The organism is Streptomyces sp. NBC_01176, from assembly GCF_045039825.1.
GTDB lineage: Bacteria > Actinomycetota > Actinomycetes > Streptomycetales > Streptomycetaceae > Streptomyces.
The window spans coordinates 2,232,407-2,290,077 of sequence record NZ_CP108600.1 but is presented as its reverse complement, the minus strand read 5'-3'; the positions used below and the strand labels follow the sequence as shown (position 1 = coordinate 2,290,077).

At 71.7% G+C, this 57,671-nt stretch carries 50 protein-coding genes, 1 pseudogene and 1 riboswitch (2 of these 52 running past the window's edge); of the genes and pseudogenes, 35 read left to right on the top strand and 16 right to left on the bottom strand.

Annotated elements, in window-relative coordinates; genetic code table 11:
- Positions 1 to 305, top strand: the 3' portion of a protein-coding gene (locus tag OG199_RS09660; RefSeq protein WP_405829067.1) for a gluconokinase. 205 nt of this gene lie to the left of the window's left edge; the window shows 305 of its 510 coding nt (coding positions 206-510); its start codon lies off the left edge, out of view; its stop codon occupies positions 303 to 305.
- A 254-nt stretch (positions 306 to 559) separates the two neighbouring features.
- On the opposite strand, the gene OG199_RS09655 is transcribed toward OG199_RS09660, so the two are convergent.
- Complete coding sequence (locus tag OG199_RS09655) at positions 560 to 994, bottom strand: DUF6325 family protein (protein WP_405834486.1); 435 nt, start codon at positions 992 to 994, stop codon at positions 560 to 562.
- Positions 995 to 1,182: 188 nt separating this feature from the next.
- Between OG199_RS09655 and OG199_RS09650 the strand changes: the two genes are divergently transcribed.
- The 11 genes from OG199_RS09650 (at position 1,183) to OG199_RS09600 (ending at position 17,598) form a co-directional block, all read left to right on the top strand.
- On the top strand, positions 1,183 to 2,568 hold the full coding sequence (locus tag OG199_RS09650) for a hypothetical protein (protein WP_401805996.1): 1,386 nt from the start codon (positions 1,183 to 1,185) through the stop codon (positions 2,566 to 2,568).
- A 285-nt stretch (positions 2,569 to 2,853) separates the two neighbouring features.
- Positions 2,854 to 3,786, top strand: coding sequence for a cyclase family protein (locus OG199_RS09645; protein ID WP_356801451.1), 933 nt, complete (start codon positions 2,854 to 2,856; stop codon positions 3,784 to 3,786).
- A gap of 220 nt (positions 3,787 to 4,006) precedes the next feature.
- A complete protein-coding gene (locus OG199_RS09640; protein WP_356801453.1) occupies positions 4,007 to 4,900 on the top strand; it encodes a YhjD/YihY/BrkB family envelope integrity protein in 894 nt (297 codons plus the stop codon).
- Between the two features lie 167 nt (positions 4,901 to 5,067).
- Positions 5,068 to 6,645, top strand: coding sequence for a GMC oxidoreductase (locus OG199_RS09635; RefSeq protein WP_405829065.1), 1,578 nt, complete (start codon positions 5,068 to 5,070; stop codon positions 6,643 to 6,645).
- On the top strand, positions 6,642 to 8,060 hold the full coding sequence (locus OG199_RS09630; protein ID WP_405829063.1) for a DUF2252 domain-containing protein: 1,419 nt from the start codon (positions 6,642 to 6,644) through the stop codon (positions 8,058 to 8,060). The genes OG199_RS09635 and OG199_RS09630 overlap by 4 nt, the downstream gene beginning before the upstream one ends.
- A gap of 13 nt (positions 8,061 to 8,073) precedes the next feature.
- Positions 8,074 to 9,897 (top strand): glycoside hydrolase family 15 protein, encoded by a 1,824-nt coding sequence (locus OG199_RS09625; RefSeq protein ID WP_405829061.1) that lies wholly within the window; start codon positions 8,074 to 8,076, stop codon positions 9,895 to 9,897.
- A gap of 237 nt (positions 9,898 to 10,134) precedes the next feature.
- Positions 10,135 to 10,638, top strand: a complete 504-nt coding sequence (locus OG199_RS09620; protein WP_405829059.1) for a hypothetical protein — start codon at positions 10,135 to 10,137, stop codon at positions 10,636 to 10,638.
- The gene (locus tag OG199_RS09615; RefSeq protein ID WP_401806004.1) at positions 10,608 to 12,026 is read left to right on the top strand and encodes a hypothetical protein; all 1,419 of its coding nucleotides are present in this window, start codon (positions 10,608 to 10,610) and stop codon (positions 12,024 to 12,026) included. The genes OG199_RS09620 and OG199_RS09615 overlap by 31 nt, the downstream gene beginning before the upstream one ends.
- 20 nt (positions 12,027 to 12,046) lie before the next feature.
- The gene (locus OG199_RS09610; protein WP_405829058.1) at positions 12,047 to 13,573 is read left to right on the top strand and encodes a vWA domain-containing protein; all 1,527 of its coding nucleotides are present in this window, start codon (positions 12,047 to 12,049) and stop codon (positions 13,571 to 13,573) included.
- A 111-nt stretch (positions 13,574 to 13,684) separates the two neighbouring features.
- Entirely contained in the window at positions 13,685 to 14,797 is a 1,113-nt protein-coding gene (locus OG199_RS09605) for an AAA family ATPase (RefSeq protein WP_405829056.1), read from the top strand.
- Positions 14,794 to 17,598, top strand: a complete 2,805-nt coding sequence (locus tag OG199_RS09600) for a hypothetical protein (RefSeq protein WP_405829054.1) — start codon at positions 14,794 to 14,796, stop codon at positions 17,596 to 17,598. The genes OG199_RS09605 and OG199_RS09600 overlap by 4 nt, the downstream gene beginning before the upstream one ends.
- A 398-nt stretch (positions 17,599 to 17,996) precedes the next feature.
- Here OG199_RS09600 and OG199_RS09595 read toward each other — a convergent pair whose 3' ends face one another.
- Positions 17,997 to 19,481 (bottom strand): MFS transporter, encoded by a 1,485-nt coding sequence (locus OG199_RS09595; RefSeq protein ID WP_405829052.1) that lies wholly within the window; start codon positions 19,479 to 19,481, stop codon positions 17,997 to 17,999.
- A 218-nt stretch (positions 19,482 to 19,699) separates the two neighbouring features.
- On the opposite strand from OG199_RS09595, the gene OG199_RS09590 reads away from it, so the two are divergent.
- Together OG199_RS09590 and OG199_RS09585 are read left to right on the top strand one after the other, a co-directional pair.
- A complete protein-coding gene (locus tag OG199_RS09590; RefSeq protein ID WP_401806009.1) occupies positions 19,700 to 20,194 on the top strand; it encodes a MarR family winged helix-turn-helix transcriptional regulator in 495 nt (164 codons plus the stop codon).
- Positions 20,195 to 20,439: 245 nt separating this feature from the next.
- Positions 20,440 to 21,174, top strand: a complete 735-nt coding sequence (locus tag OG199_RS09585; protein WP_356805468.1) for an SDR family oxidoreductase — start codon at positions 20,440 to 20,442, stop codon at positions 21,172 to 21,174.
- Between the two features lie 106 nt (positions 21,175 to 21,280).
- Here OG199_RS09585 and OG199_RS09580 read toward each other — a convergent pair whose 3' ends face one another.
- The 4 genes from OG199_RS09580 to OG199_RS09565 form a co-directional block, all read right to left on the bottom strand.
- Positions 21,281 to 22,045, bottom strand: a complete 765-nt coding sequence (locus OG199_RS09580) for a YqjF family protein (RefSeq protein ID WP_405829051.1) — start codon at positions 22,043 to 22,045, stop codon at positions 21,281 to 21,283.
- A gap of 56 nt (positions 22,046 to 22,101) precedes the next feature.
- Positions 22,102 to 23,838 (bottom strand): LCP family protein, encoded by a 1,737-nt coding sequence (locus tag OG199_RS09575; protein ID WP_405829049.1) that lies wholly within the window; start codon positions 23,836 to 23,838, stop codon positions 22,102 to 22,104.
- Between the two features lie 347 nt (positions 23,839 to 24,185).
- Positions 24,186 to 25,385 (bottom strand): glycosyltransferase, encoded by a 1,200-nt coding sequence (locus OG199_RS09570; RefSeq protein WP_405834484.1) that lies wholly within the window; start codon positions 25,383 to 25,385, stop codon positions 24,186 to 24,188.
- Between the two features lie 272 nt (positions 25,386 to 25,657).
- Positions 25,658 to 26,110: a MarR family winged helix-turn-helix transcriptional regulator gene (locus tag OG199_RS09565; protein ID WP_405829048.1), complete on the bottom strand. Its 453-nt coding sequence runs from the start codon at positions 26,108 to 26,110 to the stop codon at positions 25,658 to 25,660.
- A gap of 185 nt (positions 26,111 to 26,295) precedes the next feature.
- Here OG199_RS09565 and OG199_RS09560 point away from each other — a divergent pair, with 185 nt between their 5' ends.
- On the top strand, positions 26,296 to 27,273 hold the full coding sequence (locus tag OG199_RS09560) for an alpha/beta hydrolase (protein WP_405829047.1): 978 nt from the start codon (positions 26,296 to 26,298) through the stop codon (positions 27,271 to 27,273).
- A 90-nt stretch (positions 27,274 to 27,363) separates the two neighbouring features.
- On the opposite strand, the gene OG199_RS09555 is transcribed toward OG199_RS09560, so the two are convergent.
- Positions 27,364 to 27,843 (bottom strand): MarR family winged helix-turn-helix transcriptional regulator, encoded by a 480-nt coding sequence (locus OG199_RS09555; RefSeq protein WP_405829045.1) that lies wholly within the window; start codon positions 27,841 to 27,843, stop codon positions 27,364 to 27,366.
- Positions 27,844 to 27,940: 97 nt separating this feature from the next.
- On the opposite strand from OG199_RS09555, the gene OG199_RS09550 reads away from it, so the two are divergent.
- Both OG199_RS09550 and OG199_RS09545 read left to right on the top strand, forming a co-directional pair.
- Positions 27,941 to 29,560 (top strand): MFS transporter, encoded by a 1,620-nt coding sequence (locus OG199_RS09550; protein WP_405829043.1) that lies wholly within the window; start codon positions 27,941 to 27,943, stop codon positions 29,558 to 29,560.
- Positions 29,561 to 29,781: 221 nt separating this feature from the next.
- Positions 29,782 to 30,483, top strand: coding sequence for an SDR family oxidoreductase (locus OG199_RS09545; RefSeq protein ID WP_356805481.1), 702 nt, complete (start codon positions 29,782 to 29,784; stop codon positions 30,481 to 30,483).
- A gap of 27 nt (positions 30,484 to 30,510) precedes the next feature.
- Here OG199_RS09545 and OG199_RS09540 read toward each other — a convergent pair whose 3' ends face one another.
- Entirely contained in the window at positions 30,511 to 31,890 is a 1,380-nt protein-coding gene (locus OG199_RS09540) for a VWA domain-containing protein (protein WP_405829041.1), read from the bottom strand.
- The gene (locus tag OG199_RS09535; RefSeq protein ID WP_401806083.1) at positions 31,887 to 32,744 is read right to left on the bottom strand and encodes an AAA family ATPase; all 858 of its coding nucleotides are present in this window, start codon (positions 32,742 to 32,744) and stop codon (positions 31,887 to 31,889) included. The genes OG199_RS09540 and OG199_RS09535 overlap by 4 nt, the downstream gene beginning before the upstream one ends.
- Positions 32,745 to 32,917: 173 nt before the next feature.
- Here OG199_RS09535 and OG199_RS09530 point away from each other — a divergent pair, with 173 nt between their 5' ends.
- Positions 32,918 to 33,490, top strand: coding sequence for a TetR/AcrR family transcriptional regulator (locus OG199_RS09530; protein WP_405829040.1), 573 nt, complete (start codon positions 32,918 to 32,920; stop codon positions 33,488 to 33,490).
- Between the two features lie 79 nt (positions 33,491 to 33,569).
- On the opposite strand, the gene OG199_RS09525 is transcribed toward OG199_RS09530, so the two are convergent.
- Positions 33,570 to 34,754, bottom strand: coding sequence for a CaiB/BaiF CoA transferase family protein (locus OG199_RS09525; protein WP_405829038.1), 1,185 nt, complete (start codon positions 34,752 to 34,754; stop codon positions 33,570 to 33,572).
- A 261-nt stretch (positions 34,755 to 35,015) separates the two neighbouring features.
- Between OG199_RS09525 and OG199_RS09520 the strand changes: the two genes are divergently transcribed.
- On the top strand, positions 35,016 to 35,909 hold the full coding sequence (locus OG199_RS09520) for a helix-turn-helix domain-containing protein (protein WP_405829037.1): 894 nt from the start codon (positions 35,016 to 35,018) through the stop codon (positions 35,907 to 35,909).
- Positions 35,910 to 36,054: 145 nt separating this feature from the next.
- On the top strand, positions 36,055 to 37,047 hold the full coding sequence (locus OG199_RS09515; protein WP_405829036.1) for a hypothetical protein: 993 nt from the start codon (positions 36,055 to 36,057) through the stop codon (positions 37,045 to 37,047).
- A gap of 22 nt (positions 37,048 to 37,069) precedes the next feature.
- Here the strand turns inward: OG199_RS09515 and OG199_RS09510 are convergent, their stop codons facing one another.
- Entirely contained in the window at positions 37,070 to 38,359 is a 1,290-nt protein-coding gene (locus tag OG199_RS09510) for a YhgE/Pip domain-containing protein (RefSeq protein ID WP_405829034.1), read from the bottom strand.
- A 326-nt stretch (positions 38,360 to 38,685) separates the two neighbouring features.
- Here OG199_RS09510 and OG199_RS09505 point away from each other — a divergent pair, with 326 nt between their 5' ends.
- On the top strand, positions 38,686 to 39,480 hold the full coding sequence (locus tag OG199_RS09505) for a maleylpyruvate isomerase N-terminal domain-containing protein (RefSeq protein ID WP_405829033.1): 795 nt from the start codon (positions 38,686 to 38,688) through the stop codon (positions 39,478 to 39,480).
- A gap of 190 nt (positions 39,481 to 39,670) precedes the next feature.
- On the opposite strand, the gene OG199_RS09500 is transcribed toward OG199_RS09505, so the two are convergent.
- Positions 39,671 to 40,177: a MarR family winged helix-turn-helix transcriptional regulator gene (locus OG199_RS09500; protein WP_405829032.1), complete on the bottom strand. Its 507-nt coding sequence runs from the start codon at positions 40,175 to 40,177 to the stop codon at positions 39,671 to 39,673.
- 129 nt (positions 40,178 to 40,306) lie between these two features.
- Here OG199_RS09500 and OG199_RS09495 point away from each other — a divergent pair, with 129 nt between their 5' ends.
- Positions 40,307 to 40,822 (top strand): YceI family protein, encoded by a 516-nt coding sequence (locus OG199_RS09495; RefSeq protein WP_405829031.1) that lies wholly within the window; start codon positions 40,307 to 40,309, stop codon positions 40,820 to 40,822.
- A 225-nt stretch (positions 40,823 to 41,047) separates the two neighbouring features.
- Here the strand turns inward: OG199_RS09495 and OG199_RS09490 are convergent, their stop codons facing one another.
- Together OG199_RS09490 and OG199_RS09485 are read right to left on the bottom strand one after the other, a co-directional pair.
- Positions 41,048 to 41,827 (bottom strand): cell envelope biogenesis protein OmpA, encoded by a 780-nt coding sequence (locus OG199_RS09490; protein WP_405829029.1) that lies wholly within the window; start codon positions 41,825 to 41,827, stop codon positions 41,048 to 41,050.
- 92 nt (positions 41,828 to 41,919) lie between these two features.
- Positions 41,920 to 41,994, bottom strand: coding sequence for a putative leader peptide (locus OG199_RS09485; protein ID WP_351724231.1), 75 nt, complete (start codon positions 41,992 to 41,994; stop codon positions 41,920 to 41,922).
- A gap of 36 nt (positions 41,995 to 42,030) precedes the next feature.
- A riboswitch (SAM riboswitch) is annotated at positions 42,031 to 42,177 on the bottom strand.
- Between the two features lie 596 nt (positions 42,178 to 42,773).
- On the opposite strand from OG199_RS09485, the gene OG199_RS09480 reads away from it, so the two are divergent.
- The 9 genes from OG199_RS09480 (at position 42,774) to OG199_RS09440 (ending at position 51,666) form a co-directional block, all read left to right on the top strand.
- Positions 42,774 to 43,763 (top strand): amino acid ABC transporter permease, encoded by a 990-nt coding sequence (locus OG199_RS09480; protein WP_356799439.1) that lies wholly within the window; start codon positions 42,774 to 42,776, stop codon positions 43,761 to 43,763.
- A complete protein-coding gene (locus tag OG199_RS09475) occupies positions 43,760 to 44,554 on the top strand; it encodes an amino acid ABC transporter ATP-binding protein (RefSeq protein WP_401806031.1) in 795 nt (264 codons plus the stop codon). The genes OG199_RS09480 and OG199_RS09475 overlap by 4 nt, the downstream gene beginning before the upstream one ends.
- Before the next feature lie 67 nt (positions 44,555 to 44,621).
- On the top strand, positions 44,622 to 45,659 hold the full coding sequence (locus OG199_RS09470; protein WP_405829027.1) for an ABC transporter substrate-binding protein: 1,038 nt from the start codon (positions 44,622 to 44,624) through the stop codon (positions 45,657 to 45,659).
- Between the two features lie 40 nt (positions 45,660 to 45,699).
- Entirely contained in the window at positions 45,700 to 46,455 is a 756-nt protein-coding gene (locus OG199_RS09465; RefSeq protein ID WP_405829025.1) for a GNAT family N-acetyltransferase, read from the top strand.
- A gap of 63 nt (positions 46,456 to 46,518) precedes the next feature.
- Positions 46,519 to 46,635: a putative leader peptide gene (locus OG199_RS09460; RefSeq protein ID WP_401806036.1), complete on the top strand. Its 117-nt coding sequence runs from the start codon at positions 46,519 to 46,521 to the stop codon at positions 46,633 to 46,635.
- A gap of 206 nt (positions 46,636 to 46,841) precedes the next feature.
- A complete protein-coding gene (locus OG199_RS09455) occupies positions 46,842 to 48,038 on the top strand; it encodes an LLM class flavin-dependent oxidoreductase (RefSeq protein ID WP_405834482.1) in 1,197 nt (398 codons plus the stop codon).
- Between the two features lie 17 nt (positions 48,039 to 48,055).
- Positions 48,056 to 49,444 (top strand): NtaA/DmoA family FMN-dependent monooxygenase, encoded by a 1,389-nt coding sequence (locus tag OG199_RS09450; RefSeq protein ID WP_405829023.1) that lies wholly within the window; start codon positions 48,056 to 48,058, stop codon positions 49,442 to 49,444.
- Positions 49,441 to 50,526 carry an LLM class flavin-dependent oxidoreductase gene (locus OG199_RS09445; protein ID WP_356799451.1) on the top strand — a complete coding sequence of 362 codons (1,086 nt, stop codon included), beginning with the start codon at positions 49,441 to 49,443 and terminating at the stop codon, positions 50,524 to 50,526. Before OG199_RS09450 ends, OG199_RS09445 begins: the two co-directional genes overlap by 4 nt.
- 12 nt (positions 50,527 to 50,538) lie before the next feature.
- A complete protein-coding gene (locus tag OG199_RS09440; protein WP_356799453.1) occupies positions 50,539 to 51,666 on the top strand; it encodes an LLM class flavin-dependent oxidoreductase in 1,128 nt (375 codons plus the stop codon).
- A 92-nt stretch (positions 51,667 to 51,758) separates the two neighbouring features.
- On the opposite strand, the pseudogene OG199_RS09435 reads toward OG199_RS09440, so the two are convergent.
- Positions 51,759 to 52,796: pseudogene (locus OG199_RS09435) on the bottom strand (RNA polymerase sigma factor); the annotation flags it as partial.
- A gap of 454 nt (positions 52,797 to 53,250) precedes the next feature.
- Positions 53,251 to 54,015 carry a CDP-alcohol phosphatidyltransferase family protein gene (locus OG199_RS09430; protein WP_405829020.1) on the bottom strand — a complete coding sequence of 255 codons (765 nt, stop codon included), beginning with the start codon at positions 54,013 to 54,015 and terminating at the stop codon, positions 53,251 to 53,253.
- A gap of 106 nt (positions 54,016 to 54,121) precedes the next feature.
- On the opposite strand from OG199_RS09430, the gene OG199_RS09425 reads away from it, so the two are divergent.
- The 4 genes from OG199_RS09425 to OG199_RS09410 all read left to right on the top strand — a co-directional run.
- Positions 54,122 to 55,102: a zinc-binding alcohol dehydrogenase gene (locus OG199_RS09425; RefSeq protein ID WP_401806044.1), complete on the top strand. Its 981-nt coding sequence runs from the start codon at positions 54,122 to 54,124 to the stop codon at positions 55,100 to 55,102.
- 137 nt (positions 55,103 to 55,239) lie between these two features.
- Entirely contained in the window at positions 55,240 to 55,638 is a 399-nt protein-coding gene (locus tag OG199_RS09420; RefSeq protein ID WP_266703637.1) for a 6-carboxytetrahydropterin synthase, read from the top strand.
- Positions 55,635 to 56,837 (top strand): glycosyltransferase family 4 protein, encoded by a 1,203-nt coding sequence (locus OG199_RS09415; RefSeq protein WP_401806046.1) that lies wholly within the window; start codon positions 55,635 to 55,637, stop codon positions 56,835 to 56,837. Before OG199_RS09420 ends, OG199_RS09415 begins: the two co-directional genes overlap by 4 nt.
- On the top strand, positions 56,834 to 57,671 hold the 5' portion of the coding sequence (locus OG199_RS09410; protein WP_401806048.1) for a class I SAM-dependent methyltransferase. 152 nt of this gene lie beyond the right edge of the window; 838 of the gene's 990 nt are visible here — the first part of the coding sequence; the start codon lies at positions 56,834 to 56,836; its stop codon lies beyond the right edge, outside the window. Before OG199_RS09415 ends, OG199_RS09410 begins: the two co-directional genes overlap by 4 nt.

The following is a 57,671-nucleotide window of genomic DNA, read 5'->3' as shown; positions in this document are numbered from 1 at the left end:
GGGAGGGGCTCGTCCTCGCCTGTTCGGCGCTCAGGCGCGCGTACCGCGACGAACTCCGGGCGGCCGCGGGCTCCGCGCTCTGGTGTCTCCACCTCGCCCTGGACCGGGACTCCGCACGGGACCGGGTGGCACGGCGCACCGGTCACTTCATGCCCGCCCGGTTGGTCGACTCCCAGTTCGCGTCGCTGGAGCCGCTGGAACCGGACGAGCCGGGCCTGACCGTCGACGCCACCGCCGCCCTTCCGGCGAACCTCGCCCTGGTGTCGGCCGCGGTCGGGCAATTCGCGGACCGAACGGCAGACTGAGGGGTTCGCACGGCCGACGGCACATCGACAGCACATCGACAGCACAGCCGAAGCCCGGCCGACCGTGACGGGTCTGCACGGTCGGTCGGCTGAGGACTCGGCACGGTCGGCCGACGGGTCTGTACGGTCGACTGACGGGTCTGCACGGTCGGCTGGGAGGTAGGCGCGGCCGACCGAGGGGCCGGCCGGTCATGGCCACGGTGATGTCACGTCGGCCCAGGTCGACCCCGCGCCGTGGAGGACGGGGGAGGAGGCTAGGCCCTCGCCGGCCGTGCGCTGTCGGTCGCGTCCAGTGCGGCCAGGACGGCCGGCATCGGGATGCGCCCGGACGCCACCATCTGCGCGCCGCCGCGGCGCAGGGCGGCGGCGAAAGGCGCGGCCCACAGGTTCTCGTAGACCAGGATTCCGGCGGAGCTGCCCGGTTGCAGGGCGTGGCCCGCCTCCTCGATGTCGTCCTCGTCCAGCAGGCCGGAGGACACGCCTTCGAAGACGGCGAGGTCCAGGGCCCCGTCACCGGTGAGGTCGGAGATCTCCAAGCCGGTGACCGACCCGTTGTCCTCCTTCCTGACGAACATCAGATCGAGGATCCGGATGAGGCCGCGGTCCACCAGGTCGACCAGCAGCGGAAATCCCTCGCCGGTCATGCGGTTGCCGGGGAACTCGACGACGACGTAGTCGATCGGCCCCATCTCGATGAATTCATCGCGTACGGATTCGCTCACGCCTTCACCCCTGGATGGTCATGGAGTCCCCGGAACTCCCCCTGTTCCCGCATGCCATTGCAACATCGGACGCAACCCGTCGCACCTCGGTGCGGCGTTCACCCGCCGGACCCGTCCGGGTCGCCGGATCGGGGCCGCGGGGCTCTCGTGGACCCATGACCAGCAGCGCGCCTCCGCCCGATCCGGACCGGCATCCCGGGGCTCCGCCCGGTGACGAGCCACGGCTCTCGGCGGGGGAGCGCACCGAGCTGGACGCGCTGCGGCACCGGGTCAGCGCTCTCGAGGGCACCGGGCCCGCGGGGGCCGCGCGACACCACTGGCTGCGGTCGACGGGTTCGGTCCTGCTGATCCTCCTCGCCTCGCTGCTGTCGCTGTTGTCCGTCGTCGCGGTCTGGGCGGACAGCATCGTGCGGGACACGGACCGCTATGTCGCCACGGTCGGGCCGCTGGCGCGCAATCCGGACGTGCAGAAGGCGGTCACCAACCGGGTCACGAGCGCGGTCCTGGCCCAGATCGACGTGGAGAAGCTGGTCAAGGACCTGGAGCGGGCGGCTTCGGAGAAGGGCGTCCCGACGGGGGCGGCCGAACTGCTGGGCGGCCTGACCGGTCCGATCACCAGCGGTCTGAAGAGCCTGGTCGGCGACACCGTGGAGCGGGTGGTGGCCGGCAAGGCCTTCGACACGGTCTGGGTGGACGCGAACCGCAGGGCCCACTCCGCCCTGGACAAGGCCCTGACGGGCGAGTCCGGAGGTGCGGTGTCCGTCGAGAACGGCCAGGTCGCCATCGACGTGGCACCCCTCGTGAAGCAGGTGAAGGACCGGCTGGTCAGTGCCGGTTTGCAGCCGGCCGCCCTGATCCCGGCCGTGCACACGGACTTCGTGGTGTTCGCGTCGAAGGACATCGGCAGGGTCAGGACGTATCTGAGGGTGCTGGAGATCATCGGCAGCTGGCTGCCGGTCGTCGCCGTGCTGATCGCCGCCCTGGGCGTGTACCTGGCCGTCAACCGCCGCCGGGCCCTGATCGGGGCCGCGCTCGGGGTGTTCGTCGCCATGGTGGTGCTCGGGGTCGCCCTGACGGTCATGCGGGCGATCTACCTCGACCGTCTGCCCGTGGGGGCGTCGGAAGGCGCCGCCGCCGCCGTGTTCGACGCGCTGGTCAGGTTCCTGCGGGCCGGTGTACGGGCGGTCGGCGCGCTGGCCCTGGTGACGGCCGCCGGTGCCTTCCTCGTCGGCCCGTCCCCCGTGGCCGTCCGCGTCCGTACGGTCTGCGGCAGGGGCATCGGGGCGGTCCGTGACGTCGCCGTGTCGGCGGGGCTCCCGCTGGGCGCGGTCGGCCGGTTCGTGCACCGGTTCAAGCGGTGGATCGGCGCCGTGATCCTGGCGGTCGCCGCGATCGTCCTGTTCACCTGGAGCTACCCGACCACGGCGGTCGTGGTGTGGACGGTGGTGATCGTGCTGGCAGCCTTCGCGATCCGCGAGTTCCTCGACGCCGGTCCCGGTTCCCCTCCCGGTTCCGCACCGTCCGCCGCCCCGTCGGCCTGACGACGCGTTCGAGCTGACAGCACGTTCGAATTCACGACGTTCGGGTCGGCGTTCGGTGGCCCGCCGCCCGGGAGCCCGCCCGCATGCGCCCGGGTCCCGCGGCTCGCGCGGCACCTCCTCCACGGCGCCGGGCAGGGCGGCGCACTCGCCGACGTCGACCGGACCTCCGCGTGACCAGGCGGTGCGCCGGCTCATGGTCCGGCGGGTCGCTCCTCCAGCGACCGGTGGCCACAGGGCCCGGCAACTCGGCGTGCCGGACTCCGGCAGCTGTCGGATGGTGGGGACATGCGGACGTCCGACGAGCTCAGCGAGGCCGAATTCCGGTCGCTCCACCGACACCTGCGCGCCGTTGCCCCCGGCGCCTCCACACCCCGGGGCGCCCTGGACACGATCACCGAGGAGCAGGTGCTGGCGGCGGTCGCCGAGGTGCGGTCGGGACGGACCGTCTCGCTCGCCGCCCCCGTGGAGACCCGTACCGAACCCGACGACGCCGATCCGGCCGAGCACCGGCTCACCGCTCCGCCCGACGGCAAACCGGCGCAGAGCGGCCTGGACTTCGCGCGCGACCGCTTCTCCATGAACGTCCACGGCGATGTGGACAGCCACCTCGACGCGCTGTGCCACGTCATCTACGACGGCACCCTGCACGGCGGCATACCCGCGACGGACGCGCTGTCGCCGGACGGATCGAGCGCCCTGTCCGTCGAGCTGGCCCGCGACGGAATCGTCGGACGCGGTGTCCTCCTGGACATCCCCCGGCTCCACGGCCTCTCCTGGCTCGAACCCGGGGCGAACGTGACCTGCGACGACCTCATCGCCGCCGAGGCACGGCAGGGGATACGCGTGCGCCGGGGCGACATCGTCCTCGTACGGGTCGGACACCGCAGGCGCCGCGAGGAGCTGGGCCCGTGGGACGTGGCCCGCGCCCGCGCCGGACTGCACCCGACGGCCCTGGAGTTCCTGGCCTCGCGGCAGGTCGCCGTCCTGGGCAGCGACGGCAACAACGACACGGCCCCGAGCGCGGTACAGGGGGTCGCCTTCCCGGTGCATGTCCTCGCCGTCCACGCGATGGGGATGCAGCTCCTCGACTATCTGCGGTTCGAGGATCTCGCGCCGATCTGCGCGCGGGAGGGCCGCTGGACGTTCCTCTGCGTCATCGCCCCCCTCCGGCTGCCGGAGGCGACCGGCTCACCCGTCAATCCGCTCGCGATCCTGTGACGGGGTGACCCGCTCCGGCTGTCGGCCGGGCCGGTTCGGACGCTCGGCCGGTGGACGCTGCCGGACGGGCCGCGCGTGCGTGCCCGTACCGCTGCCACGCGGAACTCACCCGTACGGAGCAACGGTGCTCGCGCCGCGGGGCCGCCGGGCGCGACGGGACGCACCCTGGTGGCGCGGTAGTGCCTCCGGGCGCGACGAGCCGGCCCGACCGGGGAGCAGGATGCACGCAGGCAGAGGATCCGGTTCGCCACCCGACGACGGGGCGAGCGGCCGGCGTGGACGGGCCGCGGATCTCGGGCCCCGGCTGCTGCGGCTGCGACATGCCGCCGAGACGCGGTTCCCGGTGATCACCCGCCTCACCTCCCACCTGGTCGCGGTCAACCTGCTCGACTCCGCGACGCGGCTGGCGGCCCAGGCCTTCCTGACCGCCGTCCCGCTGCTCTTCATGGTCGCCGCGTTCGCCCCGCAGCCGGTGCGCGAGCAGATCCTCGTCTCCCTGGAGGACGTCCTCGGCATCAACGGCGTCGCCGACCAGCAGCTGAAGAAGGTGTTCGACGCCGACCCCGGAAGCCTGCGGCAGAGCACCGGCGTGGTGAGCGGGCTGATGGTGCTGATCTCCGCCACCGCGTGCAGCCGCGCCATGCAGCGGCTGTGCCAGCGAGCCTGGCGGATGCCGAGCGCGGGCACCCGGATCGCCGTCTGGAGATGGCCCGTGTGGATCGCCGTCTGGCTGGCCATGATCATCCTCCAGGGTCCCCTGCGGGACGGGTTCGGCGCGGGGCTCTGGCTCGGACTGCCCCTGCTGCTGGTCACCGAGGTGGGGGTGTGGTGGTGGACCCAGCACCTGCTGCTGGCCGCACGCGTCCCCTGGGCCCCGCTGCTGCCCGGCGCGCTGCTCACCGGCGCCGCCGTCACCGCGCTGACGCTGACCGCCAAGCTGTACGTGCCCGCGGCGCTCAACCGCAGCCTGGACAAGTACGGGTCGCTGGGCGCCGTCTTCACCCTGCTGTCGTGGCTGATCTCGCTCTGCGTCGTCGTCGCCGTCGGTATCACCGCCGGGGCGGTCGTCGCACGGGAACCGGCCGTCTCCCGGCGCCTCGGCTCACCCGACTAGCCCAACTCGCCGGGACCATCACCCAGGGATACCTTGGTCGTCGAGGAGGTCGTCGCGGAATTCGTCGAGGAATTCGGCGGGGAGGTTTCGCGGAACGTGTCGGGTACTTCTTCCCCCTCTCGGGCCGCCCGGCAGGACCGGACCATGTTCCGAGGACGGTGGCCGGCATGACCGATAAACACTACGACGTCATTGTTGTCGGAACCGGCGCGGGCGGAGGCACCCTCGCCCACAGATTGGCGCCCACCGGGAAAAGCATCCTCCTTCTCGAAAGGGGCGGCTATCTTCCCCGGGAACGCGACAACTGGGATTCCACCGCGGTCTTCGTCAAAGGGAAATACCGGGCTCCGGAGTTCTGGTTCGACAAACACGGGGCCCCGTTCCCGCCCGAGGTCAACTACTACGTGGGCGGCAACACCAAGTTCTACGGCGCCGCCCTCTTCCGGCTGCGCCCCGAGGACTTCGGTGAACTCCGCCACCACGACGGGGTCTCGCCCGCCTGGCCGCTGCGCTACGACGAACTGGAGCCGTACTACACCCAGGCCGAACACCTCTATCGCGTGCACGGCCGGCACGGCGAGGATCCCACCGAGGGCCCGGCCAGCGCCCCGTACGCGTACCCGCCCGTCCGGCACGAGCCGCGGATCCAGCAGCTCAGCGACGACCTGAAGAAGCAGGGACTGCACCCCTTCCACCTCCCCATCGGGGTCGACCTCACCCAGGACGAGCGGGGCGGGGCCGCGCACGGCAGCCCCTGCATCCGCTGCGACCGGGTCGACGGCTTTCCCTGCCTGCTCGGCGCGAAGTCCGACGCGCAGGTCATCTGCGTCGACCCCGCCCTCGCCCACGCCAACGTCGAGATGCTCACCCACGCGGACGTGCGGCGCCTCGAGACCGACCCGGGCGGGCGGAGCGTCACCAAGGTCGTCGCGACGGTGGGCGACGGCTCCACGGTGGAGTTCGGCGTCGACATCGTGGTCGTCGCCTGCGGGGCCGTCAACTCGGCCGTCCTGCTGCTGCGTTCCGCCAACGACCGGCATCCGCGGGGACTCGCCAACAGCTCCGACGTGGTGGGCCGGCACTACATGCGCCACAACAACCTGGCCCTGATGGCCATTTCCAGGGAGCCCAACGACACCACGTTCCAGAAGACCCTGGCGCTGAACGACTGGTACCTGGGGTCCGACGACTGGGACCACCCCCTCGGCGGCATCCAGATGCTCGGCAAGTCCGACTCCGCGCAGATCCACGGCGAAGCGCCCGGTTGGGCCGGGGCCGTCGTTCCCGACCTGCCGTTCGAGGTGCTCGCCCATCACGCCGTCGACTTCTGGCTGTGCGGAGAGGACCTGCCCGTCGCCGGCAACCGCGTCACCCTGGACCGGGACGGCGGTATCCACCTCGCCCTCGACGAGACGAACAACATCGCCGGGCTCCAGCGGCTGCGGCACGAACTTCAGGGCATGCTCGGCCACTTGGGCATGTACGAACACCACCTGCTGTCACACAGCATCTACCTGCACAAGGGCATGCCCATCGGCGCCACCGCGCACCAGGCGGGCACGGTCCGCTTCGGCACCGACCCCCGCGCCTCGGCCCTCGACGTGCACTGCAAGGCCCACGACCTCGACAACCTCTACGTCGTCGACACGAGCTTCTTCCCGAGCATCGGAGCGGTCAATCCCTCACTGACGGCCATCGCCAACGCCCTGCGCGTCGGCGACCACATCGCGGAGCGACTGCGGTGAACTCCCGTCCCACGGCCGACAGCGGCACCCGGCACCGCACACCGCAGGAACGCGCGGCACTCGGCAAGGACGCCCGTTCCCGTGTACCCCGCTCCAGCCACGCGGAGTTCGCGCCCACGCCGAAGCGGCCCGACCCGGTGGACGTCATCGAGGCGCAGTCGGCGACGAGGGTGCCCGAGCTCGTACCGATCCGCTACGGCAGGATGACCGAGTCGCCGTTCCGCTTCTACCGGGGAGCGGCCGCCGTCATGGCCGGGGATCTCGCGGACACCCCGCGGACCGGCATCAGGACACAACTCTGCGGCGACGCGCACCTGCTGAACTTCCGGCTGCTGGCCTCGCCCGAACGACGCCTGATGTTCGACATCAACGACTTCGACGAGACACTGCCCGGCCCCTGGGAATGGGACGTCAAACGGCTGTCCGCCAGCTTCGCCGTGGTGGGCCGGGCCAACGGCTTCAGCACCAAGGAGAGGGCCGGCATCGTACGGTCGACGGTGCGGTCCTACCGCGAGTGGATGCGGCACTTCGCCGAGATGGGCAATCTCCCCGTCTGGTACGCCCAGTTCGACGAGAACTGGGTGTGGACGCACTTCATCCAGGACGTGGACGCACGGGCCCGCGACCGCTGGGCGCAGTCGGTGACGAAGGCGCGCACCCGCGACAGCCTCCAGGCCTTCGGCAAACTCACCCACCTCGTCGACGGGAAGACCCGCATCGCCGCGGGCCCACCGCTGATCACGCCGTTCGAGGACCTGCTCGCGGACGTGGAACGAGGCGCGCTGGAGAAGCAGATCCGCCGGATGATCGAACGGTACGGCCGGAGCCTCCAGGCGGACCGGCGGTTCCTGTTGGAGCAGTACCGCCTCGTCGACATGGCCCGCAAGGTGGTGGGGGTCGGCAGCGTGGGCACCCGTTGCTGGATCGTGCTCCTGCTCGGCCGCGACGACAAGGATCCGCTGCTCCTGCAGGCCAAGGAGGCGGGCGAGTCCGTCCTCGCCCCCTTCGTCGGCGCGGGCCGCCACCGGGCGCAGGGCGAGCGCGTGGTCTCCGGCCAGCGGCTGATGCAGGCCACCAGTGACATCTTCCTCGGCTGGGAACGGGCCGAAGGCGTCGACGGCCGCCGACGGGACTTCTACATACGGCAGTTGCGTGACTGGAAGGGCATCGCCGAGCCCGGGACGATGGTGCCGGCCGGGATGCGCGCCTTCGGCGAACTATGCGGTGCCACGCTGGCCCGCGCGCACGCGAGGTCGGGCGACCGGATCGCCATCGCCGCGTATCTGGGCGCGGGCGACGTCTTCGACCGGGCGCTGGTGACGTTCGCCGAGCGCTACGCCGACCAGAACGAGAGGGACCACCAGGCACTCGTGGACGCCGTCCGTACGGGGCGGGTGACGGCCGAAGCGGCCTGAGAAGGAGACCACCATGGATCGCTACCCGCCCATCGCCGACCACGGGCTCATCGGAGATCTCCAGACCGCGGCGCTGGTGTCCTCCCACGGCGTGATCGACTGGTTCGCGGCGCCGCGTTTCGACTCGCCCAGCGTCTTCGCGGCCCTGCTCGACCACGACGACGGCGGTCACTTCCTGCTCGCGCCCGAGAGCCCCGAGGGGACCTGGAAGCAGCTCTACTACCCGGACACCGCCGTGGTGGTGACCCGTTTCATGTCACCCGACGGAGTCGGCGAGATCATCGACCACATGCCGGTCCAGCCGGGCCCGACGCCCAGCGACCGGCACAGTATCGTCCGGGTCGTCCGCGCGGTGCGCGGCACCGTGCGCTTCATCCTCGAATGCCGGCCGCGGTTCGACTACGCGCGGCTCCACCACGAACTCGACCTGACCGCGGACAAGGCGACGTTCCGTGCCCCGGGCGTGACCGCCCACCTGCAGGCCACCATGCCGCTCGAACGGGACGAGCACGACGTCCGGGGCGGCGTCACCCTCAGCGACGGGGAGACGGCGGCCGTGGTGTTCAGCATGTGCGCGCCGGGCGGTGAGGCGCCGCCGCCCCCGACCGACGAGGGGATCACCGAAGAGCTGTGGGAGAACGTCGACTTCTGGCAGAAGTGGGTGCGCACCTCGCGCTACCGCGGCCGCTGGACGGAGATGGTGCACCGCTCCGCGATCACCCTCAAGCTCCTCACGTACGCCCCCACGGGCGCGCCGGTCGCCGCCGCCACCATGGGACTTCCCGAACAGGTCGGCGGGGAGCGCAACTGGGACTACCGGTACACCTGGGTGCGGGACGGCTCCCTGTCGGTGCGGGCGCTGCTCGACCTCGGCTTCGTGGAGGAGGCGACCCGGTTCACCCGCTGGCTCGGCGACCGCCTGGAGGCCTGGGAAGGCCCGGACGACGAACCCCTCCAGATCATGTACCGGGTCGACGGCGACCCCCGTCTGACGGAGGAGATCCTCGGGCACTTCGAGGGCTACCGTGGCTCCTACCCGGTGCGGGCCGGCAACGCCGCCGCCGGCCAACTGCAGCTCGACATCTACGGCGAGGCCCTGTACGCGCTGGCCGAGAGCCGCTCGGTGGGTGAACAGGCCGGCTACCACGGGTGGAAGGGCCTGGCCCGCACCCTGGACTGGCTGGCCGACTCCTGGGACCGGCCCGACGAGGGCATCTGGGAGACCCGCGGCGGACGCAAGGACTTCACCTACAGCCGGGTGATGTGCTGGGCCGCCTTCGACCGCGGTCTGAAGCTGGCGGCCGATTTCAGCAGGCCGGCCGACACCGTCCGCTGGACCCGGGCCCGGGACGAGATCCTCGAACAGGTCATGGAGCGCGGCTGGAACGACAGGGAACAGGCCTTGGTCCAGCACTACGGCGCCGATGTCCTGGACGCCTCACTGCTGCTCGCCCCCCGCGTCGGGTTCCTGGCCCCCCGCAGCCCCGCCTGGCTCAACACGCTCGACGCCATGGACCGCGTCCTCGTCTCCGACAGCCTCGTCTACCGCTACGACCCCGAGGCATCGCCCGACGGACTGCGCGGCTGCGAGGGGACGTTCAGCCTGTGCACGTTCCTGTACGTCGACGCCCTCGCCCGCGCGGGACGCCTCTCCCAGGCCCGCTACGCCTTCGAGAAGATGCAGACGTACGCGAACCATGTCGGCCTGTTCGCCGAGGAGATCGGCCCCAGCGGCGAGCAACTCGGCAACTTCCCGCAGGCCTTCACCCATCTCTCGCTCATCATGGCCGCGACGACGCTGGACGAGGCGCTCGACGCCCTCCACCCCCGCCGCTGAAGGGCGCGGACAGGCCGCGGACACGCCGCGGGCCTCGGCGAGCGCGGCGTCGCCCCGCGGGCCCCACGATGCCGCTCCGAGCCCCGCCGCACCTCCCCGGAATCCCTCCGGGCGGGCGCGTGGGCCGGGGCCGCGGCGACGCCGTCGTGACCGGCGTTGTCAGTGGTCGCCAGTAGGTTCGTTCGTGTCCCCGCCGTTGTGGCGCGGACGTTCCCCTGGCGCAGAGGAGAGGGTGCGTTGTCGGACTGGGAGAGGTCGAGCACGGCCCGGGTGACAGCACCCGCGCGGCCGCGCAAGCTCGCCAAGGTTCCGTTCGTAGAGCTGGCCGACGGACGCCTGCAGGGCGTGGTGTCCAGCGGCTCCGACATCGAGCGGGTCTATGTCTCGTCGGTCGCGGCGGGCACGTACGTGTTCGCGTGCAGCACCAACAACAACCGGCCCTGCGGCGGGGCGCGCGGCGGGTTCTGCAACCACATCAAGGCCCTGATCGACGAAGCGGTGCTGCAGTACGGCCCCGAGCGCGTCGCCCGCTACCTGAGAGCCGAGAGCACGGACGGGGAACCGAGCGCGCAGACCATCGCCGACGGCATGAGCGCCACCCGTCCCTCGCAGGGGGACACCAAGGCCGCCGCGCCCGTCTTCAGCCGGTTCCTGCGTCACCTGGCGTATCTGGAACTCGCCCCGACCACAGCGCCGTTGCCCGAGATGCAGTGGTTCCCGCCGACCAGGGCGGTGGCGTGATGCGCGCCGACCTGCTCGCCGAACCCGTCGCCGGGCTCGACGAGGTCCTGACGGCGGTCGACGCCTTCGACCGGGCGCTCGTCGGCGGCCTGCTGCGGCCCCAGCCCACCCAGGCCGCGGGCCTGACGGGGCTCGCGGACGCCGTCGCGGGAACACCGCTGGCCACCCGGGTCGCCGAGGCGGCCGGGAAGGCGGCGGCCGGAGCCGCGAGCGAGGACGACTTCGTCGCCCTGGCCGCCGCCCGCGCCGCCCTGCTCGGCTCCGTCCACGACGCCCTCGTGAGCCGTCTCGACGAGGCGACCGGCCGCGACCGCGCCCGGGAGACGGCCCCGCCGGCCGCCGACCGGCAGCCCGCGAACCTGCTCGCCGCCGCCCGCTCCTGGCTGTCCGACCTGGCGCGCTGCGGGTGGCAGGGCATCGACCACGAGGTGGTGTCCGGCGCGTCGCCCGTCGTGTCCGCGATGCTTCCGGACCCGGCGCTGCGCCGCCAGGCGACGCTCCTCGACGGCTTCGCCGCCGAACTGGCCGCGTCCTGCCCGGGCGCGTCCCTGGACCGTGTCCCGGTACGACGCTGGGGCGACCTGTGGTCACGCGCGCTGCTGCTGACGGTGCCCGGCGCCGCGGAGGCACCTCCGACCGGCACGGCCACCGGCCGCCTGCTGCCCCTCGGCGTCGACGTGCAGGAACACGCGACCGCCGTGCAGGCCCAGGTGCACGCGGTGTTCGAGGCCGCGGACGGCACCGCGCCCCGGCTGGTCCGGGCCGCCGTGTCGGTGCCGAAACCGGACACGGTCGTCGGAGCGGGCCTGTGGCAGCTGCTGCGCCCGCACATGTCGCTGCTGGCGGCCGTCAGCGAGGGCCGCGCGGTGGACCTCGTCGACATGCCGGTGACCGCCGAGGGCGACCTGCTCTGGAGCGACGCGCAGGCACGTGCGGGTGAGCCCGCCGACGCGTTCGCCACCGCCCGTGTCGTCCTGCCCACCGCGACCGACGCGGCGACCGCACCCCTGGACCGGCATCCGGCGCGTATCGCCGTGCCCGTGTTCCTGGAGGGCTATACGGTGCGGAAGGCCGACGACGCGCTGACGTTCACCGTCGCCGGACACACCCTCGCCGTCGACACCGACCGCGTACCTGCCGCCGGGCCGCTCACGCCCGAGGCCGTGGCGGCGTCCGGGGCGTGCATCGGACTGCTGCGCTGGGACGCCGGGACGTTCGGTGTCCAGCCGCTGGCCGTCGAGACGACCGTACGGAAGAAGGCCGTCGCGATCCACGCCGGGGGATGGGCCGGTGGCACCACCGACAAGGCCGGCGTCCGGGCCGAGAAGGCCGCCACCGACGCCGTGGCCGTGCTGCGGGAACGTGCGGGAAGGCTGCTGCGGAAGTGACCGAGCACATCACCGGGCACATGCCTGACCGGACGGCCGGGGACACGACCGATCAGTGGGCCGACCGGGCGGCCGGACCAGAGATCACGGACGGCACCGCACCCGGAGCGGCCCCCCACGACAACCGCCGTCAGGCCTTGTACTGGCGGCTCCTCGCGAGGCTCTTCGACCACGAGGAGCAGGCCGCGCTCGAATCGGCGAGCCTCGCCGTCGTCGAGGACATCGGTCTGCCGTCCGCGCTGCTCGACCCGCAGGCCTCCGTCGACTCGATCGTGCAGCGACACCCGGAACTGGCCGCCGAGTTCGACGGTCTGATGACACCCGGCTCCGGATCCGGGCCGGATTCCGAGTCCGGTGCGGACGGCGAGGGCGACGGTGACGGCGACCGCGACCGGGCCGCCGAAGTACGCCGCGCCGCGCTGGTGTCGAAGGTGCTCCTGAACGTCTTCGCCTCGGGTTCCGGCACGGTCACGGCAGGGCAGTTGGCGCGCTGGCAGTCCGACGCCGGCTGGCTGGAGCGCGCGCTCGGCTGCAGGCCGGGCGACCTGCGCGGCGGACGCGCGGCCGGCGGTGCCGGCCCGGCCGCCGCCGGACCCGGGGCCGGCCCGACCGGCACCGGCGGCCACGGTACGACGCCCGACCTCAGCCGGCTGATCCCGGCGATCGGCCCGGAACTGGGCGCCATCGAGGCCGACCTCGTCAAGCGGATGCAACTGCGCGAGGTACTGGCCGACCCCGAGCTCGCCGCGCAGCTGACCCCGAGCATGTCCCTGATCGAGCAGCTGCTGCGGGACAAGAACAACCTCTCGGGCGTGGCCCTGGCCAACGCCAAGGCCCTGATCCGCCGATTCGTCGACGAGGTCGCCCGAGTACTGCGCACCCAGGTCGAGAAGACCTCGGTCGGCGCCCTGGACCGCTCCGTCCCGCCCAAGCGGGTGTTCCGCAACCTCGACCTCGACCGCACGATCTGGAAGAACCTCACCAACTGGAGCCCGGAGGAGGAGCGGTTGTACGTCGACCGCCTCTACTACCGGCACACCGCCCGCAGGACGACGCCCCAACGGCTGATCGTCGTCGTGGACCAGTCGGGTTCGATGGTCGACTCGATGGTGAACTGCACCATCCTGGCGTCGATCTTCGCCGGGCTGCCGAAGGCCGACGTCCACCTGATCGCGTACGACACCCAGGCGCTCGACCTCACGCCGTGGGTGCACGACCCCTTCGAGACCCTGCTGCGCACCAACCTCGGGGGCGGCACCGACGGCACGGTCGCCATGGCACTGGCGCAGCCGAAGATCGCCGAGCCGCGCAACACCGTCGTGGTGTGGATCTCCGACTTCTACGAATGGCGGACCGAGCAGCTGTTCGCGAGCATGGCCGCCCTGCACCGCTCGGGCACCAAGTTCATCCCGGTCGGGTCCGTGACCAGCTCCGGGCGCGGCAGCGTCAACCCATGGTTCCGGGAGCGCTTCAAGGACCTCGGCACACCGGTGCTCTCCGGCCACATCCGCAAGCTCGTCCACGAACTCAAGACGTTCCTCGCCTAGGGGTCTGACATTTCCGTCGTCCGCCCTCCGGGCGACGACGGAAGGATCAGGCAAGCCCCGGTGCCGCGTCACCGGCCACCTGCCCAGCAGAAACCTGAGAAAGGCCCTCACATGTCCGACCTGTTGCGCGCCCCCGCCGAGATCAAGTACGCCGAGGAACTCGACTGGCTGGAGTCCGTCGACGACAACCCCAAGCCCTTCTCCTGGCGGCTGTCCCCGAAGATGGTCCGCCTGTTCGTCCTGGGCTCCGAGCGATCCGACGGCCTGGACCGGGAGATCGCCCCGAAGTGGTTCGGCGACCGCAGTTTCGTCGAGCGCTCGATCGTCACGCTGGCCTCCGACCGCGGACTGCTGATCATCGGCGACCCCGGCACCGGCAAGAGCTGGCTGGCGGAGCTGCTGTCCGCCGCGATATGCCGCAGCTCCACACTGGTCGTCCAGGGAACGGCCGGCACCACCGAGGACCACATCAAGTACTCCTGGAACGTGTCCATGGTCATCGCCAAGGGCCAGTCACGGGAGTCGATGATCCCCTCGCCGATCATGACCGCGATGGAGACCGGCGCGATCGGACGGTTCGAGGAACTCACCCGCTCCACCAGCGACGTCCAGGACGCGTTGATCTCCATCCTGTCCGAGAAGTACATCTCGGTTCCCGAACTCGACAGCGACAGCATCGTCTTCGCCAAGCCCGGCTTCTCCATCATCGCCACCGCCAACAGCCGTGACCGGGGCGTCAACGACCTGTCCTCGGCCCTCAAGCGCCGCTTCAACTTCGTCCGCATCTCGGTGGTCACCAACAAGAAGAGCGAGGCGGAGATCGTGCGCTTCCGCACCGAGGAGCTGCTGCGCCGCCACCGTATCGAACTGGACGTGCCGCCCACGCTGCTCGACGTGCTGCTGCAGAGCTTCGCCGACCTGCGCGCCTCGGCGGCCGCGGCCGGCAGCGACGACGAGAAACTGGAGTCCGCGCTGTCCACCGCCGAACAGATCGGCGTGCTCGAGGACGCCATCCTGCACGGCAACTTCTTCGGGGAACGCTCCCTGACCGCCCACACACTGGCCTCCTCGCTCGTCGGGTCACTGGCCCGGCGCGAACCCGAGGACCTGGCCATCCTCAACAAGTACCTGCACGGCGTCGTGGAGCCGCGCAGCAGGGAAGAGGGCGGATCCTGGCCGGAGTTCCTGGAGGGCGGCCGCGAAGCGATCGCCACCCTGTCGTGACCGGCACGACCGAGGGAACCTTCGCCTCCCTGCGCACGCAGTTGCAGGAAGCCGCCACGACGTTCGCCGGCGGCCCCGACGCCCTGGAGGGCATCCTCCTCGGCCTCGTCGACGACGTCGACCGCGCGGTGCGCGAACCACTGGAGATCTTCCCCGTCTGCCACCACTCGCCGGCCTCGGCGATCGCGATGGCACGCCGGCTCCGGGAGAAGCAGCCGAAGGTCGTGTACCTGGAGCTGTGCGAGGACATGGCACCGCTGCTGACCGAACTGCGCAACTGCCGGCTCCCCGTGGCGGTCCAGGCGTTCGCGACCGAGGTCGACGGCTTCCCGGCCGAGTGGTCCCCGCTGTCGGTGGTCGCGCCGATCACCGAGGCCTCCGCCGAGTACCAGGCCATCGCCTACGCCCTGGACACTCCGGGCGTCGAACTGGTCCTCGTCGACCGTTCCTCGGACCACGTATTCCAGTGGGACGAGCGCGGGACGCAGGACACGGAGCCGGCCGATCCGGACGCGCCGCCCGCCGAGGAGGAGGCCGTGCTGCACGGCGACGCCGTCGGCGTGGAGTTGGGGGACCTGCGCCCGCGCTTCGCCGAACTGGAGGAACACCTGCTGCGCCACGGCAGGGTGCGGCACTGGTCCGAGTGGTGGCACCAGTACGTCGAACTGCCGCTCGGCGACAGCGACCATGACACCTACCGTCAGGTCATGCTCCTGATCGGCAGCCTCTTCCGGCGGCTCGCCCCGGGTGACTCCCACCGGGTCCGGGTGGACGAGGACCGCGAGCGCCACATGTGGAAGCGGATGCGCGAACACCTCGCCGCGACCGGCGCCGACCCTGCGGACTGCCTCTACGTCTGCGGCGCCTTCCACGCGGCCAGCCGGGTCGAGGAGTTCGGGATCCACGGCACCGACACCTTCGAGATCGGCCCGCGCACCGCCACCAAGTGGCAGCACGGCCTGATCCCGTCCAGTCACGCGGCGATCGAGGCACAGTTCGGCCTCGCCGCCGGCTCGGTGTCGATCGCGGCGACACTCTGGGCGAAGAACGTCAGACGCACCCGCGTGGCGCCGTACCGGCTGGCCGGACAGACCGGCGCCGGCACACCGCGGGCCAGGAAGACCGCGGCGACGACGGCTCCCGTACCGGCGCTCCCGCCTGCGGACAGGCTGACCGGCTTCCTGCGCCGGCCACCCGTCCTGGACCCACTGGACGAGGCCGAGCTGCTCGGCTGGTCGGTGGAGGTCGTGCGCGCCGCGCGCCGCAACGGCTACCTCGCCTCCACCGCCGACGCCATCGCCGTGTTCGAGACGTCGATCCTGCTGGCCGGGATGCGCGACCGTGCCAAGCCGACGCCGTACGACTTCCAGGACGCGGCCGTCACCTGCATCGAGAAGGACACCGTGCCCGGCCGCCGGGACGTCCGCCGCATCGTGGCGATCATGATGGGCGGCGACCGGGTCGGCCAGGTCGGCTACGACGCGCTGCCGCCGCTGGCCCGCGACGTGCACGACCGGCTCGCGCCCCTGAACCTGAGGCTCCAGCAGCGCGGTGTGCAGCGGGCGTTGCTGGACATGACGGGCCGGCCGGAACTGGAGCGGTGCTCCGACGTGCTGTGGATGCTGCGCCGACTGCTGCCGCAGGGAGCCGCCCGCCCGATCATGGGCGAGCGGAATCTGGGGGAGCGGTCGATCCAGGAGTCGTGGGACCTGGCACTGGGCACCCACCAGCGGGCGCTCATCGAGCTCGGCTACGAGGGCGTCAGTATCGAGCAGGTCCTCGAACAGCGGCTGCGCCGCACGGCGTACGCTCCGCAGGCCACCGCGGCCACCGTCCTGGAGACCGTCGAGGACGCGACGCTGTATCTGCGCGGCCGCCGCCTCCCCGACGAACTGGGCACCCGCGCCCTCGAGGTGCTCTCGGCCGAACGCAACGTGGACGGCGCGCCGGAGGTGCTGCGCCGGGTGCGGCGGCTGCTCGCGTACTACCGCACCTGCGAGCCCGTGCTGCCGCCGTGGATCGAGTCGTTCGTCAAGGCCGGATACGCGCACTACTGCACGCTGCTGCCGACGGCGTTCACCGACGAGGACGCCACCGTGCGTCAGGTGGCGGCGATGCTGGGCTTCCTGTTCAGCATGGAGAGCCTGGCGCTGTCGCTGGGCTGCGACCGGACCCAGCTGGAACTGGCGGTCGCCCAGTCGCACCCGCGGGATCCGTCGAGGACAGCGCTGCTGTGGGCGGCTCGGACGCAGCTCGGGCACCTCTCGCGGGCGGACCTGCGCGCGAAGTGCGACGAACTGCTGGGCAACCCCTTGGTGGTGCCCGCCTATCCGCGCTACCTCAGCGGCTTCGTGCACGCCCTGGAGCCCGTCCCGGGCCTCACCGACTTCGTCGTGGAGGCGGTGTCGAACGCGTTCGGCCGGTTGCCGGACCCGGTGCTCCTGCCGTGGCTGCCGACCCTGATCACCACCCTGCGCTCGGGAGGCGCCGAACTGGCGCCGTTGCTGATCCGCGAGGCCGGGCGGATCTTCCCCGGGCGGCTCGCCGCCCTGGACGAGTGGGTGCCGCCGTGGCGGGCGCGGCCGGAGCCCATGGCCGCGCGTACGGCGCGGCGCGCGGCCGCCGGCGGGGACGGACACGCCCTGCTCGCCGCCCACCCCGCGACCTGTGACGCGGTGGCGACCCTGCTGGGCTGCGAGGGGACATGGCGGACGGCGGTCCCCGGCGCCTCGGACGCCGCACTGGTGACGCGCCATCCGGACACGGCGGTGGCGCTGGAGGAGTTGCTGACGGGCGGCTGACGGCGGCAGGCAGTGCAATCGGCGAACCCGTCGCCGGCACCCGCCACCGGCACCCGTCACCGGCACCCGTCACCGGCACCCGTCACCGGCGGGTGCCGGTGACACGGCTGCCGGGACGGGGCTCGTCGCAGGGGCGGGTCCCGTGTGAGCTGCCCCGGTACCGGGGCAGCGGATCGCGGGGTGAGCGGGACAGCGCGCCGAACCCCCCTGGGTTGCCCGGCCGTCGATGTGCTGACGCCCTGCGCCGCCGGGAACCGGACGGCGCCCATGGGAACCGGCGCCTGCCCGGGCGGACGCGCTGTTTCCCGGGCTTCTCGGTCCGGCGCGGAGCCACCGAGCCGGCCGGCACAGGAAATGACGTGTCGGGATGGGGCGTTGCGCCGGGGCGGGTGGGTTTCCTATCTCGCCAGGTCGGCTTCGCGTGCCTCCTGGGCATGGGGGGCGGAGGCGGCGACGAGCCGGCCTGCCTGCACGTGCGGGCGCAGAGTGCGAAGCAGGACGGGCACGGTGGCCAGTGCGAGGGCGGCTCCGATCCAGATCACCACGTGCAGGGCACCGGTGAAGGCTTCGGAGGCGGCCGGGAGCGTGGTGCGGACGCCGCCGTTGAGGTCCTCGGTGACCTTGTCCGGGCTGGCCACCTTGCCGGCCAGGCGGGCGGCCGTGATGCTGATCAGCAGGGATCCGCCGATCGCGGCGGCCGCGGTGTCCGCGGTGAGCCGGAAGGCGTTGAACATGCCGGCGGCCATGCCGGCCCGGTCGAGTTCGACGCTGGAGACGGCGGCGCCGTCCAGTACGGCAAGGGTGACGCCGTACCCGAAACCGGCGAGCAGCAGGGGCCCGGCGAGAGTGCCGAGGCCGACACCGGGGCCGATCACCGACAGCCATGCCATGCCGGCGGCGACCAGGGTCATCGCTCCGGCGAGCTGGGTGCGCAGTGGCATCAGGCGGCTCATGTGCGTGGCGAAGAGCGGCATCAGCAGCATGGGGGTGGTGAACAGGACCAGGATTCCGCCGGAGTGCAGGGCGCTGTAGCCCTCGACGGCGCTGAAATAGGTGGGCAGGAGCACCAGCAGCGGCAGCAGGCTGAAGGCCAGGGCCATGGCGGTGGCGCTGATCCCCATGAAGCGGGAGTGGCGCAGCAGGGACAGGTCGAACATGGGTGCGCGCTGGTGTTTCTCCGCCACCCAGAACAGGGCCATCAGGGCGGCGAAGCCGGCGAAAGAGCCCAGTACGAGGGGGGAGGCCCAGCCGAAGGCGGGTCCCTCGACGAGGGCGAAGATGAACAGGAACAGGCCGGTGCTGAAGGTGAGGGTGCCCGGCCAGTCCAGGCGCTGCGCGGAGGGGTTGCGTGATTCGCTCAGCAGCGGGGAGAGGGCGGCGACGAGCAGCCCCACGGCGGCCGGGACGGCGAACACGCCGCGCCAGCCCAGGGCGGAGACCATGACGCCCGAGATGAGCGGGCCGAAGGCGAGGCCCGCGCCGAGAGCGGTGCCGAAGAGGCCGAAGGCCCGGACGCGTGCGGGACCGTGGAAGCGCGCGGCGACCAGGGTGGAACCGGCCGTGAGCGCGGCGCTGGCCCCGATGCCGCCGACGGCGCGGGCGATGTCGAGGACGATGATCGAGGGCGCGAAGGTGGCGACGGCGGCGGCCACTCCGAACAGGGTGATGCCGAACCGGAAGATTCGCCGGCGCCCCACCCGGTCGGCGAGTGTGCCGAAGGCCAGCATCAGGGACGCGAACATCACGTTGTAACCGACCACCACCCATTGCAGCAACTGGGTGCTGGGGTGGAAGGCCTCGGCGACACCGGGGAGGGCGACGCCGGCTCCGGTGAGGGCGACGGGGATGTTGAAGACGGCGAGGGAGACCAGCAGCAGGGTCACCCAGGACGGCAGCTGCCTTCGTGAAGGCAGCTGGAGTGATGTTTGTGCATTCATAATTGAAGGACCCTACATCAGCCCTTGGTGTGAGGGAGGTGCTCCGGTGGGGGCACGCCCCAGTGGGTGCTTCCTGGATCTTTTAAGGGTCCTCCATTTATGAAGCGTTATGCTTCAGTGCAGGGAACGTCGAGAGCGGAACGTCGAGAGAGGCAGGTCGAGCGATGACGCGGAACCGGAACGGGTACGTGCCGGCCGACGCGCGGTCCGCGCCGGTCGCCCCCACGAGCACGCTCGGCTACCACATGAAGAGGGCCGAGCAGGCGATCGTGACCCGCAAGGCTCACGGCGTCCGCGATCTCGACATCACCGAGGCGCAGTGCAAGGTGCTCGGCTACCTCACCGGGGGTGTGGCGAAGTCGTGCACCCAGCTGTCCAAGGAGGCGCTGGTCACCTCGCAGACCATGACCGGCATCGTGAAGAACCTCGAGGCCAAGGGACTGGTCGAACGCCATGCGTCCCCCGACCACGGCAGGGTGATGCTGGTGTCCCTCACCCCCGCCGGCGAAGAGCGGGCCGCGGCGGCCAAGAGTTTCTCCCAGCGCGTCGAGCACGGACTGCGAGAAGCGATGACCGAGGAGGACTACACCCGGCTCGTCGGTCTGCTGGACCGCGTCGCCGCCCTGGCCCCGCAGGTGGACGCCAGGGCCGAGCGCTGAGCGACCCGCCTCGGCCGGTCCTCGCGCCTGGAATCGCCGTACGGCCCGCAGACGTCACCTCACCAGGACCTGTCGGTCCTCGCGGGAGAAGTCGCCGGGTGACCAGGGAATGCGGCGGGTGTGCGCATCGTTGCCATCACTGAAACAGGATCCTTCAACAATGAAGTGTCCTTGGTGGGCTCGGTGCATCACCTCGTGCGACCACCCCGGCCTGCCGCTCACCGCGACGCGAGAAGGAACACATCATGGGTATGTCGGGACTCACCGCCCTCGTCACAGGCGGCACCGCAGGTATCGGCCGGGCCGTCGCCGTGCAGCTGGCGCGGGAGGGCGCCGAAGTCATCGTCCACGGCCGCGACGCCGACCGGGGCGCCTCCGTGGTGGCGGAGATCGAAACCGCCGGCGGCAGCGCTCGTTTCGTCCGGGCCGACCTCGCCGACTCCGGCGACATCGAGCGCCTGGCCCGAGAAGCAGGCGACGTCGACGTTCTCATCAACAACGCGGGCATCTACAAGTTCCTGCCCACCTCCGACATGACCGAGGACCTCCTCGATCTGCACATGAGCCTCAACACCAAGGCTCCGTACCTGCTGGTCAAGGCGCTCGCACCCGGCATGGTCCGGCGCGGACGCGGGTCCATCGTCAACATCAGCACCCTGGCCGCCGCCGTTCCCACCAAGGGCACCGGCATGTACTCGGCGTCCAAGGCGGCGCTCGAACAGCTCACCCGGATCTGGGCGGCCGAGTACGCCGAACACGGAGTCCGCGTGAACACCGTCGCCCCCGGGCCGACCCGCACTCCCGGCACCGACGCCATGGACGCCGTCACGCTGAAGGCGGTCGCGGACACCACTGCCATGCGCCGTATCGCCGAACCCGAGGAAGTCGCCTCGGCCGTCACCTTCCTCGCCTCCCACCGTGCGAGCTACATCACCGGCACGGTCCTCGAGGTCGCCGGCGGCCGTCCTGCCATCGGCTGACCGATTCCGCCCCCCGGCCCGGGCGGCGTCCTTCCCCCGTGACGTCCGTCCGGGTCGGACCCCCGGCGCGACGTAGCCATCGCCCTCACGCAGGCCGCCTCGACCGTCAGGGAGTCGGGATGCCCGCCGGCCGGGCCGGGCGCCCGAGTCGGACCGGGACACCGGGGGAGTACAGCACGCTCACCGGTTCTCCCAGCGGCGCGGGTACGCCCGCGGCTTCGAGGAGGTTCTCGTCGCACGTGAGCAGCCGGGCGTGGTGCAGGGGCCAGCCGGGGTGGTCGTTGGGCAGGTATCCGACCTCGCCGAAGAAGGCGTTGTGCATGCCCCAGCGGGCGGTCAGGAAGTGCTCCAGCTCGGTGGGTTCCCGGATCCGTTCGCCCTTGCGCAGGACGATCCGGCTGTGCGCGCCGCGTGGTCCCGGCCAGCGCCGTGAACTGGTGTAGGTGATGACGTCGTCCTCGGCACGGATGCCCATACGGGACCACGCGTACGGAAGCCGGAAGCCGGCCCGTCCCATCAGCACGGGTACCAGCCGGGCGGCGTCCATCGACCGGAAGACCACGCCGCGCCGCCCGAGCGCGTCCACCGAGTACAGGCGTACGTTCGTCTCCGGGAACGTCCCCAGGTACGGCACTCCGGGGGAGCGGAGCCAGCCGACGCGGCGCATCCGGAACGCGACCAGGCCGACGTAGGTGACTCCCTCGAGCACGTCGGGGACGGTTCCCTCGGGCAGCAGGCCGGCGACGGTGTCAGGTTCGACCGCCCAGTGGACGAAGGCGAGGTCGAGCCACTGCTGGGTGAGCAGCGGCCTCGGCAGGTTCCTGGGCGGGTGCGGGGTGACGGGCTCCGGTGGCTGCGGCGTGGTCGGCACGGGGCCAGCATCCCAGGCGGGCGCGGGCGGGCCCGGCACGCGGTGGTGCCGGGTTGTCAGGGCGCCGAGTTCTTCTTGCCGACGGCTGCCGCGTAGGCCTGGGACGGGGTCATGGCGACGCCGTTGAGGCTGACGGTCTTGTACTTGCTCACCTTGGCGCAGGACTTCGACTCGTCGGCGGTCTGGGAGTGGGCGTCGGCGGTGGCGGCCTTGGTGTCGGCCGGTGCCCCGGCGGCGCCGGCGCCGCCGGGGAAGCTGGTGCCGCTGGTCCAGTCCGTACCGATCACCAGGGTCAGGCCGCTGCCGGTGCCCTGCTCGAGGTGGGAGGAGGAGAGCCCCAGCGCGCGGGCGGCGGTCTGGGCCTTCGCCTTCTCCCCGGTGCCGTACGTGAGCGTGGTCGTGGCCGCGCCGCCGGGGGCGTTGCCGGTGGTCGTACCGGAGCTGAAGCCGCGGTCGATCAGGGCGCCGGCGACGGCCGAGGCGCGGCCGCTGATGCCCGTGCCGTTCTCCACCGTCACGGCGATCCGCGCGGCGGGTACCGCGGAGGCCGTGGCGCTCGCGGTGGCCGTGGCGGACCTCCCGCCGGAGGTGCCCGTCAGCGACTGGTCGTCCGCGATGGTGGCGAACAGGCTCCGGGCGGCCGGGGCGGCCACGACCCGGTCGCTGTTGTTCGGGTCGGGCGCCGTCTGCATGGTGGCGAACGTGATGTGCGCGGCGGGGACCTTGTCCAGATCGGTGGCGAGCCCGACCAGCTTCTTGACGCTGCCCAGGCCGGTGTCCACGGTGAGTGCCTTGGTGGCCGCGTCGGCCAGCCTGTAGACGGCCGCGGGGTTGGTGAGGGTGCCGGCGCTCTTGAACTTGCGGATCATGGAACTGAGGAAGATGTGCTGGGCGTAGGTGCGCCCCAGGTCGCTGCCGTCGCCGAAGCCGTGCCGTGAGCGGACGAACTCCAGCGCGGCGACACCCTTCAGGGTGTGGGTGCCCTTGGCGAGCTTCAGATGCGAGTACGTGTCGTAGACGTTGGCGTCGACACACGCGGACACTCCGCCCACCGCGTCCGACATCTTCACCACGCCGGAGAAGTCGAGCTGGACGAAGTGGTCGATGGGGATGCCGGTGAGCCGGTGCACGGTGGCCACCTGGCACGCCGGACCGTACTGCAGCGCGCTGTTGACCATGCCGGAGTAGCCGGCGGTGGACGTGCCCGTCGCGCTGTTCTTGCAGGCGGGGACAGTGGTCACGGTGTCGCGGGGGATGCTCATCACGGTGGCGTTGGACCGGTCGGCGGAGATGTGCAGCACCATCTCCACGTCGGCGTTGCCGCTTCCCGACTGCACGCCCGTCTGTGAGCAGCCGCCGCCGAGTTTGCAGTCGCTCGTGCTGGTGCGGCCGTCGCTGCCCATCACCAGGATGTTGATCGGCGTCCGGCCGAAGGAGTCGGCCTTCTCCTTGCCCGCGCTGTCGCTCCCCGTGCCGTCGGTCAGCGGGACGCTGTGGAGGTTGCCGTTGAGGTGCTCGTAGAACCACCATCCGGCGCCCGCGGTGACCAGGAGGAGGAGCGACAGGGATATCGCGGCCGTCCGCAGGATCCGGCTGCCGCGTCGGGCGCGGCGTCGTGACGCGCCGCGGCGCGCGCGGCCGGGTGCCGCGGACTTGGCACGTGTCGCGGCGCGGGAGGCGGCCCGGCCGTCCGTCCCGGGCGCGGCGGAGTCCTCTCCCGCCCGCTGCCGCGGCACCGCCGGCGCACGCCGGCGCGTGGCCCGTCCGACGGGGCCGTCCCCTGGGTCAGTCATCTCGCACTCCCACGAAACGGTCGGGCCGCTCAGGCCGTCGGTGCTGTGGCGAAGGGGGATTCCGGGGGATTCCCACTTGCTTGCGTGGTTGCGCAATATAGCAATCGCATATGACAACCCTCGGGGCGCCCGGTTTCCGAGCTGTGAACGGCCGTGCTCCACCCCCTAGGCGGCCGATCCAAGCACGCCTTCCTGTGGGCGCGCCGGGCACGCAGGGAGGGGGTGGTGCGGGTGGGGTTCACGGAGGGGGTGAGGAGCTGGTGCGCGGAAACGGGGCGAGGAGGACGCCGGAGCGAGGGAGCGGGAAAGCGAGGGAGTGGGGGCGAGGACGCTGGAGCCTGCCGGTCCTAGAACGGTTCCGGGAGGGATTCGGAGACGGACAGGGACACCCGGCCCGTTCCACCGCGGACCCGCTCGACGAGCCCGGCGTACGCGGCGATCATGCGGGTGCGGCTGAACCGCTCGCGGCTGAGGGCGAGGGCCGGGGCGAACTCGGCGCCGCGCTCCACCGCCTCGCACCAGGCCTGCGCGACCGCCTCGGCGTCGAGCGGGGTGAGGAATCCGTGCCCGGCGACGATCGAGGCGCAGTCGCCGACATCGGTGGCGACCGGGACCGCGCCGCACATCATGCCCTCGATCAGCGACAGCGGTGCCGCCTCGCCGCTGGAGGAGGTCAGCGACACCACGTCGGCAGCTGCGTAGACGACCTCCATGTCGTCGCGTACGCCGAGCAGCGATATGCGCTCGGCGAGCGCAGCCTCGTCACCGAAGGCGGCGGCCATGTCCTCGCGCAGGCCGGCGTTGGCCCGCGTCATCCCCGCGCCGCACATCAGGATGCGTCCCTCGGGCCGCCGGCGCAGCCAGGCCCTGGCCGCCCGCAGGAACAGCGGCACGTTCTTCATCCCGGCGTAGCGGGCCGCGAAGACGATCACGGGCGCGTCCGCCGGCACCCCCAGTGATGTCCGCAGCAGAGCGCGTCCGAAGGGGTCGGGGCGGAAGCGCAGCAGGTCCACGCCGTTCGGGATGACGTGCAGCAGCTCCGCCGGGATGCCGGCGGCGGCGTACGCCGCTCGGGTCGACTCGGCGCAGCAGATCGCGGCGGCGATCCGGCCGTCGGCGACCGCGGTCCTCAGTTCGTCCAAGGCCGCTCCCTGGTTCTCCGGATCGGAGCGGTGCAGGCACACCACGACGGGCCGTCGGGGCAGGCCCGCCTGGTTGAGCAGGCCGAGCGGCTGCTCCTTGAGCGACAGGATGACGTCCGCGCCCGCCATGGCCCGGGCGGTGGCGGCCAGTTCCGGTCCGGTGAAGGCGTCCGCGCCGTCGGGTGCCCCGTGGCTGCGGCCCAGGGAGGTGACCGGAACACCGGCTCCGGTCAGCGACCGGTAGCAGACGTCGTCCTCCATCCGCTGACGGGTCGCCTCCCGATACATCTCGCCATTCAGGCTCAGCACCGAGTGGCGCTGACCGCCCTCATGGAGCCCCATCACGACATCGCTGTGCACGATCCGGGCCCCGCCCGAAAAGAATCCTTCGTAGATCGACAGCACACGCAGTTCGTCCATCACGCGCACCTCACGGCCCGTCTCGCAGAAAGGGAGGAAGCCTTTTCAACCCCTGTGATCTGCGGGTTAGCCGCTATGGACACAAGAGAAACTTGCGCGCTTGTGAACTCGTCGTTTCAGATTCGGACACGTTCGGTTACGTCGTACCGTGGCGCCCGACGAGAGGGAAAAGGGCGGGAGGTGCGGTGGGGTGCGACATCCCCACACGTGCTCGGTGGTAAAGATCAGGCCAGAATTCTGGCGACCCGGGAGGCGGCTCAGCGCTCCGTGACGTTGGCGGTGAGCAGGCGCAGAAGGTGCTTGGCCGTGGCGTCCTGCTCGGGGGTCAGTCCCATGGCGTCGCCGATGGCGAGCGGGACCATGTCCGCGCGCTCCCGCAGCCCGGACCCGGTCTCGGTGAGACGGATGGCGACGGACCGTTCGTCCTCCGTACGGCGCTCACGGCGGAGCAGGCCGCCCGACTCCAGGCGCTTGAGCAGCGGGGAGAGCGTGCTCGACTCAAGCTGGAGAGCGGTGCCGAGGTCGCGTACGGAGATCGAGTCCTGCTCCCACAGGACGAGCATGACCAGGTACTGCGGGTAGGTCAGCCCCAGCTCGTCCAGGAGCGGCCGGTAGCGCGCCGTCACCGCTCGGGACGCGGCGTACAGGGCGAAACACAGCTGGTCGTCCAGCAACAGGGAACCCCTCTGCGGTGGTTCGGCTGTGCTCATGGCGCTGCTCCCGGTCTCCGTGCCTGCATGGCGTTCCCATCCTATCTTTCGGGTCCCCTCGATTGTATCGATCCCTAATGAGTTGTGCGCGACTAAGTCGAGCGCTACTCTCATGTCGTGCCGCTGCTCCACGGCGAAGACCGCCGCCGGAGTCTGCCCGCGGCACCGGATCCGAGGAGATCGCCATGACCGGCACCACCGGTACCACCGGCAACCGTCCCGTTCTCGAGCCCGCCGCCGCGGCGTTCGTGGAGGCGACCGCGAACCCGCCGTACCTCTTCGACCTCGCCCCGGCGGAGGGTCGCAAGGCCGTCGACGAGGTGCAGTCCGGCGAGATCGCGGGGCCCGAGGTCGACGAGGAGTGGATCACCGTCTCGGGCGGTCCGACCGGTACGGTCCGGGTGCGCGTCGTCCGCCCGGCGGGCGCCTCCGGCACGCTGCCGGTGATCGTGTACATCCATGGCGCGGGCTGGGTGTTCGGCAACGCCCACACCCATGACCGCCTGGTCCGTGAACTGGCCGTCGGCGCGCGTGCCGCGGTCGTCTTCCCCGAGTACGACCTCTCTCCCGAGGCCCGCTATCCCGTGGCCATCGAGCAGAACTACGCAGTCGCCCGCTGGGTCGTGACCGACGGCGCCGAGCACGGCTTCGACGCGTCCCGGATAGCGGTGGCCGGTGACTCGGTGGGCGGGAACATGACCGCGGCGCTCACCCTGATGGCCAAGGAGCGCGGCGACATCCCGCTCGTCCAGCAGGTGCTGTTCTACCCCGTCACCGACGCGAACTTCGACACCGGCTCCTACCACCAGTTCGCCACCGGCTACTTCCTGCGCCGCGACGGCATGCAGTGGTTCTGGGACCAGTACACGACCGACGAGAGCGAGCGCGCCCAGATCACCGCGTCCCCGCTGCGCGCCACCACCGAGCAGCTCACCGGCCTGCCCCCGGCACTCGTCATCACCGGCGAGGCCGACGTCCTGCGCGACGAGGGCGAGGCGTACGCCAACAAGCTCCGCGAAGCCGGCGTCCCCGTCACGGCAGTCCGCTACCAGGGCATCATCCACGACTTCGTGATGCTCAACGCCCTGCGTGGAACGCACGCCGCCGAAGCCGCCATCGGGCAGGCGGTCACCACGCTGCGGACGGCCCTCGGTACGGCCTGACCTCCGCCCCGGCCTCGGATCCCGAAGCCCGGATCACCGACCCCGGCGCCCGCGACAAGGGTGTCCGGGGTCAGCGGCGTCCCCGGTCGGTCAGGACTGGTCCGCCTCGGTCTGGAACAGCCGCGAGAGCAGGCTGTCGAGGGTGGCCCGCTCGTCCTCGCTCAGTGCGCCGAGCGCCTGGTGCGTGGCGTGCATTCCGTCGCGGACGCGCACCACGACGGCCGCGCCCTCCTCCGAGAGGATGACGTTCTTCACGCGACGGTCGGTGGCGCTGGCCTCGCGGTGGACGAGACCGCGGGCCTCCAGGCGGTCGATGATCCCGGTGATGTTCGACGCGTCGCAGCGGAGCGTGTCCGCGAGGGACCGCATGGGGGCGGGACCCTGACGCAGCACGTTGAGCGCCTTGGCCTGGCTGTAGGTGAGGCCGTGCGCGGCGGCGGCGGTGGTGAGATCCGCGTAGAGACTGACCATGGACGCCCACAGGGTGTCGAGCAGCACGGCATGGGAGACGCCGGGGTGCCCGCCGTCCGGCGTGTCGGCGGAGCGGCTCGTTCCAGATGAAGCGGACATGGGGCCAGCGTACCTGAAACTTGACTACCTCAACCTTCGATGCTTACCTCTGTCCAGTTACTTGAAGACATCAACCTTCAAGAACTTGCAGCTTTATATGGCTCCCCAGCATTTGCTCGTAAGGAAGAACGTCGTGACACCCTCCGATCGCGTGGCGTCCAGACGCCCCGCAGGCGACCTCTCGCTCGTCCTGGCCCTCGGCCTCGCGGCCATGATCGTCTCGATGATGCAGACCCTCGTCGTACCGATCCTGAGCATCATCCAGAGCGATCTCGGCACCAGCACCGCGAACGTCAGCTGGGTCACCACCGCGACCCTGCTGTCCGCCGCCGTGTTCACCCCGCTGCTCGGCCGCTTCGGCGACATGCACGGCAAGAAGCCCACGCTGGTCGGGGTTCTGCTGCTGATGATCGCCGGTTCCGTGCTGGCCGCGACCACCACGTCGCTGCTGTGGCTGATCGTGGGCCGGGTGCTCCAGGGCGCGGCCACCGCGATCTTCCCGCTCGCCCTCTCGGTACTGCGGGAGGAGATGCCGCCGGCGAAGCTGCACGGCGCGATGGCGATGGTCAGCGGAACGCTCGCCGTCGGCAGCGGACTCGCCCTGGTGGCGGCCGGACTGCTCACCCGGGGCGCGGATCCCGACTACCACCGGGTGTTCTGGCTCGCCGTGGCCCTCGCCGCCGTGGCCCTCGTCGGCGTCCTCCTGCGCGTTCCCGCCTCGCGCTCGACGACCGGCGGCCGTACCGACTGGCTCGGCGCGGTGACGCTGGCCGCGCTGCTCGTCCTGCTCCTGCTGCCGATCTCGCAGGGGCACGAGTGGGGCTGGTCCTCCGCGCGCACCATCGGTCTGTTCGTCGCGGCGCTGGCCATGGCGGCCGTCTGGGTGTTCGTGGAGCGGACGGTCCGCGCGCCGATGGTGGACATGCGGATGTTCGCCCACCGACCGGTGCTCTTCACGAACCTCGCCGGTCTGTTCCTCGGGTTCGCGATGTTCTCGCAGTTCATCGGCGTGGCCTATCTGGTGCAGATGCCGAAGGAACTCACCGGGTACGGGTTCGGCGCCTCGGTCCTGCGCGCCTCCGTCGAGTACCTGCTGCCCACCACGGTCGTCTCGCTGCTCGCCGCGCAGTTCGGGGGGATCCTGGTCGGACGGATCGGGGCGCGGTTCACCCTGGCCATCGGCGCCGTGTTCGGCGTCGCCGGGTTCGCGTGGCTGACCGCCGCGCACGACACCTCCGCGTCGATCATCCTCGCGGGCCTGCTGATCGGCGTGGCCGTCAGCTTCGGATACGCGGCCATGCCCGCCCTCATCGTGGCGAGCGTTCCGCACCACCAGACCGGCATCGCCAACGGCCTCAACTCCATCTCCCGTTCCGTCGGCAGCGCGATCGCCAGCGCGGTGATCACCTCGCTGCTGGCATCCAGAACGATCGCGCACCTGCCGGCCGGGGTGCCCGCGCTGCCTGCGGAGAGCCAGTTCACCCTGAGCTTCGCGATCGCCGGCGTCGCGTTCGTGCTGATCGTGGCGGTCGCGCTGGTCGGCCTGACCCGGGGAGCGACGCCTGCGTACGTGGTCGACAGGGACGCCTCCGCGGCGGAAGCGGCGAGCGGGCCGACCGGCGGGTCGACCACCGAAGAAGTGACCGAACTCGCGGTGACCGAACTCGCGGGGGAGAAGGCCGAGGAGGAGGAGAAGGCGGGCGCCGCGACGACCTGACCGGGGGAGCCCGGGACGGCCGGGTACGACCGACTACGGCCGGGAACGCCGTGCACCGCCCATCGGCGGGCGCGAGCCGTTCCCGGCCGTAGCCGTAGCCGTAGCCGTAGCCGTAGCCGTTGCCGTGCGGAGCCGGCCCGTACGGCTTGCCCTTGGAAACCGATCGGTTTACGCTGACCCGGCTAGGTAAACCGATCGGTTTCTCATTGTCTGGAGTACTCATGACATCCATCGAAGGTTCGGTCGCGCTGGTCACCGGCGGCAGCCGGGGTATCGGCCGGGCGCTCGTCCAGGGCCTGTACGAGCGAGGCGCCAAGAAGGTGTACGCCACCGCACGCGACCCGCGGACCGTCACGCACCCCGACGCGGTGCCGCTGGCTCTGGAGGTGACCGATCCCGCGTCCGTCGCCGCGGCCGTCGAGCAGGCGCAGGACGTCACCCTCCTGATCAACAACGCCGGCGCCTCCGTGAACGCGAACTTCCTGGAGTCCCCCGTCGAGGACGTACGCCGCGAGTTCGAGACGAACTTCTACGGCCCGCTCCTCGTCACCCGCGGCTTCGTCCCGGTCATCGAGCGCAACGGCGGCGGCCACATCCTCAACGTCCACTCGGTGCTCTCCTGGCTCGGCCTGCTGGGCTCCTACAGCGCGTCCAAGGCCGCGTTCTGGTCGCAGACCAACTCCCTGCGCGTGGACCTGAAGCCGCGCGGCATCGAGGTCACCGGGCTCCATGTCGGCTATGTGGACACGGACATGGCCGCGCACGTCGACGCACCGAAGTCGTCCCCCGACGCCGTCGCGGCGCAGGCCCTCGACGGCATCGCGTCCGGCGCCTTCGAAGTCCTCGCCGACGACCTCACCCGACAGGTCAAGGCCCAGCTCTCCGAGGACATCGCCGTGATGTACCCGCAGCTGCTGGCCTGAGCGGGCAGCGGCCGACCGGACGACCGCTCAGACCGGCAGCAGGTGGCCGATCAGGTCGCCGAGCTGCCGGGCGTTGCGGCACTCGTGCATCTCGACGAGCCCGGCGTACTCGGGCGCGGCGGAGTCGCCCGTGCCCCACTGGGACCTCGGCTCGGGGTTCAACCAGTAGACACGCCGGGCCCGTTCGCACAGGTGCCGTACGGCCGGCAGGTTCGGGTCGCCCATGTTCGTACGGGCGTCTCCGAGGACGAAGACGGTCGAGCGCGAGCCCACCGCGTCGGCGTACCGCTCGGTGAACTCGCCGAACGCGACGCCGTAGTCACTGCTGTCGTGCCAGCCCGTCAGGGTGGCCTCCGCCCGGATCCGGGCACCCAGCCCCTCCGGGTCGGCCGCCCCGTGCACCAGCAGCCCGGTCACCTCGTCGATCCGGTTGACGAAGGCGAACACCCGTACCTTGCTGAACTGGTCGTGCAGCGCCTGCACCAGCAGCATCGTGAAGTCCGAGAAACCCGACACCGACCCCGACACATCGCACAGCAGCACCAGTTCGGGCCGGACGGGCCGCCGTCGGCGCAGCACGGGCCGCATCGGCACCCCGCCCGTCGACAGAGACGCGCGCAGCGTCCGCCGCAGGTCGATGCTGCCCCGGGCGGCACGGCGACGGCGGGCGGCGAGCCGGGTGGCCAGCTTGCGCGCGAGCGGCTGAACCACCCCGCGCAGCTCGGCGAGCCGGTCCCGGCCCGCGAACAGGAAGTCCACCCGGTCGACCGTCGGGGCCACCGCCCGCCGGGCGATCTCGTCCCGGCCGCGTCGCTCGGCGACCCGGCGCCGCGCCTCCGCGGCGACCAGAGCGCGGAAGGCGTCGATGCGCCGCCGGATCTCGTCCTCCAGCAGCCGGTCGGTGAACCCCGCGGCACCGGTGCGTGCCCGGACGTCGTCACGGGCGCGCACCAGCAGGGTCTGCGGCCGCAGCCGGTCGAGCGTCTGGTACGAGGACCAGCCGTCCGACCCCGGTGAGGAGCCGTATCCGCCGAAGCCGTCCACCGCCTCCACCGCCAACCGGGCCAGCAGCGCGGCGTCGTTGTCGGCGAGCGCGGCCGCGAGGCGCTCCCGTAGTTCCGCCCGGTCCGCGGCGGGCGCTTCGGTGTCCGCCGCGCCCGTATCCGGCACCCCGACGAGCCGCGGAAAGTACAGGTCGAAAGCCGGATCGAAGACCCGGCGCTGCGCCGTACTGTGCAGCAAGGCGGCGGCGAGGCCCTCGCGCAGCCGTTCCCGGTCCGTCAGGCCGAGTGCCTCCATCGCGTGGGCGGCGTCCACCGTCTCGCCGGTGCCGATCCGCACGCCGTGCGAGCGCAGCGCGCCGACGAGTTCCGTCAGCCGGCGCGTCACTCCGGCCGGCGCGTTCACATGGCGTCCAGATCGAGCTTGGCGGCCGCCTTGAGCACGTCGTCCTGGTGCTTGAGGAGCACACCGAGGCTGTCACGTACGACGGACTCGTCGAGGGTGCCGGCGCCGAGCGCGAGCAGGGTGCGCGCCCAGTCGATGGTCTCGGCGACCGACGGGACCTTGCGCAGATCCATCGCGCGCAGCGCGCCGACCACCCGGACCACCGACCGCGTCAGCGCCTCGTCCAGGCCCGGCACCTTCAGCCGTACGATGCGGCGCTCCAACTCCTCCTCCGGGAAGCCGATGTGGAGGAAGAGGCAGCGGCGGCGCAGTGCCTCGGACAGCTCACGGCTCGCGTTCGAGGTGAGCACCACGAAGGGCCGGCTGGTCGCGGTGATCGTGCCCAACTCGGGGACGGTGACCTGGAAGTCACTGAGCACCTCGAGCAGCAGGCCCTCCACCTCGACGTCGGCCTTGTCGGTCTCGTCGATCAGCAGCACCTTGGGGCCGTCACCGCGGATCGCGGTCAACAGCGGCCGGGGAAGCAGGAATTCCTCGCTGAAGATGTCCGTGCGGGCCTCGTCCCACGTCTCGTCGCGGCCCGCGCTGATACGCAGCAGCTGCTTGGCGTGGTTCCACTCGTACAGCGCCCGGGACTCGTCGACCCCCTCGTAGCACTGCAACCGGATCAGCCGGGCCCCGGCGACCTGGGCGACGGCCTTGGCGAGTTCCGTCTTGCCGACCCCGGCGGGGCCCTCCACCAGCAGGGGCTTGCCGAGGCGGTCGGCCAGGAAGACGGTGGTGGCGACGGCGGGCGACGCCAGATAGCCGGTCTCGGCGAGGCGCGCGGAGACATCGTCGACGGATGTGAACAGCAACGGGGCCTCCAGTGCGGTGCGGGCGAGGGCGGGCGCACTCTGCGAACGTCACTATCCAAGCGCTTGCTCAGTCATCTGTCACGTGTGCCCCTGCGCATGTGACGACGCCCACTCACCCGCGGTATACCGATCGGTTTCCCCGCCGCGTTCCCGCACGGTAACCTTCCCGTATGGCCACTACAGACAAGGCGTCCACGAGAGACCGGCTGCTGCACGCCGCGGCCGACCTCTTCTACAGCGAGGGCGTCTCCGTGGGCATCGAGTCGCTCTGCAGGACGGCCGGTGTCTCGAAGCGGTCGATGTACCAGCTCTTCGCCGGCAAGGACGAGGTCCTGGCGGCGAGCCTCGAGCGCCGGATCCCGCTCTACGAGGAGCAGCTCTCGCCCGCCTCCGCGACTGACGCGACACCGCGCGAGCGCATCCTGCGCGTCTTCGAGCGGATGGAGTACTTCTCCACGCTCCCCGAGTACCGCGGCTGCCCCTTCCTGGCGGCGCTGGTCGAGCTCAAGGACCCCGAGCACCCGGCGAGCGTGGTGGCCGGCGCCGCGAAGGGCCGCCTCGAGGAGACGTTCCGCGCCGAGGCCGAGCTGGGGGGCGCGCGTGACGCGGGGCTCCTCGCCCGGCAGTTGATGCTGGTCTTCGACGGCGCGAGCGCCCGCGCCGGGTCCCGTATCGAGACCCTGGACGACGGCCTGGCCACGACGACCGTGACCCTGCTGCTGGACGCGGCGGGCGTCGGCTGACCACGACCACGGGTCGCCCGTGGCACCCGCGGCGACATGGGCCGTCGGCCGGAAGGGCGTCACCCGGTGCCCCGGCGGTTCAGACGACGCCGTCGGCCCGCAGGACGGCGATGTCGGCCGTGCTGTGCCCCAGTCCGGCAAGGATCTCTTCGGTGTGCTCGCCGAGGGCGGGCACGGCGTCCATCCGGGGATCGACTCCGGCGAGGTCCACGGGCGGCAGGAGCGCGGGCACCACGGCTCCGGGCACCTGTACGTCGCGCCAGCGGCCGCGTTCGCGCAGGACAGGGTGGGCGAGGAACTCCTCGACGGTGTTGACGCCGGCGTTGGCGATGCCCGCCGCGTCCAGCAACGCGCCCACCTGCCGGCTGTCCAGGGCGCGGAACCGCTCGGCCACGATCGTGTCGAGCGCGTCGCGGTGGGCCACGCGGTCCGGACCGGTGGCGAAGCGCGGGTCGTCGACGAGGTCCGGCCGCTCCAGGAACCGCTCGCACAGCGCGGCCCATTCGCGCTCGTTCTGGATGGAGAGGAGCACCTCCTTGCCGTCGGCCGCCGGATACGTGCCGTAGGGGGCGATGGTGGCGTGCCGGGTGCCGATCCGCGGCGGCTGCGTGCCGCCGTGGCGCGTGTAGAGGGCAGGCTGGCCCATCCACTCGGCCAGCGCCTCGAAGAGGGAGACCTCCACGGCGCGGGCGACGCCCTGGGTGGCGCGGGTGAACAGGGCGGTGAGGACGCCCGAGTAGGCGTACATGCCCGCCGCGATGTCGGCGACCGACACCCCGGCCCGCGCGGCACCGTGCTCGTTCCCCGTCAGGGAGACCAGGCCCGTCTGGCACTGCACGAGCAGGTCGTACGCCTTGCGGTCCGCCCACGGCCCCTCGGAGCCGTAACCGGTGACGGCGCACGGGATCAGCGACCGGTGCCGCTCCCGCAGCGACGCGGCGTCGAGGCCGAGCCGGGCAGCCGCTCCGGGGGCCAGGTTCTGTACGAACACGTCGGCGTCGGCGAGCAGTTGCTCCAGGATGTCGCGTCCCCGGGCCGACTTCAGGTCCAGGGTCAGTGACTCCTTGGAACGGTTGAGCCAGACGAAGTAGCTGGACTCGCCGTGCACGGCGGTGTCGTAACGGCGCGCGAAGTCGCCTCCTCCCGGACGTTCCACCTTGATCACCCGAGCGCCGAGGTCGGCCAGTTGACGGGTCGCGAAGGGCGCCGCCACCGCCTGCTCGACACTGACGACGGTGATGCCGGCGAGCGGAAGCTCGGTCATCGGACGGACCTCCAGAGAGCGGGCCGGGAGAACGTGACGACGCGGATCATGCTGCCATCATGGGCACGCACGCGGCGCTCACGGGAACACCGGGACGCGACGACTTCACGCGGCCGCGGCCGTAGCCGTAGCCGTAGCCGTAGCCGTAGCCGTAGCCGCAGCCGCAGCCGCAGACGCCGACGCCGACGCGGCTGCCGCGCCCGCCCGGGTATCCCGGACAGGGTGTGGTCGGCCGGTGCCGGGGAGTCCAATACTCGGGCCATGGACGGAAAACGACAGCTCGGTGAGTTCCTGCAGGCGCGCCGCTCCCAGGTGCGTCCCGAGGACGTCGACCTGGTGACCTACGGCGACCGACGCCGTGTGGCCGGGCTACGGCGCGAGGAACTGGCCCAGCTGGCGGGTGTGAGCCAGTCGTACTACGCGCGGCTGGAGCAGGGACAGTCCCAGGCCTCCCCGGAGGTCCTGGAGGCGATCGCCCAGGCGCTGCGGCTGAGCGAGACCGAACGTCGGCACCTGCTCGAACTCGCCGCGGGCGCCCGGCGCCGGACCCGCACACGCCGGCCGGCGCCGGAACGGGTGTCACCGGCCCTCGCGCAGCTGACGGCCGCACTGGACGACGTACCCGTGGTGGTGCTGGGGCGGCGCAGTGACGTCCTGGCCTGGAACCGCGCCGGTCACGCGCTGTACGCCGGTCACCTCGATCCGGAGGGACCGGACCGGCCGGGGGAGCGGCCGAACATGGCGCGCCTGGTGTTCCTGGACGAGCACACCCGTGATCTCTACGCGGACTGGCCGGCCAAGGCCAGAGCCGTGGTGGGCGCGCTGCGGCTGACGTCCGGCCGGTTTCCCGACGACCCGGCCCTCGCCTCACTCGTCGGCGAACTGACCCTCAAAAGCCCGGAGTTCGCCTCCATGTGGGCGGACCACCGGGTCAAGACCGGTGCGGCCGTCGGCTACGGGATGCGGCATCCGCTGGTGGGCGCCATGGATGTCGTCCAGCAGACGCTGCACGCCGAGGACGGTCTGTCCGTCGTCGTCGCGACCACCGAGGCGGACTCGCCGTCCCGGGCCGCCATGACACTGCTCGTGCACAGCGCCAGGACCGACCGGTGCGGCATGCGACCGGCCCGGTCCCCGGGGCACACCCCGGCGTAGATCGCGCGTTCCCTCCCGTCCGGAAGCCCGGACGTCCGCCGTTCCCGGCCGCCCGGCCGTCCGGATACGTCCGGACCATCCGTACGCACGCACCGCGCACGCGATGCCGTGCGCCCGAAAACCGTTGTGAAGGAAAGAGAAGGACATGAGAAACAATCTGGCCGTACTCGCCTGTGCCGTCACCCTCGCCGCGACGACCACGGTCACGGCCCTCACCCAGATCTCCGCAGCGGCCGCGACGGGTCCGGCCGTGACGGGTCCGGTCGTGACACCCCGTATCGCCGCGCACTTCGACCTGGCGCGGGGGCAGATGCCGGAGAACATCGCGCTGGAGCCCGACGGCACGGCCGACGTCACCTTCGCGGCCGCCCGTCAGGTGGCCGCCGTCGGCACGACCGGCGCGACGCGCGTCCTGGCCACCCTGCCGGCACCGGCCGACGGCGGCGTCCACACCCCGGCGCTCGGCTTCGCCCTGACCACGGGCATCGTCCGGGCCCACGACGGCACGCTGTACTTCCTCTACGCGAGCGGTACCCCGGACCTGACCGGTGTGTGGCGGCTGCGTCCGGGCGGCACCCCGCACCGGGTCGCTCCACTCCCCGCCGACGGCCTGCCCAACGGACTGGCACTGGACGAGCACCGCCACCGGCTCTACATCGCCGACTCCGTACGGGGAGAGATCCGCACCGTACCCACCGCGGGCGGCGACCCCACCACCTGGTCCGCCGCCCCCGAACTCGCCGCGACGGGTTTCCTCGGCGTCAACGGCCTGAAGATCCACCGCGGCGCGCTGTGGGCGACCAACCTCGACCGGGGCACCGTCCTGCGCATCCCGTTCGGCCCCGGAGGGCGGCCCGGACCGGTGCGCGTCACGGCGACGGGCCTGACCGGTATCGACGACTTCGCCTTCACCGGCCGCGGCGACGAGATCCTGGCCGCGCTCAACGGCCCCGGCACGGTCGTGCGCATCCGGCGCGACGGCACCTCCTCGACCGTCCTCACCGCCGCGGACGGACTGCAGAACCCGACCTCGCTCGCGCTGCGCCGCGGCACCCTCTATGTCCTCAGCGCCGCGTACACGACGGCCACCGACCCCAACCTCCTGCTCGCCCCCGTTCGTTCCTCGTCGTCCTCCTGACCGCCTTCTCCCGTGAGCCGGTTCAAGCGGGCTGCGGGGTCAGGCGATGCAGGCCCTTGCGGTCGTAGTAGCGGGTCATCGCCAGCCCGAAGAGCAGGGCGACGGCCGTACCGATCGCGATCATGAGCCAGGCGCGGGCGAGACCGGCGTCGGCGCGCGCGTCGAAGAAGAGGATGGCGCGGACGCCACCGCCGAGCTGGCGCATTGGTTCGAAGACGGCCAGGAAGCGGTAGAAGCCCGGGACGGCCTGCAACGGGACGGTCGATCCGGAGGAGGGCAGGCCGAGCACGATGAACACGAACATGGACACGAGTTGGCCGATCCCGCCGAAGGCCGCGTTGATGGCCTGGACGCCCAGGCCGACCGCGACGCTCGCGCAGTAGGAGTAGATCCACAGCAGCGGCAGGTGGGAGGCGTCCATGCCGAGGATCCCGAGGGTGGCGACCATCACCAGCGTGGTGGTCAGGACGGCGATACCGGCCGTCATGCCCATCTTCAGGAGCAGCGTCCGGGTACGGGTGATCGGCAGGGTGGGGCGGCGGGTGTGCCAGGGGCCGATCTCGTTGTCGGCGTAACCGAGCGCGGTGTCCACGCCGTTGTTGATGACGTTCGCCCCCAGGAACCCGGTCAGGACCAGCAGCAGCGTGTAGTAGAACGCGGTCAGGCCCAGGCCGCTGTGCTCACCGATGGGGTGGCCGACCCGGGTGGTGACCGTCACCGGGTCGGCCAGCAGCAGACGGGTCGTGGAGTCGGTCCCCGCGGCGGCGGGGGAGGCGGTGAGCTGCTTGCCGATGGTCAGCGAGGCCTGTTGGGCGGTCTGCTGGGCGATCCGGCTCGCCAGTGAGGAGCCGAGGCTGCCCAGACCCGGGTTGGTGAGCACCGTGAGCGTCGGCCGGGCCGTCGCGGTCGAGGTGGTGAGCGCGGTGACGGAGGCCGTGAAGTCGGCGGGGACGACCAGGGCCCCGAAGATCCTGCCGGAGGTGAGTCTGTCCTGGAGCTGGGCACGGGTGAGCCGTTCCCAGCGGGCCTTGCCGGAGGTGTCGGCGACGACCGCGCGGGTGAGCTGTGCTCCCAGGTTCGTCGTCTGCCCGGGCAGTGGTCTGCCCTGGTCGGTGTCGACGATGCCGATGGGCAGGTCGTGCAGGGCTCCGTTCGGATTGACGATGCCGCCCATGTAGAGGAGGGCCAGCAGCAGTGCGAGCAGCCCGCTGAGCACGGTCGGCAGCAGCCACAGCCTGGGGCGGCGCAGGAGGGAGACGGCAGTGGCCGGGACAGGGGGGTGGTCGGGAGCGGGTGTGCCGTCGGCGGCCATGGTCCTCCGTGGGTCAGGGGCTGCGCGGGAGGTACGGGACCGGATGGGAGGCGCCCGCCAGGCCAGGATGCGGGGTGCGGCGGCACCGTGTTCAGCGACTCGCCGGGTGCGGGACGGGGGTGAGCGGGGCGAGTGGACGGGGCGTGCGGAGGGCGCCGTGCGCCGCGTCGTCGCCGGTCGTGCGGAGCGCGCTGCCGCTCGGCCGGCCCGGCGCGCGGACGACCGCCCCGGGATGGATCGACGGCCCCTCTTGCCCCCACCGTCTTCGACGGCGACCGTCCTGGGTACGGTTCCCGCACCATCCCACCCTTCCCCGGAGTCGAGACATGACCGACCGTGCCGACCAGACCATCGCCGCGCTGCGCAGCGGACACGACTACCTGACCTCCGTGGTGCACGGGCTCGCCACCGCCGACCTCACCCGGCGCTCGGGCGCTTCGGAGTGGGACGTCTCCCAGGTCCTCAGCCACCTCGGCAGCGGCGCCGAGATCGGCCTCGCCTCGCTGGAGGGCGCGCTGAACGGCACCGGACCGCGGGACGGCGACTTCAACAAGTCGGTGTGGGCACGCTGGGACGCGATGTCCCCGGCCGAGCGCGCCGAGGGTTTCGTGGACGCAGACGAGCAACTCGTGCGTGGTTACGAGGCGCTGGACGCGCGGGCCCGGGACGAACTCCGCGTGGAGCTCGGCTTCCTGCCGGCACCCGTGGACGTCGCGACGCTCGCGGGCCTTCGGCTCGGCGAGTTCACCCACCACACCTGGGACGTCGAGGTGGCCTTCGACCCGACGGCGGCGCTGCTGCCGGTGGCGACCGAGCCGCTCCTCGCCCAGGCCGGTCTGCTCATAGGGTTCCTCGGCAAGGCAGACGCCCTGGGCGGCCGCCACGCCCGTATCGCCGTGCGGACGGTTTCTCCCGTGCGTGCTTTCGGGCTCGTGCTGGGTGACTCGGTCGCGCTCGTCGACGAGCCCGCCGAGCCCGACGCCGTACTGAACGCCCCGGCCGAGTGGTGGCTGCGGCTCGTCACCGGCCGCCACGCCCCCGCCCACACTCCGGCCGGGGTGAACCTCAAGGGGGACGACCTCACCCTGGACGACCTGCGACGCGTCTTCCCGGGCTTCTGACCTGCTAGGTCGTCGCGGCGGCCGGCATCCGAGGCGCGAGGCCGTCCGCCGGGGCGGCCCCGCGCTTCCGGGCCGTGGCACCGGCGCGTTCGTCGCGTCACGGCACTCTCAGCCGGTCTTCCGGGCCGTCCCGCTCACGGTCTTCCCGGGCCCGCCCCCGCTTCACGAACCGTGCTTCACGACCCGTGCGTTACGAATCGTCGCCGGGAACGGGAACCTCGGAGGGCGGCAACAAGTCGTGCAGCTGCTCGTACCGCTGCGCGCACGCCGTGCGGGCGATGGCCTGCGAGACGGCGTCGGCCAGCGGGCGCGAGGACTCCCTCAGCAGCGTGCGCGCCTTGTCCGTGAGCGCCACTTCGATACCCCGTTTGTCCCCGCAGGCCGAGCGCCGCGTGATCAGGCCCGCGTGCTGCAGACAGGCCACCTGATAGGTCAGCCGTGTCTTGGGACGGCCCAGCAGCTCGGCGATCTGTGTCATGCGCAGACTGGAGCCGGGCTGGTCGGCCAGCAGGCACAGCACCAGGAACTCGTCGTGGGAGACACCGAGGGCGTCCTTGACGCGAGCGCGCAGCTGCTGCTCGATCGCCCCGGCCGCCGCGAGCAGCCTCATCCAGGACCGCAGTTCGGTCGGCAGCAGGCCGTCGTCGGCCGCCGGCTCGTGTTCGGGCAGGTCAGCGGGGGCGAGAAAGTCGGCCATGGTGTCACAGTCTACCGGTTGTCCAAATTTGAAGAACGGGCTAGCCTGTGATCGTCCAAATTTGGATGACTGCTGGTTGTCCCACGGCCCGTGCCTCACCTCTCACTGTTAACCGTCTGGAGAACTCTCATGACCGTCGCCGTCGAAACCGGCCTGTGGCAGCTCGACCCCGCCCGTACCAGCGTCGTCATCCGGCACAAGACGATGTGGGGCCTGGTCACGGTGAAGGGCGCCTTCGCCGCTGTCACCGGGGAAGGTGAGGTGCAGGCCGACGGGACCGCCCGCGGCACCGTCACCCTGGACGTGGCGTCCCTCGACACCAAGAACGCCAAGCGCGACAAGCACCTCCGCTCGGCGGACCTCTTCGACGCGGAACGGCACCCCACGATCACCTTCGCGGTGGACAACGCGGCGGTCACCCAGGACGACACCGTCGAGGTCACCGGTCAGCTGACCGTGCACGGCATCACCAGGCCGCAGCCCGTCGTCGCCCGGGTGAGCGCGGCGAGCGCCGAAGACGTCACCCTCGGCACCGAGTTCACCGTGGACCGCGACCAGTTCGACATGGGCTGGAACCAGATGGGCATGCTCCGCGGCCTGACCACTGTCGTCGGCACACTCGTCTTCACCCGCGTCAAGGGCTGATCCGGCGGATCACCGCCCGTCGTCGGCGCGGCGGCGGGCAGCGGCCGTCCGGCTCCACGGTCCGCCGGACACGGCGGCCGGTGCCCCGCGGTTCCCGCTGTCGCGCCTTGCCGGGCCGGCCGAGGACGAGACGGCGAACGGCCCCCCGGTGGCCGGGGGCTCCGCTCGCCGCGGGCTCGGGTGGGCGCGGCCCGAGGTCGTCCGGGGAGACGCCCCGGACGCCCGTCAGGCCCGGCGCACCGCTTCGTGGAAGGCCGGGTGGGCGCCCAGCCTGCGGACGTAGTCCCGCAGGCGGCCGTACGGGGAGAGGACGTCCTCGGCGCCGAGGTGGGTGAGGGCCACCCACGCGTCGACGTCGGCGGCCGTCAACTCGTCGCCCAACACATGCTCGTTCGCGGTGAGTTGCTGATCCAGTGAGCGGAGAGCGGCCGACCGCGCCGTAGGCGGGGCGGCCGGGGCGAGATTCCGGTCGAGGAAGACGCGGAAGGTGTCGACGTCCGCGGCGAGGGACGGCGGGTGCAGCCGGGGGAGTCCGTTGCCGTCGCGGCAGCCCGGAAGTTCGCCGAGGTCGCGCAGGATGTCGGGGGTGTGATTGCTGACGATGCGTCCGCTCCAGCGGTCGCACAGCGCCGGCGCGGTGAGCGGGCCGTCGTAGTGGTGCCAGGTGGCCTCGTACGCGGCCCGCAGGGCGGCGCAGGCGTCCGGCGTCCCGGCGGGCCCCGTCAGCAGCGTGGTGGTGACCGAGTCGCGCAGTCCCAGCAGGCCGAGGGTGATCGAGATGCGCAGCGAGCGCGGACAGCCCTCGGAGAGGTACAGCTGATAGCGGTGCGGCGCCGGATAGAAACCGCCGGCCGGACCGACTCCGATGCGACTGCGGATGCGGTGTCCACGCGCGGGCGCGGCCGCCCGAGGGGCGGCGGCGACAACCGCCCCCGCGGCAGGTGAGGCCGGGGCGCAGTGGTGGGAGGCGGCGGCGGTCGGACTGAGCGAGACTGTCTCGGGCATGACTCTCCATGGGAACGACGAAGCCCCGCCACCCCGGGGGGTGGCAGCGGCGGAACGGAGTGACCGCGCTGACGTACCGTCCGGACCGTGGACTAGTAGGCGCTGGAGACCCGCTGCAGATCGATGTGCAGGCGCCTGGTCAGACCGCTCGTGCCCTTTCCGGTCATTCCCGTCGCTCCCGTGTCCGGGGCTCGCGAGAGGCGAGACCACGCTTGCCCCGCCGCTCCGGCGGGACCCGGTCGTCACCCGGGGCACCCCGTCGCGGTGGAAGGGTTGCCTGTCAGCGGGCCGGGGCCGATCAACCGCCTCGCACGGAAGCAACCGTGCGAAGGGCGCTGACAATCGTGACCGTCCCCGCCAGTCTCGGTCCGCTCCGTGGGCTCGTCAAGAAGGCGTCCGCGCGGTCTCACGACGTGGTCATCCGGGCTGCCGAGCGTTGACATTCGTTCGGGGCCGTGCCTAACTTACGCCGCATCGGACCGGAGCAACTCCGGTGAACACGAGGCCCCACGGGCCGGAACGGTGACGGTGACCGCGATGTACGCAGCCCAGGGGAAGACCGCCTCGCGGTCCCACGGCCGCGACCGCGTGCTCACGAACCGTCGTCCGGAGCGGCACCGCGCCGACGGCGGCAGCGCCCTTACGGCACGGTGTTGTCCCTCCCCCGACGCCCGCTGTCTCTGTCAGGGCTGACGCACTCCCTCGCTGATCGCCGGTCCCTGAACCCCGGCCGCCGACCCTCCGGTCCCTGAACGCCCGGTCCTTGATCCGCGGTGTCCGATCCCGGGTCCGTGATCTCCGAACCACCGTGTGCCGCCGCCGAACCGGCGGACTTCCGGTGGTCTCCCCCTTCTCGTCCCCGCATCGGGTTCGTTCCCCCGTGCGCGTTCCCGTCGTGTCGTTCTACGGGCCGTGCCGGGGGAGTCCGAGCCGCCTGGAGCCCTCCATGAGTGAATCCCTCGGCTCCGCCGTGCCGTTGGGCACGGCGCAGCCGCCTCCCGCTCCCGTGGTCGAACCGCGGCCGTACGCCGCGCAGCGGGTGCTGCCGCTGCGCCGGCCGGGCCGCTGGATCGTCTCGGCGATCGTGCTGGTCGTCGTCGCCCAGATCGTCCACGGCCTGGCGACCAATCCGTTCTTCCAGTGGGACAGGTTCCAGTACTGGTTCCTGCGTCCCACGATCCTCGACGGCCTGCTCATCACCCTCGAAGTGACCGTCTACAGTGCCGTGTCGGGACTGCTGGGCGGCATCCTGCTCGCACTCGCGCGGCTCTCCCGGAGTCCGGTGCTGCGTGCCGTGAGCTGGGTTTACATCTGGTTGTTCCGGTCGGTGCCGCTGATCGTCGTCCTGCTCTTCCTCTACAACTTCTCCGCGCTCTACCGGACGCTGAGCCTCGGTGTGCCGTTCGGCCCCGCCTTCCTCACGTTCGACGAGTCCCGGCTCGCCACCGACATGGTCGTCGCGGTCGTCGGGCTCAGCCTCAACGAAGCGGCGTACGCGGCCGAAGTGGTGCGGGGCGGCATCCTCTCCGTCGACCAGGGCCAGCACGAGGCGGCCTCCGCGCTGGGTCTGCCGAAGGGCTACCAGTTCACGAGGATCGTGTTCCCCCAGGCCCTGCGCTCCATCACCCCCAACTACGTCAACCAGCTGATCGGCCTGATCAAGGGCACCTCGCTGGTCTTCTACGTCTCCCTGCTCGACCTGTTCGGCTCGGTGCAGAGCATGGGCAGCACCTACCCCGGCGACATCGTGCCGCTGCTGCTGGTCGCCACCGTCTGGTACCTGATCCTCACGAGCGTCGTGTCGGTCGTCCAGTTCTACGTCGAGCGGTACTACTCGCGGGGCGCGCTGCGCACCCTGCCGCCCACCCCGCTGCAGAAGCTCCGCACCGGTCTGCGCGACCTGCGGAACCGTGTCCGGAAGGAGGCGGCCCTGTGACCGCCGAGGTGACGGAGCAGCCCGACGTCCGGCCCGCGGCGGTCGAGGTCCACGACGTGCACAAGTGGTACGGGACCCAACGTGTCCTGGACGGAGTGGAGTTGACCGTACGGCCCGGTGAGGTCACCGTCGTCCTCGGACCGTCCGGCTCCGGCAAGTCCACGCTCCTCAGGGTGATCAACCACCTGGAGAAGCCCGAGATCGGCCATGTCAGCCTGAACGGCGAGCCGATCGGCGTACGACGGCACGGCGGCCGGCTCAAGGAACTGAGCGAGCGGGCCATCCTGGCCCAGCGCAGCCGGATCGGCTTCGTCTTCCAGAACTTCAACCTGTTCCCGCACCTGACGGTGCTCGACAACGTGGCGGCCGCGCCGGTCGCCACCGGCCGGCTGAGCAGGCCCGAAGCGCGGGAACTGGCGCGCACCCTGCTGGGCCGGGTCGGACTCGCCGACAGAACCGCCGCCTTTCCACGGCAGTTGTCGGGCGGCCAGCAGCAGAGGGTGGCCATCGCCCGCGCTCTCGCGCTGCGGCCCGGAGTCATCCTCTTCGACGAACCCACCTCCGCCCTCGACCCCGAACTGGTCGGTGAGGTCCTCGCCGTCATCAAGGACCTGGCCACCAGCGGCACCACCCTCCTCATCGTCACCCACGAGATCGGCTTCGCCCGCGAGGTCGCCGACCGGGTGGTGTTCATGGACGCCGGCCGGATCGTCGAACAGGGTCCGCCCGCCCAGGTGCTGGACCACCCGGTACACGAGCGGACCAGGGACTTCCTGAGCAAGGTCCTCTGAACCCGCCCGGACACCGCTCATCCGCCCCCGCACCACTCCCTCACCGCACACCTGACAAGGACGACCCATGCGCACCCGCACCCGCTCCCGCACCCTCCGTACCGGACTCCTGCGTGGCCTGACCGTGTCCACCGCCGTCGCCACCCTCGCCGGCGGGCTCGCCGCGTGCGGGGGCGAGAGCGACGCCGCCACCACGACCGCCGGCGCGGCCCCCGGCACCGTCACCTTGGGCGCGCTCTCCAACGGCGCCGCACAACAGACCGAACTCACCGTGCCCGAGGTCAAGTCCATCAGCGCCGAGCTGCCCAAGTCGGTGGCCAGGAGCGGCAAGCTGGTGATCGGAGTGGGCGCGCTGCCCGCCGGGTTCCCGCCACTGGCGTACGTGGGGCAGGACCAGAAGACCCTCACCGGCGCCGAACCCGACCTCGGCCGGCTGGTCGCCGCGGTCCTCGGCCTGAAGCCGGAGGTGAAGAACTCGACCTGGGAGAACCTGTTCGTCGGCATTGACAGCGGCAAGGTCGACATCGCCTTCTCGAACGTCACCGACACCGAGGAACGCAAGAAGAAGTACGAGTTCGCCTCCTACCGGCAGGACAACCTCGCCTTCGAGGTGCGCAAGAAGAGCACCTGGAACTTCGACGGCGACTACCGGAACCTGGCCGGCCGGACCGTCGCGGTGAGCGCCGGGACCAACCAGGAGAAGATCCTGCTGGAGTGGAAGGCGAAGCTCGCCAAGGAGGGCAAGAAGCTCACCGTCAAGTACTACCAGGACAACAACGCCACGGCCCTCGCACTGTCCAGCGGGAAGATCGACGCCTCCTTCGGGCCCAACCCCGGTATCGCCTACCACATCACCCAGACCGCGAAGTCTCCCGACCCGACGCGCAACGCGGGCACGTTCTCCGGGGCGGGCGCGACGCTCCAGGGGCTGATCGCGGCCACCGCGAAGAAGGGCAGCGGCCTGGCCGCGCCGGTCGCCGACGCCATCAACCACCTGATCAAGAACGGTCAGTACGCCAAATGGCTCGCCGCGTGGAACCTCTCCAACGAGGCCGTCGACACCGCCCGGGTCGACCCGCCGGGACTGCCGCTCGACAACTCCTGACCCACGGCTTTCCGCCCCGCCCCGGAGACACGACACCCTCATGGCATCCCCCGCCCGGCCGGCCCCGTCCCGGGGCCCGGTCGCACCCCACCTCCTCGACAACGCCGCGTGGGCCGCGCTGACCGGCCCGCACGCCTCCTTCGCCGAGCGCGTCGGACGCGCCGCCCGCTACCCCGTGGACGTCTCCCCGTTCACCGCCCTCGCCGACCTCGCCGACCCGCGCGCCTGGACGGACCTGGCCACCCTCGTCGGCCCGGGAACCGTCACCCCGGTGACAGGCACCGGGTCCGCCCCCGACGGCTGGCAGACCGTCCGCAGCGGCCAGGGGGTGCAACTGGTCGACACCGGGCTGCGCGCCGAACCCGCACCCGACGCGGTGCGCCTCGGGCCCGACGACGTGCCGGAGATCCTGGACCTGATCGCCCTCACCGAGCCCGGCCCCTTCCTCCCGCGCACGATCGCGCTCGGCACCTACCTCGGCATCCGGCACCGCGGCCGCCTGGTCGCCCTGGCCGGCGAACGCCTGCGCCCGCCCGGCTGGACGGAGATCAGCGCGGTCTGCACCGCGCCGGACCACCGGGGCAGGGGCCTGGCCACTCGGCTGGTCAGAGCGGTCGCGGCCGGCATCAGGAAGCGCGGGGACACCCCCTTCCTGCACGCCGCCGCCACGAACACCGGCGCGATCCGGCTCTACGAGTCGATCGGCTTCACCCTGCGCCGCCGTACGGACTTCCTTCTGGTGCGAACTCCGGCCGCTGAGCCGGAACAGACGGCGCGGGCGGTCCGTTGTGCTTGAGAGGACACCACGAAACCGGCGCGCCCCCGGGCCCGCCGCGACGGAAGGGCGGAGGTGACGGACGTGCCAGCCCTGTCCGGACTCCGCGTCATGGTGCTCACCCCGCGCCGCCGTGTCCATCTGCACTCCCGGCCGCACATCGATCTGCAGCGCGTCGCCGGCTCGCTCTGTCGTCCCTGACCTGTCACCCCGCTGCCGCCGCCCTCCGCACGGAGGGCAGGAGCCCTCGTACGGTCGATCAGGAAGGCACCCCTTTCGTGTCCTCGTCATCCCCCTCCCCGCTGCCCACACCCTCCCCCTCCTCCCCCTCCTCCCCCTCCTCCCCCTCCTCCCCCTCCTCCCCCTCTTCCCCTTCCTCACCCGCCTCCTCCACTCCCTCCGACGCCCTGCACCTCGCCGTCGCGCTCGACGGCGCCGGCTGGCATCCGGCCGCCTGGCGCGAGCCGGAGGCCCGCCCCCGTGATCTGCTCACCGCCGCGTACTGGACGGACCTGATCACCGAGGCCGAGCGCGGCCTGCTCGACCTCGTGACCATCGAGGACGCGCTCGGACTCCAGTCCTCGCAGGTCACCGGTCCCGACGGCCGCACCGACCAGGTACGCGGACGGCTGGACGCCGTCCTGATCGCCGCCCGCGTCGCCCCGCTCACCAGCCACATAGGACTGGTGCCGACCGTGGTGGCGACCCACACGGAGCCGTTCCATATCTCCAAGGCGATCGCCACCCTCGACTATGTGAGCACCGGCCGCGCGGGTGTACGGGTGCAGGTGTCGCCGCGTCAGAACGAGGCCGCACACTTCGGCCGCCGTACGTTCCCCCCGTTCCGCCTCGAGGACCTGGACACCCCCGCCCTGCGGGAGCTGACCGTCGACCTCTTCGACGAGGCCGCCGACCACGTCGAAGCGGTGCGCAGGCTCTGGGACAGCTGGGAGGACGACGCGGAGATCCGGGACGTCGCCACCGGCCGCTTCGTCGACCGCGAAAAGCTGCACTACGTCGACTTCGAGGGCAGGCACTTCAGCGTCAAGGGGCCCTCGATCACCCCGCGCCCGCCGCAGGGTCAGCCCCCTGTCAGCGCCCTCGCGCACGAGTCGGCGACCGGCGCGCCCTTCCGTCTGCTCGGCCGCTCCACCGACATCGGATACGTCACCCCCCACGACACCGGGCAGGCGCGCACGATCGTCGCCGCGGTCCGCGCCGAACAGGAAGCGGCCGGGCGCTCCGGCGAACCCCTGCACCTCTTCGGCGACCTGGTGGTGTTCCTGGACGACGCTCCCGCCGCGGCGGCGGCCCGCCGCGAACGCCTCGACACCCTCGCCGGCCACCCGTACACCAGTGACGCCCGGAGCTTCACCGGCACCCCGGCACAACTCGCCGACCTGCTCCAGGAGTTGCACTCGGCCGGACTCTCCGGCTTCCGGCTGCGCCCCGCCGTCGCCGGCCACGACCTGCCGGCGATCACCCGGGGCCTGGTCCCGGAACTCCAGCGTCGCGGCGCCTTCCGGCAGTCGTACGAGGCCGACACCCTGCGCGGGCTGCTCGGACTCTCCCGCCCCGCCAACCGCTACGCCGCCACCGCCTGAGCCGGAGGGACCCACTCATGAGCACGACACAGGACAAGCCCCTCAAGCAGATCCACCTCGCGGCGCACTTCCCCGGCGTCAACAACACCACCGTCTGGAGCGACCCGGAGGCCGGCAGCCACATCGAGTTCAGCTCGTTCGCACACTTCGCCCGGACCGCCGAACGCGCCAGGTTCGACTTCCTCTTCCTCGCCGAGGGGCTGCGCCTTCGTGAACAGGGCGGACAGATCTACGACCTGGACGTCGTCGGCCGTCCCGACACCTTCACCGTCCTGACCGCGCTCGCCGCCGTCACCGAACACCTGGGCCTGACCGGCACCATCAACTCCACCTTCAACGAGCCCTACGAGGTCGCCCGCCAGTTCGCCAGCCTCGACCACCTCTCCGGCGGACGCGCCGCCTGGAACGTCGTCACCTCCTGGGACGCCTTCACCGGCGAGAACTTCCGCCGTGGAGGGTTCCTCCCGCAGGACGAGCGCTACTCCCGGGCCAGGGAGTTCCTGGCCACCGCGAACGAACTCTTCGACTCCTGGCACGGGGACGAGATCGTCGCCGACCAGGACACCGGAACCTTCCTGCGCGACGCGAAGGCCGGAGCCTTCGTGCACCAGGGCCCGCACTTCGACATCCAGGGGCAGTTCAACGTCCCGCGCAGCCCGCAGGGCCGTCCCGTCGTCTTCCAGGCCGGAGACTCCGAGGAGGGCCGCGAGTTCGCCGCCGCGGACGCCGACGCGATCTTCAGCCGGTACGCCACCCTCAAGGAGGGCCAGGCCTTCTACACGGACGTCAAGCGCAGGCTGGCCCGCTACGGCCGCACGCGCGACCAGTTGCTGATCCTTCCCGCCGCGACCTTCGTCCTCGGGGACACGGACGCCGAGGCGGAGGAACTCTCCCGCGAGGTGCGCCGACAGCAGGTCAGCGGCGCCACGGCGATCAAGCACCTGGAGTTCGTCTGGAACCGTGACCTGTCCGCGTACGACCCGGACGGACCGCTTCCCGACATCGACCCCGACCTCGGCGAGCACACCATCGCCCGTGGCCGCGCCCAGGTGCGGATGTACCGGGACCCGCTGGCCACCGCCAGGGAGTGGAGGGAGCGAGCCGCCGCCAACAAGTGGTCGATCCGGGACCTGGTCATCGAGACCGGCAACCGGCAGGCGTTCGTGGGCTCCCCGGCCACCGTCGCCGAGACGATCAACGTCTTCGTCCAGGCCGACGCCTCCGACGGCTTCATCCTCGTCCCGCACATCACCCCCGGCGGCCTCGACACCTTCGCCGACACCGTGGTCCCGCTGCTCCAGGAGCGCGGCGTGTTCCGTACGGAGTACGAGGGCACCACCCTCCGCGACCACCTGGGCCTCGCCCACCCCGACGCCGAGGCGGCGGCCGACCGGGTGGCGTCATGAAGTTCCTGGCCATCACCCTGATCGTGCACGCCCCGCACCCCGTGACCGGGGAGCGGAAACCGACCAACGACCGCTTCCGAGAGGTGATCGACAACGCGCTGCTCGCCGAGGAGCTCGGCTTCGACGGGTTCGGCGTGGGGGAGCGGCACGAACGGCCGTTCATCTCCTCCTCGCCGCCCGTCGTCCTCAGCCACCTCGCCGCGCTCACCTCCCGCATCCGCCTCTTCACGGCGGTGACCACGCTCAGCCTGCTCGACCCGGTGCGCGCGTACGAGGACTACGCGACCCTCGACCAACTCTCCGGCGGCCGGCTGGAGCTGATCATCGGCAAGGGCAACGGCGCCGCGCAGCGCGAGCTGTTCCACGTCACACCCGAGGACCAGTGGGACCGCAACGCCGAGAGCTACGAGGTGTTCCGGCGGATCTGGCGGCAGGACAGGGTGACCGCCGCGACCCGCTTCCGTCCGGAGCTCAAGGACGCGGAAGTGTGGCCGAGACCCTTCCAGCAGCCGGTCCGGATCTGGCACGGCAGCGCGACCAGCAAGGAGTCGGTCGATCTGGCCGCCCGCCACGGCGACCCGCTCTTCTCCGCCAACGTCACCAACCCCATCGAGCCGTACGCCGAGTTGATCCGCTACTACCGCGAGCGCTGGGAGCACCACGGTCACGATCCGGCCGACATCGCGGTGGGCGCCGGGACCGCGGGCGTCTACGCGGCCCGGACCTCGCAGGAGGCGCTCGCCGCCTATCGGCCGGTGTTCGAGGGGAACCTGGCGTTCCAGAGGAAGCTGGGCCTGGAGCCGGTCTTCCCGACGCTGGAGGACTTCGTCGCGCGCAGTTCGGCGCTCGTGGGCAGCCCGCAGCAGATCATCGAGAAGGTGCACCGCTACCACGAGCGGTTCGGGCACACGGTCCTGCATCTGCACGCCGACGCGGGCGGTCTCTCCGACCGCAGGCACCGCGACTCGCTGGAGCTCTTCCAGGCCGAGGTCGCCCCCGTGCTCCGGCGGGACATCCCCGATCCGCCGTTCGCCTGGGGGCCCGTGCTCGCGGCGCCCGAGCCCGTCCCCGCCGACCACTGAGGAGGCACGTCCATGTCCGGCATCCCCCTCGGCGTCCTCGACCTCGTCCCGGTCTCCTCCGGCTCCACCGCCGCCGACGCCCTGCGCAACTCCATCGATCTGGCCCGGCAGACCGAGCGCCTGGGCTACGCCCGCTACTGGTTCGCCGAGCACCATCTCAACCCGGGGGTGGCGGGCACCTCTCCCGCGGTGCTCCTCGCCCTGACCGCCTCCGCCACCTCCAGGATCCGGCTGGGCTCGGGGGCCGTACAACTGGGGCACCGCACCGCGCTCTCCACGGTCGAGGAGTTCGGCCTGCTCGACGCCCTGCACCCCGGCCGGCTCGACCTGGGCCTCGGCCGCTCCGGCGGGCGCCCGCCGGGCCAGGCCGACGTGCCGCCGCCGACCGCGACCCCGGTCGTCGACGGGCGCGCCCCCAACGGCCTGCGCATACCGCCGCGGTTCTCCTTCGCGCACCTCCTCGGCTCACCCCGCGTCGCCCTCCAGCGCACACTGCTCCAGCAGCCGCACGCCCAGTCGCCGGACTACGGCGAGCAGATCGACGACATCCTCGCGCTGCTCGCTGGTACGTACCGGTCGGCGGACGGCGTGGAGGCACACGCCGTACCCGGCGAGGGTGCCGACGTCGAGGTGTGGATCCTGGGCAGCAGCGGCGGCGAGAGCGCCGGCGTCGCGGGCCGGGGCGGTCTGCGGTTCGCGGCGAACTACCACGTCAGCCCGGCGACGGTGCTGGAGGCGGTGGAGGGATACCGCGCCGCGTTCCAGCCGTCCGACGTACTCGACAAGCCGTATGTGGGCGTGTCCGCCGATGTCGTCGTCGCCGAGGACGACGAGACCGCGCGTGACCTCGCCACCGGTTACGACCTCTGGGTACGCAGCATCCGCACGGCCGAGGGCGCCATCCCGTACCCGACGCCCGCGCAGGCCCGCGCCCATGTCTGGAGCGACGCGGACCGGGAGTTGGTCGCGGACCGCGTCGAGACCCGCTTCGTGGGCTCCCCAGGACACGTCGCCGACCGGCTGGAACAGCTCCAGGAAGCCACCGGCGCCGACGAGTTGCTGATCACGACCATCACGCACGGCCACGCGGACCGGGTGCGCTCGTACGCCCTGCTCGCCGAGGAGTGGCGGCGGCGATGAGCGGCGCGAGCAGGTGGGGCAGGACGGCAGGCTGACGGGGGAACAACTCGTGGCTCCGCAGAGGGATCTGGCCGGGAATCACGGGACAGCCCTCAGCTGACGTCGAGGTAGTCCCGGAGTGCCTCGGAACGTGAGGGGTGGCGCAGTTTGGACATCGTCTTGGACTCGATCTGTCGGATGCGCTCGCGAGTCACCCCGTACACCTGCCCTATTTCCTCCAGCGTCCGGGCCTGCCCGTCCATGAGGCCGTAGCGCAGCGTGATGATTCCGGCCTCGCGCGCGGTCATGTTCGCCAGGACGGCCTGGATGGCGTCCTTGAGGAGCAGGAAGGTGACCATGTCCGCCGGGGAGATGGTCTCGCTGTCCTCGAGCACGTCACCCAGTTCGGTGCCGCCCTCCTCGCCCAGCGGGGTGTGGAGGGAGACCGGCTCCTTGGTGTAGGTCTCGATCTCGGAGATCTTCTCCACCGGTACGTCCAGCCTCCGCGCCAGTTCCTCCTGGGTCGGGTCGGCTCCCGTGTCCTGGATGATCTCCCGGCGGACCTTGGCCATTCTGTTGATGACCTCCACCATGTGGACGGGAATGCGGATGGTCCGGCTCTGGTCCGCCAGGGCCCGTGAGATCGCCTGCCGGATCCACCAGGTCGCGTAGGTGGAGAACTTGAACCCTCTGGCGTAGTCGAACTTCTCGACCGCGCGGATGAGACCCGTGTTGCCCTCCTGCACCAGGTCCAGGAACAGCATCCCTCGCCTGCTGTAGCGCTTGGCGATGGAGACGACGAGACGCAGGTTCGCCTCGACGAGATGGGACTTCGCCCGGTGTCCGTCCGCGGCCAGGATCTCCAGCTCCCGCCGGAACCCCGGATCGATACCCGGCTCCTCCTGGAGCCTGCGCTCGGCGAACAGGCCCGCCTCGATCCGCTTCGCCAGATCCACTTCCTGCGCGGCGCCCAGCAGGGGGACCCGGGCGATCTGCTTGAGGTAGTCACGTACCTGATCGACCGAGGCACCGGGGGAGGTGAGCCGGGGCCCGGGGGCGTCGTCGTCCTCCTCCGTCTGCGCGACGGGCCGGGGCGGCTCCTGGTCCCACGCCTGGGAGTCCGTCTCCATGGCCCTCAACTCCTGTCCGGAAGCGGTCGGAGGAACTGCCCGGCGCGGGACTGCGGCTGGGCCGCGTGGTGCAGACCGTGGCCGGCTCGTCGAGGACGGGGAGCGTCATGGCGGGCCGACCGGGTTTCCCGTACCCCGGTCCGACGTGATGGAGCGTCCTGAGGTGGTGGAGGACGATCGCGCGCTCCGCGAAGAGTCCGGGCATACCCCGAAGGTCGTGGACAGGACGTCGGCGAGGGACTTGCCCTTGAAGTGTACGTCCAGGGCCTCGCGGTTGTACTGCGCTCCGGGCCGCGGCCGGGGAGAGGACGGGTCCGGACGCGGACGGTTCGCGGCCGCGGGCCCACAAGTGGGGGACGGCCTTCGGTGCGTTCGCCCTCGCGGGCGTGATCGTCCGGCGCCGGGTCAGGTACGACGGCTCACCGCCGTACCGGTCGCGCGGGGACGGCCGCCCGGCCGTCCCGGTCCTTCCGGATCAGCCCACCTCGGCGAGCTCGCGGACACTGCGCGGCTGTTCCCGCGCGTGGTGATGGCGGTGGCGGCACAGCCACACGATGTCGCGGCCGAACGACCAGACCAGCAGCCCGAGTGCCAGCAGCACCGCGGCCGCGTCCGCCTCCCGGGGCAGGATCCCGGCGCCGGCGACGAGCAGCACGATCCCCTGAAGAGCCGCCACGGTCTTGCGGGCCATGCTGTGCGGCAGCGCCGCGTTCAGCCAGGGCAGCACCCGGGCGGCCGCCACGAACACGTACCTCATGGTGCCGATCAGCAGCACCCAGGGACCGAGCGACATCGAGACGTACACGCTGAGCACGAGGATCAGGAAGGCGTCGACCTCCATGTCGAAACGGGCGCCGAGGGCGGTCGAGGTGCCGGTGCGGCGGGCGACCTTGCCGTCGACCCCGTCGAGGATCAGGGCGACCGCCGTGAGACCGACGAGCAGGGACACCGGGGGCGAGCTCTGGAAGGAGTCCGCGACCAGCGCGGTGACGCCGCCGACCAGGATCGCGCGGCCGAGCGTCACCCGATTGGCCGGTCCGAAGGAGCGGGGCCGCGAGCGGCGCAGGGCGCGGGTCAGGACCGCCCAGGTGGCGATCGCGAAGGCCAGACCGGTCAGCCAGCCCGCGGGTCCCATCCCGATCGCCGTCCCCAGCAGAGCCAGCACCAGGAGCTGCACACCCGCTCCCACCGTGGTCTCCTGGGCCAGGAGCCTCGCGTCGTACGTGTTGTTCAGGGCCACCGCACATCCTCCGGCCATATGACAGAGTCGATCAACGCCGCGTACTGTGCGCGGCTTGTCACCGCTCCGTACGTGAAGATCTGCTCGATCGTTCAGGGGGACGCTCATGGAACTCACAGCTCGCGCCTTCTGGCTGGGCTCGCCCGGCCACGGCGAGATACGCGAGGAGGCCCTGTCGGCCCCCGCGGAGGGTGAGGTGCTGGTGCGCACGCTCTACTCCGGAGTCAGCCGGGGCACCGAGTCCCTCGTCTTCCGTGGCGGTGTGCCGGAAAGTCAGCATGCTTCGATGCGTGCACCGTTCCAGGACGGGGATTTCCCCGGACCGGTGAAATACGGCTATCTGAGTGTCGGCCAAGTGGAGGAAGGTCCGGCGGGCCTGCTGGGCAGGACCGTGTTCTGCCTGTATCCGCACCAGACCCGGTACGTCGTCCCGGTGAGCGCCGTGACGGTCGTACCCGACGCGGTGCCCGCTGCCCGTGCCGTCCTCGCCGGGACGGTGGAGACCGCGGTGAACGCCCTGTGGGACGCCGCCCCGCTGGTCGGCGACCGGATCGCGGTGGTGGGCGGTGGCATGGTCGGCTGCTCCGTCGCCGCGCTCCTGGCCCGTTTCCCGGGCGTCCGGGTGCAGCTCGTCGACGCCGATCCCGGCCGCGCGGGCATCGCCCGAGCCCTGGGCGTCGACTTCGCGCTGCCCGCGGAGGCCGCCGACGAGTGCGACCTCGTCGTGCACGCCAGCGCCACCGAGGCCGGACTCACCCGGGCGCTGGAACTCCTCGCCCGCGAGGGGACCGTCCTCGAGATGAGCTGGTACGGCGACCGGCGGGTCAGCCTGCCGCTGGGGGAGGCCTTCCACTCGCGGCGGCTGGTCGTACGCAGCAGCCAGGTGGGTTCCGTTTCGCCGGCGGCCCGGCCCGGCCGGACGTACGCCGACCGCCTCGCGCTCGCCCTCGAACTGCTCGCCGAGCCCGCCTTCGACGCTCTCGTCACCGGAGAGTGCGACTTCGCGGAACTACCCGGCGTGATGGCGAAACTCGCCTCCGGATCGATACCCGGGTTGTGTCATCGCGTCGTCTACGACGGAGTTTGAGGACCGGGCGACCGGCCTGACCTCCGAGGACTGCGAAGAAAGGAGAACGGGCAGCTGAACAAGGAGAACGGGGCAGCCGTACTACACGGCATGGTCCCGGCAGGGGATCAGACGTGCCGCACCTGGAGGGTCGTCCGTTGTTCAGCATCACCGTCCGCGATCACCTGATGATCGCCCACAGCTTCCGTGGCGAGGTCTTCGGCCCCGCGCAGCGCCTGCACGGGGCGACGTTCCTGGTGGACGCCACGTTTCGCCGTGCCGAACTGGACGACGACAACATCGTCGTCGACATCGGTCTGGCCACCCAGGAACTCGGCGCCGTCGTGAGCGCGTTGAACTACCGCAACCTCGACAACGAGCCGGACTTCAAGAACACGAACACCTCGACGGAGTTCCTGGCCAAGGTCATCGCCGACCGCCTCGCCGAGCGCGTGCACGCCGGGGCGCTGGGCGAGGGCGCCTACGGCCTCTCCGGCATCACGGTCACCCTGCACGAATCGCACATCGCCTGGGCGAGTTACGAGCGTGCCCTGTGACCGACACGACCATCGGCCCCCCGGCCTCGGACAGCGACCAGTCGTCCCTGAACTACGTGCCCGTCCAGCACACCGCTCTCAAGAATGCGGCGATCATCCCCATGTCCCTGCGCTCCGTGCACTTCGTGATGCCGGGCGGCGTCGACGACGCGTCCGCGCCCAGCGGCGGCAACGCCTACGACCGGCGGCTGTGTCTGGACCTTCCCGGCTTCGGCTGGCAGGTCCACCGGCACGCCGTCCCGGGCGACTGGCCGCGGCCCGCGACCACCGCCCGTACGGAACTCGCCCGCACCCTGGCCGAGCTGGCGGACGACACGATCGTCCTCCTCGACGGCATCGTCGCCTGCGGCGTCCCCGAGATCATCGTCCCCGAGGCCGAACGGCTGCGCCTCGTCGTCCTGGTGCACCTGCCGCTCGGCGACGAGACCGGCCTGGCACCGGCGGTGGCCACGGAGCTGGACGCGAAGGAACGCACCACCCTGCGGGCGGTGTCCGCCGTCGTCGCCACCAGCGACTGGGCGGTCCGCCGGCTCGTCGCCCACCACGGACTCGCCCCCGACCGCGTGCATGTCGCCGCTCCCGGCGCCGACATCGCCCCGCTCGCCTCCGGCACCGACGGCGTCTCCCGGCTGCTGTGCGTCGCGGCGGTCACCCCGCGCAAGGGCCAGCACCGGCTGATCGAGGCCCTCGCCACCGTCACCGACCTGCCCTGGAGCTGCGTCTGCGTCGGCGGACTCACCCAGGACCCGGCGTACGTCGCCCAACTGCGCGGCCTGATCGAGAAGTACGGCCTCGGCGACCGGCTGCACCTCGCCGGACCGCAGGCGGGCGCGGAACTCGACGCCAGCTACGCCGCGGCCGACCTCATGGTCCTCACCTCGTACGCCGAGACGTACGGCATGGCCGTCACCGAGGCGCTCGCCCGGGGCATTCCCGTGCTGGCGACGGATGTCGGCGGCCTACCCGAAGCGGTCGGGCGCGCGCCCGACGGCGGAGTACCCGGCATCCTCGTCCCCCCGGAGAACCCGGCCGCCCTGGCCGTGGAACTGCGCGGCTGGTTCGGCGAGGCCGATGTGCGCCGCCGGCTGAAGGCGGCCGCCCGCGGCCGGCGCGCCGCGCTGGACGGCTGGGCCGCCACGGCCCGCAGCCTGGCCGGCGTGCTGGCACGGCTTCCGCAGGAACCCCGGAGGGCGGCATGAGGATGACGGCGACCGGGTCGGACGCTCCCGGGCACAGGGCGCCGGGCGCGACCGGGACCGGTGCCGCGGGCCAGGACGTGAAGCAGGTCGTTCCCGGGGCCGGCCCCACCACGAGCGGTTCGGGCGCTCCGGGGCGGCGCGCGGACACGCCCGACGACGACATGCCCCGTTACGCCCCCCAGTGGCTCCAGTTGCGGGAGGGCGCCGACGCCGCGGCACGGGCGGCCGACCTGCTCGACCCGCTGCGCATCCGGCTGGCCAACCAGTCCCGGCGCGGCGGCGACCTGGTGATCCACGACCTCGGCTGCGGCACCGGCTCCATGGGCCGCTGGCTCGCCCCGCGTCTGGACGGCGCCCAGCACTGGGTCCTGCACGACCGGGACCCGTATCTGCTGCACTTCGCGACGGTGGGCTCGCCCACCGCGGCCGCCGACGGCAGCCGGGTCACGGTCACCACCCAGCGCGGCGACATCAGCCGGCTGACCGCCGACGCCCTGAGGGGGGCCTCGCTGGTGACGGCGTCCGCCCTGCTGGACGTGCTCACCCGCGAGGAGATCGACCGGCTCGCGGCGGCCTGCGCGGAGGCCGGGGTTCCGGCCCTGCTGACCCTCTCCGTCGCGGGCCGCGTCGAGTTCGCGCCCGGTGACCCGCTGGACGCCGAGTTCGGCGAGGCGTTCAACGCCCACCAGCGGCGCGGAGACCTGCTCGGCCCGGACGCGATCACGGCGGCCTGCGAGGCCTTCGACCACCACGGCGCGACCGTCCGGGTGCATCCGAGTCCCTGGCGGCTCGGGCCCGACGAGGCCGCGCTCACCGAGGAGTGGCTGCGCGGCT

Coding starts and splice junctions, on each gene's coding strand:
- OG199_RS09655 (WP_405834486.1), bottom strand. CDS start 994: ATGGGGCCGATCGACTACGTCGTCGTCGAGTTCCCCGGCAACCGCATG.
- OG199_RS09650 (WP_401805996.1), top strand. CDS start 1,183: ATGACCAGCAGCGCGCCTCCGCCCGATCCGGACCGGCATCCCGGGGCT.
- OG199_RS09645 (WP_356801451.1), top strand. CDS start 2,854: ATGCGGACGTCCGACGAGCTCAGCGAGGCCGAATTCCGGTCGCTCCAC.
- OG199_RS09640 (WP_356801453.1), top strand. CDS start 4,007: ATGCACGCAGGCAGAGGATCCGGTTCGCCACCCGACGACGGGGCGAGC.
- OG199_RS09635 (WP_405829065.1), top strand. CDS start 5,068: ATGACCGATAAACACTACGACGTCATTGTTGTCGGAACCGGCGCGGGC.
- OG199_RS09625 (WP_405829061.1), top strand. CDS start 8,074: ATGGATCGCTACCCGCCCATCGCCGACCACGGGCTCATCGGAGATCTC.
- OG199_RS09610 (WP_405829058.1), top strand. CDS start 12,047: ATGCCTGACCGGACGGCCGGGGACACGACCGATCAGTGGGCCGACCGG.
- OG199_RS09605 (WP_405829056.1), top strand. CDS start 13,685: ATGTCCGACCTGTTGCGCGCCCCCGCCGAGATCAAGTACGCCGAGGAA.
- OG199_RS09590 (WP_401806009.1), top strand. CDS start 19,700: ATGACGCGGAACCGGAACGGGTACGTGCCGGCCGACGCGCGGTCCGCG.
- OG199_RS09585 (WP_356805468.1), top strand. CDS start 20,440: ATGGGTATGTCGGGACTCACCGCCCTCGTCACAGGCGGCACCGCAGGT.
- OG199_RS09575 (WP_405829049.1), bottom strand. CDS start 23,838: ATGACTGACCCAGGGGACGGCCCCGTCGGACGGGCCACGCGCCGGCGT.
- OG199_RS09565 (WP_405829048.1), bottom strand. CDS start 26,110: ATGAGCACAGCCGAACCACCGCAGAGGGGTTCCCTGTTGCTGGACGAC.
- OG199_RS09560 (WP_405829047.1), top strand. CDS start 26,296: ATGACCGGCACCACCGGTACCACCGGCAACCGTCCCGTTCTCGAGCCC.
- OG199_RS09555 (WP_405829045.1), bottom strand. CDS start 27,843: ATGTCCGCTTCATCTGGAACGAGCCGCTCCGCCGACACGCCGGACGGC.
- OG199_RS09550 (WP_405829043.1), top strand. CDS start 27,941: ATGGCTCCCCAGCATTTGCTCGTAAGGAAGAACGTCGTGACACCCTCC.
- OG199_RS09545 (WP_356805481.1), top strand. CDS start 29,782: ATGACATCCATCGAAGGTTCGGTCGCGCTGGTCACCGGCGGCAGCCGG.
- OG199_RS09530 (WP_405829040.1), top strand. CDS start 32,918: ATGGCCACTACAGACAAGGCGTCCACGAGAGACCGGCTGCTGCACGCC.
- OG199_RS09525 (WP_405829038.1), bottom strand. CDS start 34,754: ATGACCGAGCTTCCGCTCGCCGGCATCACCGTCGTCAGTGTCGAGCAG.
- OG199_RS09520 (WP_405829037.1), top strand. CDS start 35,016: ATGGACGGAAAACGACAGCTCGGTGAGTTCCTGCAGGCGCGCCGCTCC.
- OG199_RS09515 (WP_405829036.1), top strand. CDS start 36,055: ATGAGAAACAATCTGGCCGTACTCGCCTGTGCCGTCACCCTCGCCGCG.
- OG199_RS09510 (WP_405829034.1), bottom strand. CDS start 38,359: ATGGCCGCCGACGGCACACCCGCTCCCGACCACCCCCCTGTCCCGGCC.
- OG199_RS09505 (WP_405829033.1), top strand. CDS start 38,686: ATGACCGACCGTGCCGACCAGACCATCGCCGCGCTGCGCAGCGGACAC.
- OG199_RS09500 (WP_405829032.1), bottom strand. CDS start 40,177: ATGGCCGACTTTCTCGCCCCCGCTGACCTGCCCGAACACGAGCCGGCG.
- OG199_RS09495 (WP_405829031.1), top strand. CDS start 40,307: ATGACCGTCGCCGTCGAAACCGGCCTGTGGCAGCTCGACCCCGCCCGT.
- OG199_RS09490 (WP_405829029.1), bottom strand. CDS start 41,827: ATGCCCGAGACAGTCTCGCTCAGTCCGACCGCCGCCGCCTCCCACCAC.
- OG199_RS09480 (WP_356799439.1), top strand. CDS start 42,774: ATGAGTGAATCCCTCGGCTCCGCCGTGCCGTTGGGCACGGCGCAGCCG.
- OG199_RS09470 (WP_405829027.1), top strand. CDS start 44,622: ATGCGCACCCGCACCCGCTCCCGCACCCTCCGTACCGGACTCCTGCGT.
- OG199_RS09465 (WP_405829025.1), top strand. CDS start 45,700: ATGGCATCCCCCGCCCGGCCGGCCCCGTCCCGGGGCCCGGTCGCACCC.
- OG199_RS09450 (WP_405829023.1), top strand. CDS start 48,056: ATGAGCACGACACAGGACAAGCCCCTCAAGCAGATCCACCTCGCGGCG.
- OG199_RS09445 (WP_356799451.1), top strand. CDS start 49,441: ATGAAGTTCCTGGCCATCACCCTGATCGTGCACGCCCCGCACCCCGTG.
- OG199_RS09440 (WP_356799453.1), top strand. CDS start 50,539: ATGTCCGGCATCCCCCTCGGCGTCCTCGACCTCGTCCCGGTCTCCTCC.
- OG199_RS09425 (WP_401806044.1), top strand. CDS start 54,122: ATGGAACTCACAGCTCGCGCCTTCTGGCTGGGCTCGCCCGGCCACGGC.